At 47.0% G+C, this 57,671-nt stretch carries 56 protein-coding genes (1 of these 56 running past the window's edge); 50 read left to right on the top strand and 6 right to left on the bottom strand.

All coding sequences use genetic code 11. The features are described 5' to 3' along the window. The 6 genes from NSB25_RS16985 to NSB25_RS16960 all read left to right on the top strand — a co-directional run. Nucleotides 1-1,838: the 3' portion of an ABC transporter ATP-binding protein gene (locus NSB25_RS16985; RefSeq protein WP_242982498.1), read on the top strand. Its footprint begins 46 nt before the window's first position; the window shows 1,838 of its 1,884 coding nt (coding positions 47-1,884); its start codon lies off the left edge, out of view; the stop codon is at nt 1,836-1,838. A gap of 147 nt (nt 1,839-1,985) precedes the next feature. Next, complete coding sequence (locus NSB25_RS16980) at nt 1,986-4,178, top strand: helix-turn-helix domain-containing protein (protein WP_242982497.1); 2,193 nt, start codon at nt 1,986-1,988, stop codon at nt 4,176-4,178. 183 nt (nt 4,179-4,361) lie between these two features. Further along, on the top strand, nt 4,362-5,333 hold the full coding sequence (locus NSB25_RS16975; RefSeq protein WP_242982496.1) for an ABC transporter permease: 972 nt from the start codon (nt 4,362-4,364) through the stop codon (nt 5,331-5,333). Between the two features lie 12 nt (nt 5,334-5,345). After that, nucleotides 5,346-6,236, top strand: coding sequence for a carbohydrate ABC transporter permease (locus NSB25_RS16970; RefSeq protein ID WP_242982495.1), 891 nt, complete (start codon nt 5,346-5,348; stop codon nt 6,234-6,236). Nucleotides 6,237-6,298: 62 nt separating this feature from the next. Next, nucleotides 6,299-7,960 (top strand): extracellular solute-binding protein, encoded by a 1,662-nt coding sequence (locus tag NSB25_RS16965; protein ID WP_172455171.1) that lies wholly within the window; start codon nt 6,299-6,301, stop codon nt 7,958-7,960. Between the two features lie 165 nt (nt 7,961-8,125). After that, nucleotides 8,126-9,217, top strand: coding sequence for an alpha/beta hydrolase family protein (locus NSB25_RS16960; RefSeq protein WP_242982494.1), 1,092 nt, complete (start codon nt 8,126-8,128; stop codon nt 9,215-9,217). Between the two features lie 284 nt (nt 9,218-9,501). Here NSB25_RS16960 and NSB25_RS16955 read toward each other — a convergent pair whose 3' ends face one another. Further along, a complete protein-coding gene (locus NSB25_RS16955) occupies nt 9,502-10,080 on the bottom strand; it encodes a tyrosine-type recombinase/integrase (protein ID WP_103240683.1) in 579 nt (192 codons plus the stop codon). 80 nt (nt 10,081-10,160) lie between these two features. On the opposite strand from NSB25_RS16955, the gene NSB25_RS16950 reads away from it, so the two are divergent. The 9 genes from NSB25_RS16950 (at nt 10,161) to NSB25_RS16910 (ending at nt 21,574) form a co-directional block, all read left to right on the top strand. Beyond that, on the top strand, nt 10,161-10,439 hold the full coding sequence (locus tag NSB25_RS16950) for a carbon storage regulator (protein ID WP_242982493.1): 279 nt from the start codon (nt 10,161-10,163) through the stop codon (nt 10,437-10,439). A gap of 120 nt (nt 10,440-10,559) precedes the next feature. Then, complete coding sequence (locus NSB25_RS16945) at nt 10,560-11,909, top strand: flagellin N-terminal helical domain-containing protein (protein ID WP_103240682.1); 1,350 nt, start codon at nt 10,560-10,562, stop codon at nt 11,907-11,909. Between the two features lie 214 nt (nt 11,910-12,123). Further along, complete coding sequence (locus tag NSB25_RS16940) at nt 12,124-13,617, top strand: 4Fe-4S dicluster domain-containing protein (protein WP_103240748.1); 1,494 nt, start codon at nt 12,124-12,126, stop codon at nt 13,615-13,617. Nucleotides 13,618-13,728: 111 nt separating this feature from the next. After that, on the top strand, nt 13,729-16,095 hold the full coding sequence (locus tag NSB25_RS16935; protein WP_103240681.1) for a glycoside hydrolase family 95 protein: 2,367 nt from the start codon (nt 13,729-13,731) through the stop codon (nt 16,093-16,095). A 252-nt stretch (nt 16,096-16,347) separates the two neighbouring features. Next, entirely contained in the window at nt 16,348-17,268 is a 921-nt protein-coding gene (locus NSB25_RS16930) for a sugar phosphate nucleotidyltransferase (RefSeq protein ID WP_103240747.1), read from the top strand. Nucleotides 17,269-17,367: 99 nt separating this feature from the next. Next, nucleotides 17,368-19,113 carry an indolepyruvate ferredoxin oxidoreductase subunit alpha gene (iorA, locus tag NSB25_RS16925; RefSeq protein WP_103240746.1) on the top strand — a complete coding sequence of 582 codons (1,746 nt, stop codon included), beginning with the start codon at nt 17,368-17,370 and terminating at the stop codon, nt 19,111-19,113. A 55-nt stretch (nt 19,114-19,168) separates the two neighbouring features. Next, a complete protein-coding gene (locus NSB25_RS16920; RefSeq protein WP_103240680.1) occupies nt 19,169-19,747 on the top strand; it encodes an indolepyruvate oxidoreductase subunit beta in 579 nt (192 codons plus the stop codon). A gap of 81 nt (nt 19,748-19,828) precedes the next feature. Further along, nucleotides 19,829-21,127, top strand: coding sequence for a phenylacetate--CoA ligase family protein (locus NSB25_RS16915; protein ID WP_103240745.1), 1,299 nt, complete (start codon nt 19,829-19,831; stop codon nt 21,125-21,127). Nucleotides 21,128-21,151: 24 nt separating this feature from the next. Beyond that, nucleotides 21,152-21,574 (top strand): amino acid-binding protein, encoded by a 423-nt coding sequence (locus NSB25_RS16910; RefSeq protein ID WP_103240679.1) that lies wholly within the window; start codon nt 21,152-21,154, stop codon nt 21,572-21,574. A gap of 17 nt (nt 21,575-21,591) precedes the next feature. Here NSB25_RS16910 and NSB25_RS16905 read toward each other — a convergent pair whose 3' ends face one another. Further along, nucleotides 21,592-21,993, bottom strand: a complete 402-nt coding sequence (locus NSB25_RS16905) for a PaaI family thioesterase (RefSeq protein WP_103240678.1) — start codon at nt 21,991-21,993, stop codon at nt 21,592-21,594. Nucleotides 21,994-22,307: 314 nt separating this feature from the next. On the opposite strand from NSB25_RS16905, the gene mutS reads away from it, so the two are divergent. From mutS to rsfS, 32 genes are all read left to right on the top strand, one after another. After that, nucleotides 22,308-24,974, top strand: a complete 2,667-nt coding sequence (mutS, locus tag NSB25_RS16900; RefSeq protein ID WP_242982492.1) for a DNA mismatch repair protein MutS — start codon at nt 22,308-22,310, stop codon at nt 24,972-24,974. A gap of 2 nt (nt 24,975-24,976) precedes the next feature. Beyond that, complete coding sequence (gene mutL, locus NSB25_RS16895; RefSeq protein WP_103240677.1) at nt 24,977-27,064, top strand: DNA mismatch repair endonuclease MutL; 2,088 nt, start codon at nt 24,977-24,979, stop codon at nt 27,062-27,064. A 56-nt stretch (nt 27,065-27,120) separates the two neighbouring features. After that, nucleotides 27,121-28,110 (top strand): tRNA (adenosine(37)-N6)-dimethylallyltransferase MiaA, encoded by a 990-nt coding sequence (gene miaA / locus NSB25_RS16890; RefSeq protein WP_103240743.1) that lies wholly within the window; start codon nt 27,121-27,123, stop codon nt 28,108-28,110. Nucleotides 28,111-28,202: 92 nt separating this feature from the next. Beyond that, the gene (locus NSB25_RS16885) at nt 28,203-29,483 is read left to right on the top strand and encodes a methionine gamma-lyase family protein (RefSeq protein WP_416385573.1); all 1,281 of its coding nucleotides are present in this window, start codon (nt 28,203-28,205) and stop codon (nt 29,481-29,483) included. Between the two features lie 146 nt (nt 29,484-29,629). Then, nucleotides 29,630-29,842: a DUF4321 domain-containing protein gene (locus NSB25_RS16880; RefSeq protein ID WP_103240741.1), complete on the top strand. Its 213-nt coding sequence runs from the start codon at nt 29,630-29,632 to the stop codon at nt 29,840-29,842. Between the two features lie 43 nt (nt 29,843-29,885). Beyond that, the gene (gene radC / locus NSB25_RS16875; RefSeq protein ID WP_103240676.1) at nt 29,886-30,638 is read left to right on the top strand and encodes a RadC family protein; all 753 of its coding nucleotides are present in this window, start codon (nt 29,886-29,888) and stop codon (nt 30,636-30,638) included. A 69-nt stretch (nt 30,639-30,707) separates the two neighbouring features. Beyond that, a complete protein-coding gene (mreB, locus tag NSB25_RS16870) occupies nt 30,708-31,718 on the top strand; it encodes a rod shape-determining protein (RefSeq protein ID WP_103240675.1) in 1,011 nt (336 codons plus the stop codon). Then, a complete protein-coding gene (gene mreC / locus NSB25_RS16865; RefSeq protein ID WP_103240674.1) occupies nt 31,715-32,584 on the top strand; it encodes a rod shape-determining protein MreC in 870 nt (289 codons plus the stop codon). Before mreB ends, mreC begins: the two co-directional genes overlap by 4 nt. Before the next feature lie 50 nt (nt 32,585-32,634). Further along, nucleotides 32,635-33,153 carry a rod shape-determining protein MreD gene (gene mreD, locus NSB25_RS16860; protein WP_103240673.1) on the top strand — a complete coding sequence of 173 codons (519 nt, stop codon included), beginning with the start codon at nt 32,635-32,637 and terminating at the stop codon, nt 33,151-33,153. Then, complete coding sequence (locus NSB25_RS16855; RefSeq protein WP_103240672.1) at nt 33,146-36,040, top strand: penicillin-binding transpeptidase domain-containing protein; 2,895 nt, start codon at nt 33,146-33,148, stop codon at nt 36,038-36,040. Before mreD ends, NSB25_RS16855 begins: the two co-directional genes overlap by 8 nt. Nucleotides 36,041-36,090: 50 nt before the next feature. Continuing rightward, the gene (locus NSB25_RS16850) at nt 36,091-36,765 is read left to right on the top strand and encodes a septum site-determining protein MinC (protein WP_103240671.1); all 675 of its coding nucleotides are present in this window, start codon (nt 36,091-36,093) and stop codon (nt 36,763-36,765) included. A gap of 60 nt (nt 36,766-36,825) precedes the next feature. Next, on the top strand, nt 36,826-37,647 hold the full coding sequence (gene minD / locus NSB25_RS16845; protein WP_103240670.1) for a septum site-determining protein MinD: 822 nt from the start codon (nt 36,826-36,828) through the stop codon (nt 37,645-37,647). A gap of 12 nt (nt 37,648-37,659) precedes the next feature. Continuing rightward, nucleotides 37,660-37,947 carry a cell division topological specificity factor MinE gene (minE, locus tag NSB25_RS16840; RefSeq protein ID WP_103240669.1) on the top strand — a complete coding sequence of 96 codons (288 nt, stop codon included), beginning with the start codon at nt 37,660-37,662 and terminating at the stop codon, nt 37,945-37,947. 19 nt (nt 37,948-37,966) lie between these two features. Beyond that, complete coding sequence (locus tag NSB25_RS16835) at nt 37,967-39,079, top strand: FtsW/RodA/SpoVE family cell cycle protein (RefSeq protein WP_103240668.1); 1,113 nt, start codon at nt 37,967-37,969, stop codon at nt 39,077-39,079. A 21-nt stretch (nt 39,080-39,100) separates the two neighbouring features. Further along, nucleotides 39,101-39,496: a methylglyoxal synthase gene (locus NSB25_RS16830; protein ID WP_103240667.1), complete on the top strand. Its 396-nt coding sequence runs from the start codon at nt 39,101-39,103 to the stop codon at nt 39,494-39,496. A gap of 13 nt (nt 39,497-39,509) precedes the next feature. Beyond that, on the top strand, nt 39,510-40,484 hold the full coding sequence (locus NSB25_RS16825; RefSeq protein ID WP_242982491.1) for a D-alanyl-D-alanine carboxypeptidase family protein: 975 nt from the start codon (nt 39,510-39,512) through the stop codon (nt 40,482-40,484). 76 nt (nt 40,485-40,560) lie between these two features. Then, complete coding sequence (locus NSB25_RS16820; protein WP_103240665.1) at nt 40,561-40,980, top strand: twitching motility protein PilT; 420 nt, start codon at nt 40,561-40,563, stop codon at nt 40,978-40,980. A 119-nt stretch (nt 40,981-41,099) separates the two neighbouring features. Further along, nucleotides 41,100-42,500, top strand: coding sequence for a biotin/lipoyl attachment domain-containing protein (locus tag NSB25_RS16815; RefSeq protein ID WP_103240664.1), 1,401 nt, complete (start codon nt 41,100-41,102; stop codon nt 42,498-42,500). Between the two features lie 39 nt (nt 42,501-42,539). Next, the gene (locus NSB25_RS16810; RefSeq protein ID WP_103240663.1) at nt 42,540-43,235 is read left to right on the top strand and encodes a YggS family pyridoxal phosphate-dependent enzyme; all 696 of its coding nucleotides are present in this window, start codon (nt 42,540-42,542) and stop codon (nt 43,233-43,235) included. Continuing rightward, nucleotides 43,232-43,759 (top strand): cell division protein SepF, encoded by a 528-nt coding sequence (locus NSB25_RS16805; protein WP_103240662.1) that lies wholly within the window; start codon nt 43,232-43,234, stop codon nt 43,757-43,759. Before NSB25_RS16810 ends, NSB25_RS16805 begins: the two co-directional genes overlap by 4 nt. A gap of 76 nt (nt 43,760-43,835) precedes the next feature. Next, nucleotides 43,836-44,957 carry a 3-dehydroquinate synthase gene (gene aroB / locus NSB25_RS16800; protein WP_103240661.1) on the top strand — a complete coding sequence of 374 codons (1,122 nt, stop codon included), beginning with the start codon at nt 43,836-43,838 and terminating at the stop codon, nt 44,955-44,957. Between the two features lies 1 nt (nt 44,958). Beyond that, a complete protein-coding gene (lspA, locus tag NSB25_RS16795) occupies nt 44,959-45,522 on the top strand; it encodes a signal peptidase II (RefSeq protein ID WP_242982503.1) in 564 nt (187 codons plus the stop codon). 47 nt (nt 45,523-45,569) lie between these two features. Next, nucleotides 45,570-46,478, top strand: a complete 909-nt coding sequence (locus tag NSB25_RS16790) for an RluA family pseudouridine synthase (RefSeq protein ID WP_103240739.1) — start codon at nt 45,570-45,572, stop codon at nt 46,476-46,478. Between the two features lie 135 nt (nt 46,479-46,613). Next, nucleotides 46,614-47,255 (top strand): cytidylate kinase-like family protein, encoded by a 642-nt coding sequence (locus NSB25_RS16785; RefSeq protein ID WP_172455170.1) that lies wholly within the window; start codon nt 46,614-46,616, stop codon nt 47,253-47,255. A gap of 195 nt (nt 47,256-47,450) precedes the next feature. Next, nucleotides 47,451-47,756 (top strand): 50S ribosomal protein L21, encoded by a 306-nt coding sequence (gene rplU / locus NSB25_RS16780; protein WP_103240660.1) that lies wholly within the window; start codon nt 47,451-47,453, stop codon nt 47,754-47,756. A gap of 5 nt (nt 47,757-47,761) precedes the next feature. Continuing rightward, nucleotides 47,762-48,094, top strand: a complete 333-nt coding sequence (locus NSB25_RS16775; RefSeq protein WP_103240659.1) for a ribosomal-processing cysteine protease Prp — start codon at nt 47,762-47,764, stop codon at nt 48,092-48,094. 3 nt (nt 48,095-48,097) lie between these two features. Then, nucleotides 48,098-48,382, top strand: coding sequence for a 50S ribosomal protein L27 (rpmA, locus tag NSB25_RS16770; RefSeq protein ID WP_103240658.1), 285 nt, complete (start codon nt 48,098-48,100; stop codon nt 48,380-48,382). A gap of 117 nt (nt 48,383-48,499) precedes the next feature. Further along, complete coding sequence (gene obgE, locus NSB25_RS16765; RefSeq protein WP_103240737.1) at nt 48,500-49,792, top strand: GTPase ObgE; 1,293 nt, start codon at nt 48,500-48,502, stop codon at nt 49,790-49,792. 11 nt (nt 49,793-49,803) lie between these two features. Beyond that, nucleotides 49,804-50,091, top strand: coding sequence for a ribosome assembly RNA-binding protein YhbY (gene yhbY, locus NSB25_RS16760; RefSeq protein WP_103240736.1), 288 nt, complete (start codon nt 49,804-49,806; stop codon nt 50,089-50,091). A 22-nt stretch (nt 50,092-50,113) separates the two neighbouring features. Beyond that, nucleotides 50,114-50,737, top strand: a complete 624-nt coding sequence (gene nadD, locus NSB25_RS16755) for a nicotinate-nucleotide adenylyltransferase (RefSeq protein WP_103240657.1) — start codon at nt 50,114-50,116, stop codon at nt 50,735-50,737. Beyond that, on the top strand, nt 50,721-51,305 hold the full coding sequence (yqeK, locus tag NSB25_RS16750; protein ID WP_242982489.1) for a bis(5'-nucleosyl)-tetraphosphatase (symmetrical) YqeK: 585 nt from the start codon (nt 50,721-50,723) through the stop codon (nt 51,303-51,305). The genes nadD and yqeK overlap by 17 nt, the downstream gene beginning before the upstream one ends. A 13-nt stretch (nt 51,306-51,318) precedes the next feature. Then, nucleotides 51,319-51,702: a ribosome silencing factor gene (rsfS, locus tag NSB25_RS16745; RefSeq protein ID WP_103240655.1), complete on the top strand. Its 384-nt coding sequence runs from the start codon at nt 51,319-51,321 to the stop codon at nt 51,700-51,702. A gap of 80 nt (nt 51,703-51,782) precedes the next feature. Here the strand turns inward: rsfS and NSB25_RS16740 are convergent, their stop codons facing one another. The 4 genes from NSB25_RS16740 to NSB25_RS16725 form a co-directional block, all read right to left on the bottom strand. Beyond that, the gene (locus NSB25_RS16740) at nt 51,783-51,995 is read right to left on the bottom strand and encodes a DUF378 domain-containing protein (protein WP_103240654.1); all 213 of its coding nucleotides are present in this window, start codon (nt 51,993-51,995) and stop codon (nt 51,783-51,785) included. A 169-nt stretch (nt 51,996-52,164) separates the two neighbouring features. After that, entirely contained in the window at nt 52,165-52,779 is a 615-nt protein-coding gene (gene lexA, locus NSB25_RS16735; protein WP_103240653.1) for a transcriptional repressor LexA, read from the bottom strand. Between the two features lie 164 nt (nt 52,780-52,943). Then, the gene (locus tag NSB25_RS16730; protein ID WP_103240735.1) at nt 52,944-54,011 is read right to left on the bottom strand and encodes a tyrosine-type recombinase/integrase; all 1,068 of its coding nucleotides are present in this window, start codon (nt 54,009-54,011) and stop codon (nt 52,944-52,946) included. Next, entirely contained in the window at nt 53,998-54,732 is a 735-nt protein-coding gene (locus NSB25_RS16725) for a tRNA lysidine(34) synthetase (protein ID WP_103240734.1), read from the bottom strand. The genes NSB25_RS16730 and NSB25_RS16725 overlap by 14 nt, the downstream gene beginning before the upstream one ends. Before the next feature lie 171 nt (nt 54,733-54,903). On the opposite strand from NSB25_RS16725, the gene rbr reads away from it, so the two are divergent. The 3 genes from rbr to dtd all read left to right on the top strand — a co-directional run bounded on the left by rbr (nt 54,904) and on the right by dtd (nt 57,385). Continuing rightward, complete coding sequence (gene rbr / locus NSB25_RS16720) at nt 54,904-55,509, top strand: rubrerythrin (RefSeq protein ID WP_103240652.1); 606 nt, start codon at nt 54,904-54,906, stop codon at nt 55,507-55,509. Nucleotides 55,510-55,607: 98 nt separating this feature from the next. After that, entirely contained in the window at nt 55,608-56,936 is a 1,329-nt protein-coding gene (locus tag NSB25_RS16715; protein ID WP_103240651.1) for an AI-2E family transporter, read from the top strand. Beyond that, nucleotides 56,933-57,385 (top strand): D-aminoacyl-tRNA deacylase, encoded by a 453-nt coding sequence (gene dtd, locus NSB25_RS16710; protein WP_103240650.1) that lies wholly within the window; start codon nt 56,933-56,935, stop codon nt 57,383-57,385. Before NSB25_RS16715 ends, dtd begins: the two co-directional genes overlap by 4 nt. Nucleotides 57,386-57,671 lie beyond the last annotated feature (286 nt).

Below are 57,671 nucleotides of genomic sequence, written 5' to 3'. Positions count from 1 at the left end.
GACATGTCAGGAATCTGTTATCCTGCCTTTATCAAATTGACAGAACCTATTTTTTTCTGGCGACAGTGCGGCTCTTGCTGGATGCCGTAAAATCGGCGCTGATAATAGTACTTTCCGCTGATATCCTCGGGTTGCTTTATGTGAGTGCGCCTGGGGAGGAAATCATGCGGCCGGTGATCTGGCTTCTTGCATTTTCCTTCGGGCTGTCCCTTTTTTCCAGTGTTTTGCTGAATGAGTATATCCAGCCCAAAAGGGACAATATCGGAAGGATTTATGACGGAAATTATGCCGCAAAATTTCAGCAGATGGACTATTCCTTAATAGAGAGTCCTTATGTCATGAAACTGAATGAACGTATTATAAGGGCAAACAACTGGGGGGCGGGTATCTACAGTGTATTCTGGGATTTTGATGCTATTGTATCCGGAATATTTAAGCTGGTCAGTTCCGTTATTATTGTTTTTCCGTTATTAAAAATCATTGCGGAATCCGGGAATGTGTGGATGTATCTGGGACTGGCGGGACTGACGGCGATTCTGTGTCTCCTGACGATTGGGATAGCAAAAGCAAATGCCTCTTATCAGCAGTGGTTTCTGGCCTCCCTGGATGAACTGTTTCCTGAGGAAATGAGGAAAAAATATGTCTCCACATCCTGGTATTGGGTAATGCGCTGTATCAGCGGAGATTATCATTTTATCAAGGATATTCATCTCTATGACGGTTATGAGATGATGGAACATTACACCACGGGAAATATGAGAGAGGGGGAGAAACAGATGCCCTGGGTCTCGGTGACAGAAAAGCTGTGTGGAAAACTGGGATTTCTGCGGGGAACAGCAGAGAGCCTGATAACGCTGGCCGGCTTCCTGATCTCCGCGGCCTATGCTTTGCTGGGGGCATTTCCTGTGGGGGATGTGATCAAATTTGCGAGTGCTTTCACCAATATGCTCTCAGGAGTCCAGAACATGGCTTATCAGTGCAATGGGCTGATTGTGACAGCCAGAAGGGCTGCAAGTACACTGGAAATGATGAACATAGGCGATGAGATGTACAGGGGAAAGCTGCCGGTGGAGAAACGGCTGGACAATCAATATGAGATTGAATTCCGAAATGTTTCTTTTCGATACCCAGGAACAGAAACGTATGCCCTGAAAAATCTGTCTCTCAAGCTGCACATAGGAGAGCGCATGGCCATTGTCGGCATGAACGGTTCCGGCAAAACCACTATGATTAAGCTGCTCTGTCGTCTGTATGATCCCCAGGAAGGGGAGATTCTGCTGAATGGGGTAGATATCCGCAAGTTCAGACAGGAGGAATATATCCGGCTTTTTTCCGTGGTATTTCAGGATTTTAAATTGCTGTCCATGCCCCTGGGAGAGAATGTGGCGGCTTCTCTGGATGTGGACGAAAAGCTGGCGGAGCAGGTGCTGCGGAAAGCAGGGTTATCGGAACGACTTGCGAAGCTGCCGGAGGGCCTGGAAACCTGGCTTTATCAGGATATAGCAGACGACGGTGTGGAAATCTCCGGCGGGGAAGCCCAGAAGATTGCCATTGCCAGAGCTCTGTACAAGGACGCGCCCTTTGTTCTGCTGGATGAGCCAACAGCAAGCCTGGACCCGTTGTCGGAATATGAAATTTATTCCGGATTTGACGCCATGGTGGGAGATAAGACAGCCATTTATATTTCCCACAGACTTTCTTCCTGCAGATTCTGCGATGACATTGCGGTGTTTCACGAGGGAAGACTGGTACAGCGGGGAACCCATGAAGAACTGCTTAAGGATGAGCAGGGGAAATATTATGAATTGTGGAATGCCCAGGCCCAGTACTATACATAAAGGATATTACTGACAAAAAAGAATCCCGCTGAAGTTCTGCTTGCGGCAGAATTTCGCGGGTATTTTTCTTGTCATTTTTGTACAGATATGATATCGTTAATTCAGCTATCATAAGTTCGGGAAATAAAATGCAGTAAGGAATTGACTATGGGAAAAAAATGGGTATCCGAAAGAAGAACGTCTATATTTCAGAGCAAGTTGTTTCTGAGATTATTTTTCAGCTATATACTGGTTATTGTATCTTTTATGGTTCTGTGCATTTCATTTCTACTGTTCGAGAATAACCAGATCAGTAAAATTCAGATGAAGCGTAGAAGTGAAATTCAGCTGGATGAAGTCAGCAATATATTCATGCAGCGCATTATGGCAGCTCAGAATATTGTGCAGAATCTCAGCTATTCCACAACCATGAAACAGCTGTATATGAGTACAAAAACAGGCCGGCAGCTGGATTCTTATGCACTTTTTTCCATACAGAGTGAAATGAGCAATACCATGGCCTCGGGGGGATTATCCATATATCAGACAGTTCTGTTCGTGAATGACAGTAATAAAGCTTATTCCAGCGGAGGGATAATTTCGCTGACGGACAGCTATGTTCCGCTTGAAAAGGAGCTTCCCTGTATGGTGGTCGGGACGGTGAATGATACGTTTCAGTTAAGCGATACCAAAAGATATTCTTTTAATCAGGAATTTCTTCTATACTGTGATGATTACACCTATCAGAACGGAAGTAACATTGGGACAATGTGTATTCTGTTTGATCTGAAAAGTCTGGAGAATGACATGAAGAATGTCCTGGATAAAGGATATGGAATGGAGATTTATTATAAGGACAATATGATTTTTTCACTTGGGGAGAGCTCAAAGACATCATATGCGAAAGAGTCCTCGAAAATGCCGGGTATTGTTTATAGGGTATATGCATCTAAAAATATTGCTTCAGAGGTAAACAGGTACTTTTATTTTACATTTCTGGGTATCATTGTGATTTCGATTATCTTTCTGGCGCTTGCCTATGGGGTGAGCCGAAAATATTACATGCCCATCAATCATCTGGAGCAGATGGTATCCACAGGCCAGAATATTTCCAGAGATGAAATGGAGACTATTATTCGCGGAATACAGGATCTGATCGGTGAAAAAAATGCGTACAGGGAGAAGATGCTGACCATCACTCCTTATGCGAAGACGGGCATCCTTCATTCCATGATTGCCGGAAATGTTGCGGCAGACCATGTGGGCGTATTTCTTGATGAGAATTACCTGGATTTGATTAAGCCTTATTTTATCGTTTCAGCCGTAAATTTTGCATTTGACAGCGGCCTGGTGCCGCAGGAGGAGAAATACAGACGAAAAATCGAAGAGCTGTTTAATGTGGTGACAGAAATCTTTTCCACGGATGAGCTGCACATTGTGTATTATTTCAGGGATGTCTATAATGTGTTTTTGATTATAAATTATGAAAATGAGAGGGAAATGGATGAATTGTTTCATCAGATTCATCGTTATATCAGCACTGCCACAGCGAAGGATTATTGCTATGTGACAATGGGAGTGGATGCGGTACGGGATGATATCGGGGAGTTGAAGGATGCCTGTGAAGGGGCGGTGAGGGCGCTGTACGGTATATTGACCGACGGCCGGGGAGCGGTCTATTTCCTGGAGGATATGGAAGGAACCATAAGCACATATTATTTTCCGGTGAATTTCCGTGAAAAGTTAAAACGCTGTCTTCAGAAGCGGGATGAAGCAGAAATTCATATGTTGCTGTTTGACATTTACAAAACCAACCTGGACATGGCAGGAACACCTGAGATGTATCTGGCATTGGTAGATGAGTTTCATCTGTCTGTTATTAAGACACTGCGGGAGATAACAGGACTGAATACCATACATCTGAATATTAAGAAATATACGGGGCTTGCGACGCTGCAGGATATTTTTGACTATTATGATGCGGCGTTGCTTTCGGTTATTGACACACTTCATGATCAGAGCCTGCAGGAAGATTCCAGACTGGAGGAGGATATTGTTTCCTATATTGATGCCCATTACTGTGATGCGGATTTATCTCTGCAGAGTCTGTCAGATCGTTTTAATGTAAGTAATAAATATCTGAGTCTTTTATGTAAAGAATGCTTCGGAGTCACTTATCTGCAGTATATTCAGACGAAGAGAATCCGGAAGGCAGAGGAGCTTTTGCGTGAAAGGCAATACACGCTCACAGAAGTGTGTGCCATGTGCGGTTATACCAACCAGCTGACCTTCCGACGAAATTTTAAAAGTATAACAGGGGTAAACCCCAGTACTTATCAGGAAAAACAAAATGAAAGATAAGCGTGGTAAAAAATGATGCAGCCGAAAAAAATGATGCCTGACAAAAAAGGCATCATTTTTTTCAACTTTTTTTGTGACGGCACATTTTGAAACTATACAATAGAAAAGTTGTCCTGTATATTCAGAGTATTCCAATACAGCCGGAACGGGTAATTTTGGAGAGAAGGGAGAAATGAGAAAATTATGAAGGTGAGAAGTGCTGAAAAAAAAGGCAGAACTTCCATGACAAAAGAAGAGAAAAAGAAGTATTGGAAAAAAAGTCTGAAAAGAGATCGTTACCTGATTATTATGCTGATCCCGGTGGTGATATATTATCTGGTTTTCTGCTATTTTCCAATGACAGGTCTGTGGATGGCATTTACACAGTATAAAATCGGTTCTGGTTTCAAAGGATTGTTCTTCAGTGATTTTGTAGGCTTAAAATGGTTCGGACAGTTTTTCGGTTCGGTATATGCGTGGAGGCTGGTGAGGAATACTTTTCTGCTTTCTTTCTATTCTCTTATTTTTGGGTTTCCCATTCCGATTCTTTTTGCGGTTGCGGTAACACAGCTGCGAAGTAAGAAGCTGCAGAAGTCGATTCAGGTCAGTACATATTTGCCTTATTTTATTTCCACAGTTGTGGTCTGTGGTATGATTACAAACTTTTTGTCGCCTTCAGGCGGTATTATTAATCAGCTGCTGAACAAAATAGGAATTGAAAGTGTCAATTTTCTGAGTCTGCCCGAGTGGTTCAGACCGATTTATGTCATCTCAGGGTCCTGGCAGAGTTTTGGCTTCAACTCTATTATCTTTGTCGCTGCAATCATGGGAATTTCACCGGATCTGTACGAGGCCATGAGAGCGGATGGAGCAAATAAGCGTCAGATAATATGGCATTTGATTTTACCCGGCATACGGCCTACCATTATTATTCTGCTGATTATGAGCCTTGGAAATATGATGAGCGTAGGATTTGAAAAGGTTTATCTTCTTTACAACACAGCTGTTTATGAGACGGCGGATGTGATTCAGACTTATGTATACAGGCAGGGTATTCAAAGCAACAGTTACAGCTATGCAGCCGCGGTAGGACTTTTCAACTCAGTGGTCAATTTTACCATTGTATTTCTGGCCAACCGGCTGAGCCGTAAAGTGACGGATACTTCAATTTGGTAGGAGGATGAAGAGATGTTGAATCGAATGAAAAATCAGACAATCGGTGACATCATATTTGATATTGTTGTGGCGCTGCTGCTTATTGTCGCCGTTGTGGTATGTGTGTATCCGTTTCTGTATGTGCTCAGTATTTCAATCAGCTCAGGGGACGCGGTTAACAAAGGACAGGTGGTGCTGTTTCCTGTGGATTTGAATTTTGAGGCGTTTAAAACAGTGCTGGAATATGAACAGCTGTGGGTATCCTACAAAAATACTGTTTTCTACACGGTTGTGGGAACGATTCTGAATGTTGTATTTACCTGTCTGGCAGCATATCCGCTGTCCAGAAAGAAATTCTGCTTCAGAAAACAGTTAAACTTTCTCCTGGCCTTTACCATGTACTTTTCAGGCGGGCTGATTCCCGTTTATATCATAGTCACCAGCATGGGACTGTACAACAGCCGTTGGTCTGTGATTTTGCCTGTTCTGGTAAGCGCATATAATGTCATGATCTGCCGCTCCGCGTTTGAGGCAATATCGGAAGAACTGTTCGAGGAGGCGCAGCTGGAGGGAGCCAATGATTTTCTGATTATGACGAAGATTGCAATTCCGCTGATAAGGCCCACATTGGCTGTTCTGACTTTGTACTATGCCGTGGCCAGATATAATGAGTTCTTTAATGCATTGCTGTATATCAGTAATAAAAAGCTGGAACCGCTGCAGCTTTTCCTGCGGAGAATACTGATAGAGGCGTCTACGGAAATTATGCAGAGCACAAACGTGAGCATGACACTGGCAAGTCGTTCAACGATTCAGGTTCGGTATGTATGTATTGTTGTCTCTGTAATTCCGATTATGCTGCTGGTTCCATTTGTCCAGAAATATCTGGTGGAAGGAACCATGCTGGGTGCTGTGAAAGGCTAATGGATGTTGTTGCATCGAAAGGTGCAGTTTTGATACATCGAATAAAAAAGGAGGATCTGAAAATGAGGAAGAAGAAATTGATAGCATTGGGGCTGGCGGTCACTATGTTGGCCGGGTGCCTGACAGGATGCGGAAATGAAGACGGAAACGGCAGTTCAGACAGTTCTGCAGCCGAGTCGTCATCGTCTGTAGACGCTGCAGGTGATTCGTCATCTCCCGAACAATCCGACGCGAATAACGGCAGCTTTACTTATGCGGGAGAGGGACCGATTACGGATGAGACGGGAAAATCACTGACAATTCTGGCACAGACATCCAACTATACAAATGTGGATATTGCAAGTGCTGAAATTGTGAAAACAGTTGTGGCAGCGTCCGGCGTCGATGTTGAGTGGCAGCTGGTTGATTACAATAATTATACGGATTCCGTAAAACCCATGCTGACAACAGGTTCTGTGGAGGCAGATATTATATTGCTTCCGGATCAGGATACGAATCAGACATATCTGAAATCAGGGTTGTTCGTGGCTCTGGATGAGTATTTTGACGAAATGCCCAATTACACGAAATGGCTGGATGAAAATCCGGTACTGAAAGCACAGCTCACCGCACAGGACGGACACATTTATTATGTACCGGTAATTAAAGTGGGGAAAGATTACGGTCCGTGTCTGATGTACAATCAGGTCTGGCTGGATAAGGCGGGTATGAAAGCGCCTGAAACTCTGGACGACTTTGTAACACTTCTTCGCTATTACAGAGACAATGACATGAACGGCAATGGGGATGCTTCGGATGAAATTCCGCTGAGTGTCACAGCGTCTTATCTGCCCTATATGTTCGGACCTGCTTTCGGACTGAATATTACAGACGGGTTCCAGGCAGACGATCAGGGGAAGGTAAGCTATGCGGCTGCAGATACTGAGAATTACAAAGCCTATCTGGAATTTTTGAACAGCTTATATACCGAAGGTCTGCTGGAGATAGAATATAATTCCCTCAACAGAGATCAGATTATTGAGCGCTGCTCCAATGACCTCACAGGTGTCTGCTTTGACCACAGCTGGGCAATGTCCATGATGTACAGCCCTGTGCTTCCCTATTATGACGGAACTGCCGCAACTGCATTTGTCGGCGCCGCTCCCCTTTCCGGAACCCATGAAGGCGTTTATATAGGAGGTTCTGATTTAGGAGGAATGTTCGGTGTCACTTCTGCCTCCTCGGATGTGGCTCTCGCGTGCAGATTCCTGGATTACTGCCTGAATGATACCAATATGGACTATTACCAGTGGGGAATTGAGGGCAAAAGCTATGTTGTGGACGAAAGCGGAAATAAAACCTTTACAGAGCAGGGAAGCGACAATGACTGGCTGCAGCAGCTGGGTATCAATCCTGCCTTTGTATTCCCGATTCGTTATTCCGTAGTTGCAACAGATGTACTGGTGGCCGACTGGCATGCAGAAATTAACAAGTGGCAGCATGATGAATTTGTGGTAGAAGGATGGCCGTTTATCTATGCCACAGACGAGGAATCCGAAGTGGTTAACACTTATCTGACGGATATCCAGACCTATGTGGATGAAAATACAACTGCCTTTATCACGGGGACAAAATCCCTGGATGAATTTGACAGTTATATCAGCGGTCTGGAAGCGCTTCATCTGGCGGATGTAGTCGCCGTTAAGCAGGCCCAGTATGATCGCTACAGCTCTGCTTTCAATTGAGAGACAGACAGAGAAGAAAAAGGGAAAGAGCCGCGCAATGCGGCTTTTTCTTATGTGGAAAGGAAGAGAGAACCATTTAACCGGAAAGGACAGTTGAATTTTCCGGCAACTTGTCTTACAATAGTGATGTGCTATCGCACAGCGATTTAAATCGGGAGGGACAAAATGGATAGAACGATAAAAATAGAACCATATTATGGAAGTTTGAAGGGAATGATGGCAAAATATGATGCGCTGGCCAGGCAGGATGCCTTTAAGGGGAATACCACAGCAGATTACGAGACATGGAAAAAGCGGGCCAGAAGCATCTTACAGGATTTGCTGGGGCTGGATAAAATGGAAGACTGTCCTCTAATGCCTCGGATGCTGGAAAAGAAAGAGCTTGCCGGTGGAATTGTCAGAGAGAAAGTGCTGTTGCAGGTAGAGCCGGACACCTGGATGCCTGTCTTCATATTGATTCCTTCCGGTAAGTCAGAAGAGAGACAGAATTGCTTTATCGCCCTTCCCGGACATATGGGTGCCGGGAAATACAGCGTGGCAGGATGTCGTGAAATCCCTGCGGTCAGGGATGCCATTGAAAGATTCCACTATGATTATGGAATGCAGCTTGCGGAAATGGGGTATGTGGCAATCTGCCCGGACTGCAGAGGCTTTGGAGAGCGAAGAGATGAGGCCCTGCAGAATAACAGGGAAGATGCCTTCCTGAACAGCACCTGCTTTCAGCTTGCGCATATGGCGGAACCTCTTGGACAGACCGTGGCGGGAATGTGTACATATGATGTCATGCGCCTGCTGGACTATATTGAGGAACGGGGAGAATGGAATCCGGACACTGTCGGATGTCTGGGCTTTTCAGGCGGCGGGATGCAGACGCTCTGGGCAGCTGCAATGGATGACAGAATCAGACAGGCGGTAATCAGCGGTTACATGTACGGGTATAAAGATTCGCTTTTATACTTGAACGGAAATTGCAGCTGTAACTATGTGCCCCATCTGTGGGAACATTTTGACATGGGAGATATCGCTTCCCTGATAGCTCCCAGGCCGCTTCTGATTCAGTCCTGTCGTGATGATAATCTGAACGGACCGAGAGGACTTCGGAATGTGCAGGAACAGGTCGATATTGTAAGAAAGATTTATGCGCTGTACGGGAAGGAAGACCGGCTGATACATGACATACGGGAAGGCGGACATTGCTGGCACCGGGAGCCGCTGCAGGAGGTGCTCCCTTTTTTCCGGAATCTCCTGAAAGTTTAACTGTTGTGGGGGGCTGTTACTTTTAAAATGTCCTTATAAAAAGCTGAAAATATGGGTAAAACAATAGAAGCCACTTAACATGTGGACTCTGTTACCATAAAAAGAGTAATGTTTCGGACGTTGGCGAAACGTTATAAAAAATGCAACATTCTATGTCAGAATGTTGCATTTTTATGTCTGTTTATAGTATCGGAAGTTTCTAAAAATACTTTAGCTCTTTTTGGAATTTCTTTTCAATTTTCAGTCAGAGTTAATTTTAATTGCAGTTTGGTTAAATTGTTGACTTAAAGTTGTATTTTTGCAAAAACTTCGTCTCTGTCTTCCTGATCGATACACAGATAACGTTTTGTGATATTATAGGAAGAATGGTTATATATGCTCATGAGCAGCGCCGGCTGAATCCCCTGCTTCCATGCGTGATAACCGAAAGTCTTTCTCAGAGAGTGACAGCTGATATTCTGGTCCAGGCCGGCGAATACACCGGCATTTTTTACAATGCGGTAGGCCTGATATCGGCTCAGGGGATGAGACTGCTGCCTTTGGCTGCCAAAAAGCCAGGAAGAAGAAATGTGCTGGGAAGGCGTTGTATATTGTTCCAGCGCATTCTGAATTTCCTGATTCATATAGATACAGTTTTGTTTTCCGGTTTTTTGTTCCCGGATGGAGATATGAGTTTTCCATTTTTCTTTCAGGTAGTCATAGACGTCTCCGTATGTCAGACTCAGAATATCCGATATACGCAGGGCCGAGTTCAGACCAATGACAATCAGCAGATAATTTCTGGCGTCCGGTTTTTTGGAATGATAGTATTCCTTAAAAGTTTTCAATTGTTCCGCATTTCTGATAGGCTGTGTTGTACACATAAATCGTCCTCCTTTTTTATGCAACATTCTGACATAAAAAGTTGCATTTTTATTTCCAGCATAGCAGGAGTGGGTACTGAATGAAAAATGGAGGTGGCCGTATGCTGAGACTGACGGTAAGTCCGGAGGAATATCTGCTGATCAATGACAATATCAAAATTGTATTCTTAGGAGGCTCCAGAAATAATATGCGTATTATGGTGGATGCCCCCAGAGAGGTGAATATCGTGAGAAGTGCTGCCCTGGAGAATCGAATGCCAAATGAAGAAGAACGGGCCGGACTGCCGAAGTATTATGCGGCGCCCGAGACCCCGGAGAGATACAGAAGACCGAAATCCGGACAACCCCAAACCAGATAATAACCGAAGGAGGAAGTCCGATGGTCAAGGGCCCGGCTGCAGGATTTTCAATTCGGTTACTATAAAAATGCAATAAAACTGACGCAAAAGGATTTGCGCAGTAATACAAGGAGGTAAATCATGGTAGTACAACACAATTTAACGGCAATGAACTCTAACAGAATGTTAGGCATTACCACCGGCGCACAGGCAAAGGCAACAGAGAAGCTGTCCTCCGGTTACAAGATCAATCGGGCGGCAGACGATGCGGCAGGTCTGGCGATTTCCGAGAAGATGAGAAAGCAGATCAGAGGTCTGACCCAGGCTTCCGCCAATGCGCAGGATGGTATCAGCGCAGTACAGACGGCAGAAGGCGCTCTGACCGAAGTGCATGACATGCTTCAGAGAATGAATGAGCTGGCAGTAAAAGCTGCAAACGGAACCATGTCCGAGAGTGACCGTGCGGCTATCCAGAGCGAGGTGGATCAGCTGGTAACTGAGATTGATCGTGTATCCAACACCACTAAATTCAACGAGACCTATCTGCTGAAGGGAAGCAACGGCGGTACGGCCGGAAAGCTGACTTATAAGCTGGCAACGGCTGCTATGTCCAGTGCACAGGTTGCCAATCAGATTAAGTTTGATTCCAAGACAGGTACTGCAAGTGTGGTACTGAAGACGATGACAGGTATTACATTGAGCAGTAAGGTGGGTACAACAATACCTGTACAGACCGGAGCTACCGGAGGCGCAGTTACAATAGCTGCAAATAATTCGCTTCCCACCACTAATACGATCATTGCAGGTAAGACAGTTCAGATAGGGAGTACTACTTATGTATTCATATCGAACACTACAAGAACAGCAAATACTACAACTACAAAGCTGAGTGTCAATGCGGCGGTAAAAGCGCTGAATGATTATTCCAAAGAGAATGGAAAAAAGGTTGAAGCTTTCTCCAGTATGGATGCCATGATGGCTGCTATTAAGCACAAATATGGGGAGGATATTAAAACTGTCACTTCCTATACAGAAGGCACACAGGTGAAGCTGAAATTCGAGGCTTTTGCAGATGTAAACGATGCCATCGACCTGAGCCTGCATGTGGGCGCTGATTCTTCCGATGACAACAAGATCGCCATGAACATTGCACAGATGAGTGCAAGAGGACTGGGCGTGAATGGTCTGGATCTGAGTGGTGACAATGACAAGAAGGCAACTGCAGCTATCGATGTAATCGCAGATGCGCTGCAGAAGGTATCTGATCAGAGAGCAACCCTCGGTGCCATCCAGAACAGACTGGAGCATACCATCGCCAACCTGGATAACGTTGTGGAGAATACCACCGCAGCAGAGAGCCAGATCCGCGATACGGATATGGCAACCCAGATGGTTACCTATTCCAACAATCAGATTCTGGCACAGGCTGGTCAGGCAATGCTGGCACAGTCCAACCAGAGCAACCAGGGGGTACTTTCCCTGCTTGGCTGATTTCTGTAAGAGTCTGGTAGAATTACTACCTCAAAATTGTGTAAAAGGAGAGAGCCGGTTTATGCCGGTTCTTTCTTTTTGTGCCTGAATGCCTGAGCATCATAATAATTTCAATTTCTGCTTGTCATAAATGCCCGGACATGTTTTAATAATATCAGAATTATATTGTTAAAAAAATATCATAACAGGAGGACAGTGTTGCGACATGAGCAGTATGAGAGGAATTGACACGCCGGTCAGACAGCGGAGACGGCGGGTTTTTAAGGAAGTGGCAAATCTGGCTTACAATTCAACGAATCTGAAAGATGACATGGAAGCGCTTCCCTACAAAATTGTGGATTATGAAGAGCCCCTGTACTGGGAAAGCGTTTACCGGGACCGGGCCATTATCCGAGAGCGCATCCGACTGGCCATGGGAATGAGCCTGCGTCCGGAGAACAGAGAGCATCCGGGCCATCTGACACAGGGCCTGGAGGAGAGCAATATTGATGAGAAATATTATGAACCGCCTCTGATGCAGGTGATTTCCTCTGCCTGTAATGCCTGCCCTGAGGATCATTATGAAATTACCAGCTCCTGTATGGGCTGTGTGGCCCATCCCTGTCAGAGTGTCTGCCCCAGAGGTGCCATTTCCATGGTAAACGGCAAATCTGTCATTGACCAGGAAAAATGTATCAAGTGCGGAAAGTGCAGGGATGTATGCCCCTATGACGCCATCTGTCACAAAGAGCGCCCCTGTAAGGCGGCCTGTGGGGTAAATGCAATCAAATCCGACAAATTCGGACGTGCTTTTATTGATAATGATATGTGTGTATCCTGCGGAATGTGCATGGTCAGCTGCCCGTTTGGTGCCATTGCGGATAAATCTCAGATTTTCCAGCTGATTCGTGCCATGCAGTCGGGAAGGACCATTATAGCGCAGGTGGCGCCTGCCTTTGCCGGGCAGTTCGGTCCGCGCGTTACTCCGGAAATGTTTAAGACGGCACTGAAAGAGCTGGGATTTGCGGATGTCTATGAGACAGCCATCGGCGCGGATCTGGGCTGTATGGCGGAAGCGGAACACTATGTGAAGGAAGTGGCTGCAGGACGGCAGGATTTTGCACTGACTTCCTGCTGTCCCTCCTGGTCAGTGATGGCAAAGCATCTGTTTCCGGAGACAATTGATAAAATCAGCAATGAACTGACGCCCATGGTGGCCACGGCCCGGATCATCAAAAAGGAGCACCCGGAGGCTTCTGTGGTGTTCATTGGTCCCTGTGCCTCCAAGAAACTGGAGGCGAGCCGCAGAACGATTCGCTCCGATGTGGATTTCGTGATTACGTTTGAAGAACTGACGGGAATGTTCGAGGCCAGAGGAATTCTTCTGGATGAAATCAAAGCCATGGACGAAATGCAGGATGCCACAGGCGCCGGCCGCGGATATGGCGTGGCCGGAGGTGTAGCCGGCGCCATAGAAGAATGCATTCGGACGTATTATCCGGGAACCGAGGTGAAAATCGAACATGCGGAAGGCCTTACAGAATGTAAGAAAATGCTTCTCCTGGCAAAGGCCGGAAAAAAGAATGGCTGTCTGATTGAAGGGATGGCCTGTCCGGGAGGTTGTGTGGCCGGAGCGGGAACCAATATTGCCATTGCCCAGGCGGCAAGAGAAGTGGCGAAATTCAAAGCCCGGGCGAAGGACACTGTGCCGAAGGAGAAGACGGAATGACCGTCCGGAATCAGGCCGGGCGGATATCCGACGATATACAGAATTCTGATATGCTGTTGAGCCTGCAGTGACAGAACCGGGGAGCAGGCGGAAAGGACGAAGGAAAATTTTATGCATGGCAACAGAGAATTATGGTATGACAGGCCAGCTGAATACTGGGAAGAAGCCCTTCCTCTGGGAAACGGAAGGCTGGGGGCAATGCTTGACTCAGGAATCGGAGAGGAATGCATTTTTCTGAACGAAGATACACTGTGGTCCGGATATCCGAAGGATACCAATCTTTCGGATCCATATCCTCATTATGTGAGAGCAAGACAACTTGCTCTGGAGAAAAAGTACAAAGAGGCGCAGCGGGAAGTGGAGGATCATCTGCTGGGAGAATTTACGGATTCTTACCTGCCCGTGGGAAGTGTGAGACTGCAGTTTCCTTTCAGAGAAGAGGCTGCAGAGTATACAAGAAGGCTGCTGTTGTCGAAGGCCCAGGTGGAATCCTCCTTTGTCTGTGCCGGGACAGGCTACAGAAAGGAAGCTTTTATCTCTGTGCCGGAGCAGGCTTTTTATATGAAGCTGACAGCTGACAGGCAGGGAAAGCTGAATTTTTGTCTGCATGCGGAAAGCCGTTTGAAGTCTCGCTGTACGGCGGAGGGAAAGCAGCTGATCCTCACCGGAATTGCGCCTTCCTATGATGCTCCCAGCTATCTGGAGGAGGAAACCCCGATCATCTACGAAGAGAAAGAAGACAGGAGGGGAATGCGTTTCTGCATGATCGTTTCGGCGGAAATCAGAGCCGGACGCATAAGCGCTGAAGATGAGACCCTTCGGATACAGGATGCCGACGAGGCAGTGATTCGTATCTGTATCAGAACCAGTTTCAACGGATATGACAGGCAGCCTTATGTGGACGGATTAGAAGAAACCGGGCTGTGCCGCGCAGATATGGCGCATGCGCTCAGTGTGGATTATGAGGAAGCCAGGGCCCGCCACAGGCAGGAATATTGTCCGCTTTTCAAAAGTATGGAGCTGTCACTGGAAGCGGAAAGCTTCCCTGAGCTGCCCACAGACAGACGAATTCTTGCCTTTTATCCGGAAGGAAGAGATGTGGGATTATATGAGCTCTTCTTTCATTACGGAAGGTACCTGCTGATATCCTGCTCCAGGCCCGGCACGCAGCCGGCGAACCTTCAGGGTATCTGGAATGCCCAGGTACGTCCCCCCTGGAGCTCTAATTATACGGTTAACATCAATACGCAGATGAACTATTGGGGAGCGGAAATCTGTGGGCTTGGAGCCATGCATGAGCCTTTGTTTGAGCTGATTCGGGAGCTGTCGGTAACGGGAGCGCGCACGGCCCGGAACTATTACAATGCAGGCGGATTTGTATCTCATCACAACGTGGATATCTGGCGGCTTTCCACGCCTGTGGGAAGAAAGGGAAGAGGTGCGGCGGTCTATGCCTTCTGGCCCATGTCCGCCGGCTGGCTGTGCAGGCATCTGTATGAACATTACGAATATTCACTGGACAAGGCATTTCTGGAGGAAACGGCTTATCCGCTTATCCGGGGTGCCGCGGTATTTTATCGGGATGTGCTGGTGAAGGATGAAGAGGGATATCTGATATTTGCTCCCTCCACCTCTCCGGAAAACGTGTATCAGCAGGATGGGCTCCATTGGGCTGTAACTGCGTCTACGGCAATGACCATGAGTATTATCCGGGAGGTATTTGAAGAATGCATCCGGGCGGCGGTAATTCTTGGGAAGGAAGATGCCCTGACAGAAGAGCTGACAGATAAGCTGCCACATCTGAAGCCTCTTCAGATTGGCAGAGACGGCAGAATTCTGGAATGGAATGAGGAGCTTGACGAAGTGGAGATTCAACACCGCCATATTTCTCATATGTATGCGCTGTATCCGGGAGATCAGATTGACCGGGCCAGGACGCCGGAGCTGGAGAAGGCGGTCCGCAGGAGCCTGGAGGGCAGAGGAGACATCGGAACGGGGTGGAGCCTGAGCTGGAAAGTAAATGCATGGGTAAGGCTCCGGGACGGAGAACATGCGATTCGGCTGTTGAAAGAACAGCTGCGATATGTGCTGCCCGACGGCAAAGAAGGGAACAGCGATTTCTTTAACTATCATGACGGGGGCGGCGTATATCCGAATCTGTTTGATGCCCATCCGCCTTTTCAGATTGACGGAAATCTGGGAAGTCTCTCGGGAATCGCAGAGATGTTCTTATTCAGCAGCCCGGAGGAAATCTGTCTTCTTCCCGCTCTGCCCGGGGCCTTTGGGACAGGGTGTGTCAGAGGAATTCATGCCAGAGGCAGAGTGACAGCGGACCTGGAGTTCAGGGACGGAGAGCTGGTGAGGGCTGTGCTTCTGACAGACACAGATCAGGAACGAACACTGATATATGGAAATCAGCGGGAGAAAATTCACCTGGAGGCCGGTGTGCCGTATGAGGTAAAAGGGCGGATATCCTGACAGCTGGCAGTGATGGAATCATCCTCATGCCGATGCAGATGAAATAGCGGAAAGCGTGATTCAGAAACTGGGATAATACTGTTTCAGGTGAAGCAACATTGCAATCAGGGCGCTGTGGGAAGAACACAGCGCCTTTTGTACTTTTACACTTTAATAAGAAACAGTTTGTGCTTTAAGGCATAATATGATATACTTGTGCAAATGCAGACAGATGCGGCAAATTCAATATTTAAGGAGAAGGGGTATACTGATATGAAAGAAACAGCTTTGGTAATCATGGCAGCAGGAATCGGAAGTCGTTTCGGCGGCGGAATCAAGCAGCTCGAACCGGTGGGACCCAACGGTGAGATTATAATGGATTATTCCATATATGACGCACTTCAGGCAGGTTTCGACAAAGTGGTATTCATTATCCGCAGGGACCTGGAGAAGGATTTCAGAGAGATTATCGGGAACCGGATTGAAAAGGTGACAAAGGTGGAATACGCATTTCAGGAGCTTGACAATCTTCCTGAGGGATTCGAAAAGCCTGCGGACAGGAAGAAACCCTGGGGAACCGGCCATGCGGTATTGAGCGTTAAAGGTCTGGTGGACGGACCTTTCATGGTGATTAACGCAGACGATTATTATGGAAAAGAAGGATTTAAGAAAATTCATGAATATATGGTCAGCGAAATGAAGGATGATGCAGATGTCTATGACTTGTGCATGGGCGGTTTTATGCTGGAAAATACATTGAGCGAGAACGGCGGTGTGACCAGAGGCGTATGCCTGGTTGACGAAAACGGCTGCCTGCAGAAAGTGACAGAGACCTATGATATTCAGTACAGGGACGGAAAGCTGACCGCCGCGGATGTGGACGGAAATCCTGTACCTGTGGAGGAGGGATGTCATGCCTCCATGAACATGTGGGGACTTCCGGCGGCTTTCCTGAAGGAACTGGAAGCCGGATTTCCGGAGTTTCTGGCGGGAATCAGAGAGGGAGATATCAAGTCTGAATATCTGCTGCCGGAGATTATCAATAAAAAGGTGCGGGAAGGTAAGGCATCCGTGAAGGTATTGGAGACTCCTGACAAATGGTTCGGCGTGACCTACAGAGAGGATAAGCAGTCAGTGGTAGATTCGCTGAAAGCATTAATTGCAGGAGGCGCATATCCTGAAAAGCTGTATTAAAAAGTGTGGACGGCGTCGGTGTGATACAGAGATAATGCGGCGGGAAAAGGATGATATACGGAAGGAACAGGGCGCGTGCCCCTGGAAGAGGAGAGAAAAGTGTCAGAGAAAAAAATACTGCTTGGCAACGAAGCCATAGCACGAGGAGCCTATGAGGCAGGTGTGAAGGTATCGGCGGCTTACCCGGGCACGCCCAGTACGGAAATCAGCGAAAGTATTGCAAAGTATGAGGAGGTCTATGCGGAATGGTCGCCCAATGAAAAGGTGGCGGCGGAAGTGGCAATCGGAGCCTCCATAGCCGGAGCCCGGGCCATGTGTTCCATGAAGCATGTGGGAGTGAATGTGGCTTCGGACCCGCTTTTTACAGCGGCATACACGGGAGTGGGAGGCGGCCTTGTAGTGGTGGCTGCTGATGACCCGGGTATGTACAGCTCACAAAATGAGCAGGACAGCCGTATGGTAGCCAGGGCAGCCATGATTCCGGTTCTGGAACCGTCGGACAGTGCGGAAGCGAAAGAATTCACAAAGCTCGCCTTTGAGCTGAGCGAAGAATATGATACGCCCGTGATGGTGCGCTCCACCACCAGACTTTCACACTCTCAGGGAGTGGTGGAGCTGGAAGCGAGGAATGAACGGGAGAATGTTCCTTATGAAAGGAATACAGGCAAGTATGTAATGATGCCTGCAAATGCCATCAAACGTCATGTGACGGTGGAGGAGCGGCTGAAGAGAATGGCGGAGGACGCCTGCGGCATGTCTCTGAATCGGGCAGAGTACCGGGATTTGTCGACAGGATTTATCACCAGCGGAATTCCGTACCAATATGTGCGGGAGGCAATGCCGGAGGCAAGTGTACTGAAGCTGGGGCTGGTGCATCCTCTGCCCCGGAAATTGATTGAAGAGTTTGCATCCAGGGTGGATCGACTGTACATATTTGAGGAATTGGAACCGGTGATTGAAGAGCAGGTGAAATCCTGGGGAATCCTGAAAGCCGTGGGCAAGGACATTTTCACGGTTCAGGGCGAGTACAGCGCCAATATGCTCAGAGAACAGGTATTGGGAGAAAAATGCCGGGTGAGAACGCCGGAGTCCGTGCCTGCCAGACCGCCTATATTATGTCCGGGTTGCCCGCACCGCAGTGTATATTCTGTATTGAGTCGCCTGAAAATGCATGCGGCCGGAGATATCGGCTGTTATACCCTGGGAGCGCTTGCACCTTTAAGCGTAATAGACTCCACCATCTGCATGGGGTCCAGTATCAGCACCCTTCACGGTATGGAGAAGGCCAGAGGAAAGGAATATATCCGGGACTGGGTGGCGGTAATCGGCGATTCTACTTTTATGCATACAGGGATTAATTCTCTGATGAATATGGTATATAATCAGTCCTCCGGAACGGTGGTGATTCTGGACAATTCCACCACCGGCATGACAGGACATCAGGATCATGCCGCCACAGGTAAGACGCTGAAAGGGGAAGTGGTTCCCGCAATCAATATCGCAGATTTATGTCGTTCGCTGGGAATCCGGCATGTATATGAAATCAGCGCTTTTGATCTGGAGGGACTGGAAGAAGCGTTCCGGAGAGAGACAAAACGGAATGAAGTGTCGGTGATTATTACCAAGGCTCCCTGTGTATTACTCAAAGGCGTTACATTCCCGGATAAATGTGTGCCTGTTCCGGAAAAGTGTAAGAAATGCGGAGCCTGCCTGCGTCCGGGTTGTCCGGCGCTCACCAAAAATACAGACGGAACCGTGTCTATTGACGAGACCATGTGCAATGGCTGCGGGCTGTGTGCAAAGCTGTGTAAGTTTGACGCCATAGAAATCCGGAATAAGAACTGAGGGACTTTACACTTTAAGCCGTGGGGCAGCAACTTAATTAGTAGGAGGATTACACATGGACGTAAAAAATATTATGATTGTAGGTGTGGGGGGACAGGGAACCCTTCTGACCAGCCGCATCCTTGGAAATCTTGCAATCGGTGCGGGATTCGATGTGAAATTGTCGGAGGTACACGGCATGGCCCAGCGCGGCGGCAGTGTGGTGACTTTTGTGCGTTACGGAGAGAAGGTGGCGGAACCCATCGTGGAAGAAGGCTGCGCCGATGTGCTGATTGCCTTTGAGCGGCTGGAAGCATTGCGTTATCTTCATTTTCTCAAAGAGGATGGTGTGGTCATCGTCAATGACTGGAGAATTGATCCCATTACAGTGGTGACCGGGGCAGCGCAGTATCCGGAGAATATCGTGGAAACGTTACAGACAGTCCGGAAAACCATTTCCGTGGAAGCTGCCAAAACTGCAATTGACATGGGAGCGCCGAAGGCTTTTAACGTGGTGGTTCTGGGGGCGGCAGCCCGCTATATGGGCTTTTCAAAAGAAGACTGGCTCAGCGTCATCGAAAAAACAGTTCCCCAGAAGACCGTGGAGGTGAACCGGAAAGCATTTGAGGCAGGATTTTGCATGGAGAAAGGATAAAGCAGAAATTGGCATTGCCGTTATGATTTCACACATACAAATTAATCGTCCGAAGAAGGCGGACAGATGGGAGTGGTCAGAATGATCTGGAATGAGACAAAAGAATGCATGAGCAGGGATGAGATGAGTGCCCTGCAGGGCGCCAGGCTGGTGAAGCTGGTGGACCGGGTATACCACAATGTGGAATACTATCGGAAAAAAATGCAGGCGGTGGGACTGGAACCGGGAGACATCCGGGGGCTGGAAGACCTAACGAAGCTGCCCTTTACGACTAAGGATGATCTGAGGGATACCTATCCTTTCGGATTGTTTGCCGTTCCCAATTCTCAGATCGTGCGTATTCATGCTTCCAGCGGAACGACCGGGAAGGCCACTGTGGTGGGTTATACCAGAAGAGATATTGATATGTGGAGCGAGTGTGTGGCGCGGTGCATCACCATGGCGGATCTGGGGCGTGAGGATATTATTCAGGTGGCTTATGGCTACGGACTGTTTACCGGCGGTCTGGGCGGCCATTATGGAGCAGAGAAAATGGGCGCCACAGTAGTTCCCATGTCCACAGGGAATACAAAAAAGCTGATTAACATGATGGTGGATTTCGGGGTGACGGGAATTCTGTGTACCCCTTCTTATCTGATGCATATTGCAGAAACCATTCAGGAAATGGGAGTCCGGGATAAAATCAAACTGAAGGCTTCCCTGAACGGAGCGGAGCCCTGGACAGAAAAAATGCGGAATAAAATTGAGGAAATGCTGGGGATTCATGCGCATGATATCTATGGCCTCAGTGAAATCATGGGCCCCGGTGTAGCCACGGACTGTCAGTTCCATAAAGGCCTGCATGTACATGAGGATTATTTCCTGCCTGAAATCGTTGACAGAGAAACTTTTAAACCGGTTGAAGACGGTGTGACAGGAGAATTGGTGATTTCCACGCTGGCAAAGGAAGGAATTCCGCTGATTCGTTACAGGACAAAGGACCTGACCAGCATTGACCACACCCCCTGCGAGTGCGGCAGAACAACGGCCAGAATCGCAAGATTTACCGGCAGAAGCGACGATATGCTGATTATCCGCGGCGTCAATGTATTCCCGTCACAGATTGAGGCGGCGCTTCTGGAAATGGGCGGCACCACACCTCATTACCTGATGATTGTGGACAGAGTGAATAACCTGGATACGCTGGAAGTGCGGGTGGAAGTGGAGGAGCGCTTCTTCTCCGATGAAATCCGAAAGCTGGAAGATCTGACCAGGAAAATTGAACATGTAATCCAGCAGGCCATTGGACTTGCGGTGAAGGTAAAGCTGGTGGAACCCAAAGCGCTGGAGCGCAGCATGGGCAAAGCAGTGCATGTGATTGACAACCGGAAACTGGATTGACATTTGGGAAAGAGAGGGAAAAGCATGTTCGTAAAACAGTTATCAGTATTTATGGAAAATCGAGAAGGACGGCTGGAGCAGGCGACGGAAGTGCTGAAGAAAAATGATATCAATATTTTGTCTCTGAGTATGGCTGACACCACGGAGTACGGAATGCTGCGCATGGTGGTATCGAATCCGGAACTGGCAAAAAATGCGCTGCGGGAAAGCGGATTTTCGGCCATGCTGACGGATGTGCTGGCGGTTCGGCTGGAGGACAGCGTAGGCCAGCTGCATAAGCTGACCCATATTCTCTGTGCAAAGGGATTTAACATTGAATATATGTATGCCCTGGCTTCCGCAGATCTTCGGGCAATCATAGTAAAAGCCTCCAACGGCGCGGCGGCAGCCGATGCCATCCGGAATGGAGGGCTGGAATTATATACCGACGAAGAACTGCGGAGATAGGGGAGCGCCGTCGGCGATTACGGCATGGTAAATCCATCGGAAGTCACATGTGCAATCTGGGTGCCCAGTTCATCCGTAACTTCTACCAGATAATAAGAGGTCCTGTGACCTTCCTTGATACGGCGGGCAGTTGCAATCAGCTGTCCGCCCTTTGCCGTACCGAGGAAAGTGATCTGACTGGTACGGGATACATGAAGTGTTCCCTGCCAGTTGGTGGCCACTGCGGCGGTAAAATCCGCCAGGGTGAAGATGGCGCCTCCCATGACATTGCCGGCGGCGTTCAGGTGGTGGGGCGTCAGCATCATGGAGCACCTTGCCATTCCATCCTCCACCGCCTCTATTACGGCGCCGTTTTCCGTGGCAAAACGGTCATTTTGAAAAAATTTCTGTATCTCTTCCAGGGTATTCCCAATATTCATTATGAAATCACCATGCCTTTCTGCAAGTCTGTCCGTTGAAATCTGTCTGAATTGTAGCTGTTTTAGCATATCACGACACAGTGATTTTATCAATAGACTTTCTGCCATTATATCTCTGTGTTGCTTCTGTGACTTCCGGACAGGGAGATGGATATTCCTGAGGATTAAAAAAGAAATTTTACAATTACCATATTTTGTGTTAGAATAAGGGCGAATGTACAGGACACTGTATATTCGCTTTTTATGTACGTAAATTTATACTGTGAAGAGGAAGGCCAAAGAACTTACAAAGGTCTGAGAACAGGAGTGAAACCATGCCGGAACAGATTTCCGTTGAATCCCTTACACCCATGATGCAGCAATATATGGAAACCAAAAAACAGTATGCTGACTGTATTCTTTTTTATCGCCTGGGCGATTTTTATGAAATGTTTTTTGAGGATGCACAGATAGTGTCCAGGGAGCTGGAACTGACTCTGACAGGAAAAGCCTGTGGTCTGGAGGAGCGTGCGCCCATGTGCGGCGTTCCTTATCATGCGGTGGAAAACTATCTGACCAGACTGGTCAATAAAGGATATAAGGTAGCTATCTGTGAACAGGTAGAAGATCCGAAGCTGGCGAAGGGGCTGGTAAAGCGGGAAGTAGTCCGGATTGTGACGCCGGGGACGAATCTGAATATCCAGGAGGAATCGAAGAATCATTTCCTGATGTGTATTGCCTATACAGTCACGAAAATCGGCATTTCCGTGGCAGATGTCACCACAGGTGATTATTTTCTGACGGAAGTGGAGGATCTGAAGAAGCTGAACGATGAACTGATGAAATACGAACCGCTGGAGATTATCTGCAACGAAGCTTTTCTGGTCTGCGGTTTTCGTCTGGAGGAATTGAAGGAAAAGTATCACATTTCTGTCAATGCGCTGGCACCTCATGTCTTTGATGATGATAGCTGCAGGAAGATTCTGCTTCGTCATTTCCGGGTAAACACGCTGAAGGGGATAGGGATTGAAGATTTTCCCGTCGGAATGACAGCGGCCGGAGCTTTGCTGCAGTACCTGTATGACACCCAGAAGACAGACCTGGCACATTTTATCCATATCAATCCCTATCTGACCAGCAAATATATGCTGCTTGACAGTTCTACCAGACGGAATCTGGAACTGACGGAGACCCTTCGGGAGAAGCACAAGACAGGCTCTCTGCTCTGGGTCCTGGATAAGACCAAAACGGCCATGGGCGGGAGACTTCTTCGGAGTATGCTGGAACAGCCTCTGGTGGATAAGGAGGAGATGGAGCAGCGCCTGGACGCAGTGGAAGAGCTGAGCGGAGACAGCGTATCCAGAGATGAAATCAGAGAGTACCTGAATCCGATCTATGATTTGGAGAGACTGCTGAGCAAGGTGACCTACAAGACAGCCAATCCCAGAGACTGTATATCCTTCCGCAATTCTCTGGAAATGCTTCCTGCCATCAAAACCGTTTTGAAAAGTTTTTCGGGGCAGGAACTGAGCGGAATTGAGAATCATCTGGATGACCTTCAGGACATTTATCAGCTGATTCAGAATGCCATCGAGGAGGATCCGCCCGTCTCCATCCGGGAAGGCGGGATGATAAAGGACGGTTTTGACGAGACCATTGACATGCTGCGCAGCGCAAAGCGGGACGGGAAGCAGTGGCTTGCGGAGCTGGAAGAACAGGACAGAGAACGGACGGGGATTAAAAACCTCCGAATCAAATATAACAAGGTGTTCGGCTATTATTTTGAAGTGACCAATTCCTATAAAAATCAGGTGCCGGAGGATTATATCAGGAAACAGACTCTGGCCAACGCGGAGCGGTATACAACAGTCAGGCTGAAGGAGCTGGAAGATACCATATTAAATGCGGAAGATAAGCTGACTGCGCTGGAATATGACTTATTCTGTAAAATCCGGGATTCCATCGGCATGGAGGTGGAACGCATCCAGGCCACAGCGAAAGCGTTGGCGAAGCTTGACGTATATGCCTCCCTGTCGCTGATATCGGAAAGAAATCATTATGTGCGTCCGAAGCTGAACGAAAAGGGTATCATTGACATCAGGGACGGCAGACATCCTGTGGTGGAGCAGATGATTGCAGGGGACATGTTTATAGCAAATGACACTTTCCTGGACAACAGCAAGCACTGTATCAGCATCATTACCGGTCCCAATATGGCGGGGAAATCTACCTATATGCGGCAGACAGCCCTGATTGTGCTGATGGCGCAGACAGGGTGTTTTGTACCGGCAAAAAGTGCCAATATCGGTATTGTGGACCGGATTTTTACCAGGGTTGGCGCCTCCGACGATCTGGCCAGCGGACAGTCCACTTTTATGGTGGAGATGAACGAAGTGGCTAATATTCTGCGGAATGCCACCTCCGACAGCCTTCTGATTCTGGACGAAATCGGCAGAGGAACTTCCACCTTTGACGGTTTAAGTATCGCGTGGGCCGTTATTGAGCATATCAGCAACCGAAAGCTTCTGGGAGCGAAGACACTTTTTGCCACCCATTACCATGAGCTGACAGAGCTGGAGGGCAAGATGCATAATGTGAACAATTACTGCATTGCAGTAAAGGAGCGGGGAGACGATATCGTTTTCCTGAGAAAAATTATCAAGGGCGGGGCGGATAAGAGCTATGGTATCCAGGTGGCGAAGCTGGCAGGGGTGCCCGACATGGTAATTGACCGGGCGAAGGAAATTGTGGAACAGCTTACGGACAATGACATTATTGAGAAGATACAGAATATCACCGTGGATGTGAAGGATGTAAAAGCGAAAAAGCAGCCGCCGGTTGACGAGATGGAATTGTCACAGATGTCCCTGTTTGACACGGTGAAGGATGAAGATGTGCTGCAGGAACTGATGGATGTTGAAGTGAATACCCTGGCGCCGATCGATGCGCTCAATGTACTCTACAGGCTGCAGAATAAGCTGAAAAATCGCTGGAAAGGATAAAAATGGCCAAGATACATGTCCTGAATGCAGAGACAATAGACAAAATTGCCGCCGGAGAGGTGGTGGAGCGTCCCGGCAGCGTGGTGAAGGAACTGGTGGAAAATGCCATCGACGCCGGCGCCACAGCCGTCACTGTGGAGGCAAAAGACGGCGGAATCGAATTTATCCGTGTCACAGACAACGGATACGGCATGGAGAGAGAGCAGCTCCGCACGGCATTTCTGCGCCATGCCACCAGCAAAATCCAGGATGCGGATGATCTGATGCAGGTGGCAAGTCTGGGATTCCGCGGGGAAGCTCTGTCAAGCATAGCCGCAGTGGCGAAGGTGGAAGTCATCACCAGGACAAAAGACAGCATTACCGGCAGCCGTATTCTGCTGGAGGGCGCAAAAGAGATGGCGTTTGATGAGGTGGGGGCGCCGGAAGGCACTACTTTTCTGATGCGGAATCTTTTCTACAACACGCCGGTGCGGCGGAAATTTCTGAAGCAGCCAGCCACAGAAGGCGGCTATATTGCGGACCTGATGGAGCATCTGGCCCTGTCCAGACCGGATATTTCCTTTAAGCTGGTTCTGGGAAATCAGATGAAATTCCATACCTCGGGCAACGGGGATTTAAGGGAAGTGATTTACCGGATTTACGGGCGGGACGCGGCAAATGCCCTTGTTCCTGTCAGCGCGGAAAGGGAAGGCATCCGGGTGGAGGGATATCTGGGAAAACCAGTCCAGATTCGCTCTAACCGCAATTTTGAGATATACTTTATCAACGGCAGATTTATCCGCAGCAATGTGGTGGCAAAAGCTGTGGAGGAAGGGTATAAGGAATATCTGATGCAGCATAAATTTCCCTTCTGCGTGCTGCATATCCGTATGGAACCGGGCTGCGTGGATGTAAACGTACATCCCACGAAAATGGATGTGAGATTCAGCAATGCCATGGAATTCAGTGGCTTTCTGACGCAGACCGTGCGGGATACACTCCGCGGCAGGGAAATGATACCGGAAGCGTCACTGTCCACTGAACGGGAACGGAAGGCGGAACTGGCGGCGGAAAGGGAGACTTCGCCTGCTGCGGCGCCGGAGCCCTTTGAACAGAGGCGAAGTCAGGCCTATCGTGTAATGGAAGAAGAAAAATATACCGCGCGGAATCCGGTCAGACAGGATTTTGCCCATAATCCTGTCTGGGCCAGAGTGAAGGCGGAGAATTCCGTCAGTACCCCAGTCCCGTCTCCGGAAAGCCCAAAAGCGATAAATGTCCCGGAAAATTCTGTGGAAAGCAATATGGAAGAAGATTTCTTTATAGAGACCACGGAGATTCCGGAGGATATGGAGCCGAAGGTTGAAGCGCGGAATCCGATCCCGGACGAAAGGGGAAATGTAACCGGACAGAATGTGGAAGAGCCGGAAAAAACACCGGAAAGCAGCAATGATACCGGAATCGGCAGCGATACTGTCACAGAGGGGGTTCAGATGAATTTATTTGAGGAGAAAATCCTCACCCTGGAGAATCGAAGCAGATTCCGGATTGTCGGTCAGGTTTTCGAGACCTACTGGCTGGTGGAATTTGAGGATAAGCTGCTGATGATTGACCAGCACGCCGCCCATGAGAAGGTCAATTATGAGAGAATGATGAAGCGGTACAGGGAGAAAAGCGTTCTGTCCCAGGGATTGTTTCCGCCGGTGATTGTCAGTCTCTCAGGGCAGGAAGAAAGTGTGCTGAAGGAACACAGGGAGACTTTCTCTGCACTTGGATTTGAAATGGAAGAGTTCGGCGGCAGTGAGTATGCGCTGCGCAGCGTTCCGGTGGACTTGTACGGCTGCAATGCGCGGGAAATGTTCCTGGAGGTGCTGGACGGGCTTCTGGAAGGAAACGGTTTCGGGAATATACGGGTGATAGAAGAGAAAATTGCCTCCATGTCCTGCAAGGCGGCAGTAAAGGGCAATCGCAGGCTGAGCCTGGCGGAGGCAGAAACGCTGATCGACGAGCTGCTCCCCCTGGACAATCCGTATCATTGTCCTCACGGCAGACCCACAATTGTGACCATGACAAAGACGGAGATGGAAAGGAAATTCAAGAGAATTGTATCCTGACATCCCCTTGTCTTTTGACTGCCATGACTGGAACAGGAACAGGAACAGGAACAGATATGAATAATTTTGTGAGAAAAAATCAACCGCTGGTGGTGATTTCCGGTCCCACTGCCGTGGGAAAGACAAAGCTGTCCATAGCGCTGGCAAAAGCCGCGGACGGAGAAATCATTTCCGCGGATTCCATGCAGGTCTATCGGGGAATGGACATCGGCTCCGCGAAAATTACCCGGGAAGAAATGCAGGGAATTCCCCATCATATGATTGACATTCTGGATCCCGGAGAGGACTTCAGCGTAGCTGTATTTAAGGAAAAATGCGGAGAATGCCTTTCGGGAATCTATGAGAGAGGACATATTCCCATAGTAGTGGGCGGTACCGGTTTCTATGTGCAGGCGCTGCTTCGGGATATTGACTTTACGGAAAATGCGGAGAATACGAAGATACGGACATGGCTGGAGAAGCTTGCCGCGGAAAAGGGGGCGGGCTGCCTCTATGACAGGCTGAAGGAAGCAGACCCGGTATCTGCGGAAAAGATACATCCGAACAACTGCAAACGTGTGATTCGGGCTTTAGAATATTTTTATTTGACGGGAGAACCCATATCCTGCCATAATGAGAGAGAACAGGAGAAATCTTCCGCATTCAACTCCTGCTACTTTGTGCTGAACGATATACGGGAGAAGCTTTATGAGCGGATTGAACAGCGGGTTGACGGAATGCTTGAGAGAGGACTTGTGAAGGAAGTGGCAGCACTCAGGGACTTGGGATGTCACCGTGGAATGATTTCCATGCAGGGGCTGGGTTACAAGGAAATTCTGGCCTGTCTGGAGGGGGAGATCACGCTGGAAGAGGCTGTGAATCTGATCAAGCGGGATACCCGCCATTTTGCGAAAAGGCAGCTTACCTGGTTCCGGAGGGAGAAGGATGTCATCTGGATTCAGAAAAATGAATTTGAATATAATAACGAGGCGATATTGCTGTATATGCTGGAAATGATGGGGCGGAAAGGAATCATCGGACCCGAAGGGGAAAGTCACCGTTTATGACGGAAATGACAGGGCACAGGCAGCGAAGAAGTGAGAAAGCAGGACAGAGAGGGCTGCGGAAAGTAGATGTGAAGATGAACGATATTGAAAAAATGTACGAAAGCATGGGAATTGACACAGAGGTATATGCATACGGGAAAAGCGTTCTGGAGGAGCTGGAAGAGAGATTTCGGGCTGTGGATGAGACTGCGGACTATAATCAGCTGAAGGTACTGAAAGCCATGCAGGAATGTCAGGTCAGCGAAGCCTGCCTGCTGGGAACCAGCGGCTATGGGTATAATGATCTGGGCAGAGAAACGCTGGAAGCGGTCTATGCGAAAGTATTTCGCACGGAAGACGCGCTGGTTCGGCCGCAGATCACCTGCGGGACGCATGCTCTGGCATTGGCTCTGATGAGTAATCTGCGCCCCGGTGACGAACTGCTCTCCCCTGTGGGCAAGCCTTATGACACGCTGGAGGAGGTCATCGGCATACGGCCGTCAAAGGGCTCTCTGGCAGAATACGGTATTACCTACAGGCAGGTAGATCTGCTTCCCGACGGAGGCTTTGATTATGAAGATATCGAAAAGGCCATAACGGAACGGACCCGACTGGTGACCATTCAGCGTTCCAAAGGCTATCAGACAAGGCCTACACTCTCTGTGAGACAGATTGGAGAACTGATTTCCTTTATCAAAAGAATTCGACCGGATATAATCTGTATGGTGGATAATTGTTACGGAGAATTTGTGGAGAATGCGGAGCCGGGAGAGGTGGGAGCGGATATGGTCGTGGGGTCTCTCATCAAAAATCCCGGAGGCGGCCTGGCACCGGTGGGCGGTTATATTGCCGGAAAAAGGCAGTGCGTGGAGAATGCGGCTTACCGCCTGACTTCACCTGGTCTGGGAAAAGAAGTGGGGGCGTCTCTGGATATCCTCAGGTCCTTTTACCAGGGATTGTTTCTGGCGCCCACGGTGACGGCATCTGCGCTGAAAGGCGCCATATTTGCGGCAAGGCTGTATGAACGTCTGGGATATGACGTGGTTCCGAATGGCAGTGAGAGCCGACATGACATCATTCAGGCTGTTACTTTCGGTTCCCCTGAGTCGGTGATCGCCTTCTGTCAGGGGATTCAGGCTGCGGCTCCCGTGGACTCTCATGTAACGCCGGAAGCCTGGGACATGCCGGGCTATGATTCTCAGGTCATAATGGCGGCAGGGGCGTTCGTATCAGGTTCTTCCATTGAGCTTTCAGCCGACGCGCCGATTAAACCTCCCTATGCGGTTTACTTTCAGGGAGGACTTACCTGGCCTCATGCCAGATTCGGCATTCTGAAGTCTCTGCAGACCCTGGTAAACCGGGGACTGGTGGACAGAAGTCTTCTGAAGCGTTAATTTTTGTAGAAAAAGCGCAAAATAAAATCTATGATTTTTGTGTACAGGTCTGGAATTTTGTGGTACTATATAAAAGCGAATGTTTAAAGAACACAGGATAAGAGAAGGAAGAGAGCAGATTGAAGAAGGTTAACTGGGTACTGCTGATGCTGGTACTGGTGGGATTTGTTATCGGCAGGTTTATTGGCACTTATTTTGAAGGAACTTTTTTAAATTATGGACAGGCCTTTGGGCTGAGTCAGCCGGTAGTACTTGATCTTGGCTTTTTCATACTGACCTTTGGCCTGACAATTCAGATCACTATAGCCAGTGTCATCGGTGTGGTGATTGCGCTGGTGATATACCGGTTTATCAGATAGGTTTCGGGCAGTCCTGACGCGTCGGAGAAGGTAAAGGAGACGCATGGACAACGTAAAAACGGAAAGGACCAAGGGAGAAAAGGAACCGAAAACAGCTAACAGGTCGGAAAAGGAAAGCGGACTGAAATCAATACGGGAACTCCCCTATGAAAGGTTCCTGCGATTTGGGGCAGAAAATCTTACGGAAGCGGAACTGCTGGCGATCATTATCCGGACCGGCACGAAGAACAAGAGTGCTTTGCAGCTGGCAGAGGAAGTACTGCAGCTGGCAAGATACCCGAAGGAGGGACTGCTGGGGTTATACGATGTGACAGTGAATCAGCTCCAGGGCATCAGCGGAATCGGGGAAGTAAAGGCGGTGAAGCTGAAATGTCTGGCAGAACTTTCCATGCGGATGAGCATGGCAAGGGCGAGAGAGGGACTGAGCTTTTCGAGCTCCGGCCAGGTGGCCGCCTATTTTATGGAAATGCTGCGGCATCGGGATACCGAATGTGTGGTGCTGGTCTGCCTGGACGCAAAAGGACAGATGATCTGTGAGAGGAAGCTGTCGGAGGGCAGCGTCAATATGTCGCTTATCTCTCCCAGAGAGATTTTCCTGGCGGCGCTGGAATGCAGGGCAGTGAATATTCTGCTGGTGCACAATCATCCCAGCGGGGACCCAACGCCCAGCAGCGCAGACAGGGAGATTACCTGTAATGTGAAGGAAGCGGGTGACAGCATGGGTATACCGCTGCTTGATCATATCGTCATCGGTGACAACAGATATGTCAGCTTTAAGGAAGCGGGATTACTGTAAAAGTGTGACAGTTTCCACAGGAGTATCTGAACTGTTACGTAAAAATACAATGAGAAAGGGGTTGTCGTTTTGGCCAACAACGCATTTGGTATTGATCTGGGTACAAATAATATTAAAATTTACAGCAGAAGTGACGATCATGTGATAGTGGAAAAAAACATGATTGCCATTGAGAATAAGAAAGTTTTATTTGCTTACGGAAACTCTGCATTTGAAATGTATGAGAAAGCTCCCGGCAATATTCATATTTCTTATCCGCTGTCCAACGGTGTGATTGCGGACATCAAAAATATGGAGACGCTGGTACGTTATTTCGTCACGGATTTGCAGAAGGGCGTCAATAAACCGGCTGATTTTTACATTGCGGTTCCAACGGATGTAACCGAGGTGGAAAAGAGAGCCTTTTATGATCTGATCAAGGACGCCAATGTGAAGGCGAAAAAAATCATGGTGGTGGAGAAAGCCGTGGCAGACGGGCTTGGACTTGACATAGACGTAAAAAATTCTCAGGGAGTGCTGGTAGTCAACGTGGGCTTTGAGACCACGGAGATTTCCATATTGTCTCTGGGCGGTATCGTGCTCAGCCGCCTGATTAAGACCGGCGGGCTGAAATTTGACGAGGCCATCCGTGCTGCGGTCAGGAAGGAATTCAGTCTGATTATCGGCGGCAGGACTTCCGAGAACGTGAAAATCTCCTTGAGGGAGCTGGAGGAAGAGGGGAAAGGCGCCATTGTCTACGGGAGAGACATCGTGACAGGGCTGCCCATAGAGAGAGAGATTCCCACAAAGCTGGTGGATGAATGTCTGGAAGAACATTTTAATTCCATAATCGACAATGTAAAAGTGATTCTGGAGAGAACGCCGCCGGAGCTTGCTGCCGACATTTACCGACACGGCATTTACCTTACGGGAGGCGCTTCCCAGATCAGCCATCTGGCGGAACGACTGGCTGCAGGTACGGGGCTGAAGGTGAATATATCCGAGAATCCCGTTACAAGTGTGGTGATGGGACTTGCCAAAATCATCAAGGATGACAATTACAAATCCGTAGCCTATGCGATTGAAGGGATGAGCAGATGAGTCCAATCGTAAAAAGAAAAGGAGAGAAGTTTACGCTGCCGAGTAAATACCTCCTTTTTATTTTAACAATTCTTTGTACAGTCATGATGCTGATTACCTTCGGCACGGATGTATTTAACAGGCCGCTGAATACCGCGGTGGGATACGTGATTATTCCTTTTCAGCAGGGAATCGGCAGGGCGGGAGAATGGCTGTCCAACCGTTCCGAAGAACTGGGGCAGATTCGGGCGCTGCTCGATGAGAACGCCCGCCTGAAGGAGCAGCTTGCCGAGCTGACAGAAGAGAATACGCTTCTTCAGCAGGACAAATATGAGCTGAATAAACTGAGAGAGCTTTTCTCCCTGGATGAGCAATATGAGGTATACCACAAAGTGGGAGCCAGAATCATAGGCCGGGATTCCGGGAACTGGTATTCCGTATTTATTATTGACAAAGGAGAAGAAGACGGTCTTGCAGTGGATATGAATGTCATTGCCGGCGGGGGCCTGGTGGGGCGTATTACCTCTGTGGGGCCGAACTGGGCAAAGGTGACTTCCATTATCTCCGACAACAATAACGTGAGCGGTATGACGCTTGCCACGGAAGATAACCTGACGGTGTCGGGGGACCTGCGGCTTATGGCCACGGGCTGTATCACCTTCAGCCAGCTTCTGGATGGACAGAACAGAGTAAAAGAAGGAGACAAGGTGGTTACGTCCAATATCAGCGACAAGTATCTGCCCAATATTCTCATCGGATATATCAGTACCATAGATCGGGATGCCAATAATCTGACGAAATCGGGGCAGATCGTTCCGGCAGTGGATTTTGAGCATCTGGGAGAAGTGCTGGTAATTACGGACAGAAAACAGACTGTCACAGAGTAATCCTGTATTATGGGTATTGCAAGTATGGTAAGAAGACACAGAGGGAATTTATGCTTAGAAAAATCACAGTGACCCTGTTCATTCTCATATGTTTTATTCTGCAGTGCAGTGTATTTGGCAGTCTGGCATTTGCCGGCATTATTCCGAATCTGATGATCATACTTACCTCTGCCTTTGGTTTTATGCGGGGCGAGACGGAAGGACTGCTGATCGGTTTTTTCTGCGGACTGCTGACTGACATCTTCTTCGGTGAATTTTTAGGATTTTACGCTCTGCTGACGATGTACATAGGTTATGTAAACGGAAAGTTCAGCAGAATTTTTTACCCGGAGGATATCAAGCTTCCGCTGGTACTCATTATCCTCAGCGACCTGTCCTATGGCATTATATGCTATATACTGACATTTATGCTTCGGGGCAGACTGCAGTTTGTTTATTATTTTACACATATTATTTTGCCGGAGACTCTGTACACCATTGTGGTGACACTGCTGTTGTACCCGGCCGTGCTGAAGGTTAACCAGAAGCTGGAGGCTTACGAAAAAAGGAGAGCACAGAAGTTTGTTTGATGAATTCAGGGAAAAACTAATTGGAATTGTGACCAGCAGGCTGACTGTATTTACGCTGTTGTTCGGGTTACTGGCAGGCATGCTGGTCTACCGCTGTTTTGATCTGCAGATTGTTCACGGACAGCAGTATCTGGATGAATTTGTCCTTGAGATAGAGAAGACCAGAGATATATCCAGTACAAGAGGCAACATTTATGACAGGAACGGCAATCTGCTTGCCTATAATGAACTGGCATATTCCGTGAAAATTGAGGATGTATTTGAAGCCGGCCGTTCCAGAAATTCCAATCTGAATGCCACAATCTATCAACTGATTCAGATGATTGAGAAGAACGGAGATAAGTGTATCACAGATTTCGGAATCTATCTGAATGAAGACCACGAATTTACGTTCACTATGGAGGATACAGCCCTGCTGCGTTTCCTGGCAGATGTATACGGATATAAAGTGGTAGGCGATCTGAAGGATGAAGAACGTACCGCCACCGCTGACGAAGTGATGGAGTATCTCAGCGGAACGACCAGATTTGCCATCGGAGAATATGAGGACCCGGAAGACACAAAAAGCACTTTTCTGGCGGGGGCCGGCTATACCAAAGAAGACTGGCTGAAAATGGTCACCATCCGATATGCGATGAATCTGACATCCTACAGAAAGTATATCGGTACTACAGTGGCGACTAATGTCAGCGAGAAGACAGTGGCGGTAATCATGGAGAATTCCCAGTCGCTTCCCGGTGTTTCCGTTGTGGAAGATACCATGCGCAGATATGTGGACAGCAAATATTTTGCCCATGTTCTGGGATATACAGGCAAAATTTCTTCCGAGGAACTGACCGAACTGAACAGACAGATGGAAGAAGCCGGCGTGGGAACCGATGTATATAATATCAATGATGTGGTGGGAAAAGGCGGTATCGAATCCTATATGGAGACCACACTCCAGGGCGTAAAAGGATATGAGAAGGTCATTGTGGACAATATGGGAAAAGTGATCTCCATCGTCGAACGGAAGGAAGCAAAAGCCGGACAGAATGTATATCTCACCATTGATAAAGATCTGACAGAGGCTGTTTACAACATTCTGGAGCAGAGGCTGGCAGGTCTTGTCTCCAGTAAGATTATCAATACAAAGGAATACAGGGCAGCTGAAAATGCGGACAGTTCCGATATCAAGATACCCATTTATGATGTTTATTTTGCCATGTTTGACAATTCCATCATTGATCTGAAGCATATGGAGAGCGAGGAAGCCAAAGAGACAGAAAAAGAAGTGGCGGCTGCTCATCTGTCATACAGACAATCCGTATATGAGAGACTTGACCAGGAGCTGACAGAGCGGCAGACTCCTTACAATGAGCTTTCGAAAGAATATCAGGTATATCAGAGCAATATTGTGACACTTTTGAGAAGAAACGGTGTGATTATGACAGAGGCGGTGGATTCGGAAGACGCCGTTCAGCTTGCATGGTCTGATGAAGAGACGATCAGCCTCAGTGAATACTTAAGGCATTGTATTTCACAGAACTGGATAGATGTCAGCAGGCTGGAGCTTGACGACAAATACTCCGATTCCACGGAAATCTATGACAAAATCCGGGAATACATTATTGCCATGATAGAAAACAATGTGGAATTTCAAAAGCGCTTTTACAAATATATGCTTTTGAATGATGTAATCAGCGGCAGGCAGGTGTGTCAGATTCTCTGTGAGCAGGATCGCGTCAATATACCGGAGAATGACTGGAATGCCATTTTCGAAGGCAAAATCACGGCCTATGAGTTTATGAAAAACAGAATCAACAATCTGGATATCACGCCTGCGGAACTGGCATTGGATCCCTGCAATGCGTCCTCCGTAATTACGGATGTGAATTCCGGAGATGTGCTGGCCATTGTTTCCTATCCAGGCTATGACAACAATATGATGGCAAACTCCATCGATGCGGATTACTATGCCAGACTGAATGCGGACAAGTCGAGACCGCAGTATAATTACGCCACACAGTATACGGCGGCGCCGGGATCCACCTTTAAAATGCTGGTGGCCAGCGCCGGTCTGATGGAGGGTGTGATCACACTGGACAGCCAGACCAATTGTACGGGAACCTTTTCCGAAATCCCCTCCGACCCTCACCCGCCCAGATGCTGGAGAAGATGGGGGCATGGGAACGAAAATGTGACTACGGCGATCAGAGATTCCTGTAATTACTATTTTTATAATGTGGGCTATCAGCTTTCCATGGGGTCCGGTGTATATGTGGAGACGGAAGGATTGGATACGCTGCAGAAATATGCAGAATTATATGGACTTACGGAGAAATCCGGCATTGAACTGGCGGAGGCACCACCCAATGTCTCCACGGAAGATCCCATGCGTTCTTCCATAGGACAGGGCAGCAACAGCTTTACCACCGTTGCCCTTGCCAGGTATGTGGCCACTGTGGCCAACAGAGGAACCTGTTATAATCTGACTTTACTGGATAAGGTCACAGACTCGGACGGAAGCATAACGCAGGAATTTGAGCCGGATGTGCGCAATGTAATTGAAATGCCTCAGGAGTACTGGGAAGCCATTCAGGCCGGTATGCGGCAGGTGGTGCAGAACAAGGTTTATTTCAATGATCTGGCGGTAAATGTGGCAGGTAAGACAGGTACGGCGGAGGAGCGGCAGTCAAGACCCAGTCATGGACTGTTCACCTGCTTTGCTCCTTATGAGCAGCCGGAAATCGCGATTGCGACCAGAATTCCCTTCGGATACTCCTCCGACTATGCCGCACAGGCGACCAGGGATATTATCAAGTATTACTATGGTCTGGCAGAGGAAGAGGATCTGATTACCGGTACTGCAGATACGCCTGACGAAGGAGTCACTGACGAGATGTAGGCTGCAGGGAAGACTGTTCCGGCAGGTTGTAATAGACATGGAGGATTGAGATGAGAGAGGCGGTTATCATTAAGAGCTTTCCAAACGGAATCGCACTTTATCTGAATGAAGAGCTCCCTTTCGAAAAGGTTCTGGAGGAAATCGGATATAAATTCGGACAGGCAAGGAATTTCTTCGGGGAGGCGATTATGGCATTGTCCATTGAAGGCCGTGCCGTGTCAAACGTGGATGAGATCAGAATCCTGGAAACGATTCATGAGAACAGTGACCTCCATATTATCTGCATTGTAAGCCGCGATGAGGAAGCCAATAAGAACTATATCAAGGCTTTGGCTCACACGGAGAAAAAGCTTGCCAGCGAGGAAGGCGGACAGTTTTTCAGGGGTGACTTGAAGAACCGGGAAGTTCTGGAGACTGACAACAGTATTATCGTGCTGGGAGATGTCTATCCCGGAAGCGCCGTAATCAGTGCCAAAAATATCATTATATTGGGCGGTCTTTACGGGGAAGCTTACGCCGGAGGCAACGGCTGTGGGGAGTCCTATGTTGCTGCGCTTGAAATGGAGCCGGAAAGAATCAAAATCGGCGATTTCAAATATAAACCAAATACAAAACAGGCAAAATGGGGAATTCACCCAAAGATACGGCCGAAAATTGCATATATAAAAAACGACAGAATCGTATTCGAAGCATTTACCAAAGATTTGCTGGATACCTTCGGCTGAAAGCCGAAATATGACAGGGTATCTGGAGGACGGTGACAAATTAATCGGAGGGTAAGGAAAATGGAAAAACAATTTTCCCCGGAGCAGAAAAGCTCCAAAGTCATTGTCGTCACTTCAGGTAAAGGCGGTGTGGGCAAGACCACCACAACTGCAAACGTGGGAACAGGTCTGGCAAAGCTTGGGAAGAAAGTCTGTCTGATCGATACAGATATAGGTCTGCGCAATCTGGATGTGGTCATGGGACTGGAGAATCGTATCGTCTATAATCTGGTGGATGTGGTGGAGGGAAACTGCCGGGTGAAGCAGGCGCTGATCAGAGACAAGCGGCATCCGGGACTGTATCTGATGCCTTCTGCCCAGACCAGAGATAAAAGTGCCGTATCTCCGGGACAGATGGTCAAGGTAATCGAACATCTGAAAGAACAGTTCGACTATATTATTCTGGATTGTCCGGCAGGCATTGAACAGGGATTTCAGAATGCAATTGCAGGTGCTGACAGAGCGCTGGTAGTCACCACGCCGGAGGTATCCGCAATCCGCGATGCAGATCGGATAATCGGTCTGCTGGAGGCAAACGGCTTCAAGCAGATGGATCTGATCATTAACCGGCTGCGCATGGACATGGTAAGACGGGGAGACATGATGTCCGCCCAGGATGTGGTAGATATTCTGGCAATTCCTCTGATCGGTATCATACCGGATGATGAGAGCGTGGTTGTGGCAACCAACCAGGGTGAGCCGCTGGTTGGAAGCAATTCGCCGGCGGGACAGGCCTATGCAAATGTGGTACATCGAGTGGAGGGCAGAGAGGTACCCTATCTGAATTTTGATAAGGGGATTTCTTTCTGGACCAGAGTAACCGGAATTTTTCATAAGGCATAAGGGGGGCGTGAAATGAGACATTTTTTTCGCAGAAAAAGCTCCTGCCAGATAGCAAAGGACAGATTGAAAATTTTGTTGATTTCGGACAGAGTAAACTGTTCTCCGGAGGTAATGGAGCTGATTAAAACCGACATCGCAAAGGTTTTGTCAAAATACATGAAAATAGATTCGGATAATATGGATATCCAGATAAATACAAAGGGCAGTAAATCGGGAAGAGGCGGCAAAATGCCGGTACTTTATGCAAATATTCCGATCATGGATGTACCTGCCCAACAGACGGAGAAGAATTCGGAATAGGAAATAAACAGAGGAAATTATGTTTAAAAGATACAGGATACGTGATTATGATTTTAAACTGGTATTGATGATACTCACGCTTTCAGTTATTGGAATTGTTGCAATCGGCAGCGCGGAGGAATCTCTGCAGTCGAGACAGTTGTTTGCCGTATTGGCAGGTGTGTTTCTGATGACTGTGATTTCTTTTCTGGACTATACGCTGCTTTTAAAGCTTTACTGGTTTATGTATGTGGGTAATCTGGTGCTGCTGGCGGCGGTCTGGCAGTTTGGAGTAAATGTAAAAGGGGCGACACGCTGGCTGAAAATAGGTGGTCTGCAATTTCAACCTTCAGAAACTGCAAAAATTTTGTTGATTTTATTCTTTGCACAGTTTATTATGAATCATAGGAAGAAATTAAATACCGTACTCATTATCACTTCCTGTATTGTCATGTTTGCTCTGCCGTGGATTCTGGTGTGGGAACAGCCGGATTTATCTACCAGTATGGTGCTGCTGGTTATTTTCTGCATCATTATGTTCGCAGGCGGTATCAGTCTGAAACTGGTATTTGCAGTATTGGCGGTTGCAATTCCTGCGGTAGCGCTGTTGATTTCGCTGGCGCTGCAGCCGAACAATGATCTACTGACAGATAATCAGAAGAATCGGATACTGGCATTTGTCAATCCACAGGAATATTCAACCACCTATGCATACCAGCAGCTGAATTCCGTGAAAGCCATTGCCTCGGGCCAGCTGGACGGAAAAGGGTATAAGAACAATGAGATTACCTCCGTAAAAAATGGTAATTTTCTTTCGGAGGCAGAGACGGACTTTATTTTTTCCGTGATCGGAGAAGAGTTTGGATTTAAGGGCAGTATCACAGTGATTGTTCTTCTGTTCGGCGTTTCTCTTGAATGTATTTCTGTGGCGCGGAAGTCCAGGGATGTAGCCGGTACAATTATCGGGGCCAGCATGGGGGGCTTGGTGGCCTTTCAGAGTTTTTTCAATATCGGTGTGGCAACCTTTATTCTGCCCACAACGGGACTTACACTTCCCTTCGTCAGTTATGGGCTGACATCATTGCTTAGTTTGTATATCGGAATGGGGTTTGTACTGAACGTTAGACTTCAGGCAAAAAAGACAAAACAGTAGAAAATACGTGGAGGTACTCTTATGAACATTGCGCTGATAGCACATGATGCAAAAAAGAAACTGATGCAGAATTTCTGCATTGCGTACAGGGGAATTTTGAGCAAAAACGAATTATATGCCACAGGTACCACAGGGCGTCTGATTGAGGAAGTTACCAATCTGAACATTCACAAATGCCTGGCCGGACATCTGGGAGGTGAGCAGCAGATTGGAGCACAGATTGAGAATAATGAGATGGATCTGGTAATATTTCTTCGGGATCCGCTGAATCCGAAAAAGCATGAGCCGGATGTAAATAATGTGGTGCGGCTGTGTGATACGCATAATATTCCTTTGGCAACAAATCTGGCAAGTGCGGAACTGTTGATCAAGGCTCTGGACAGAGGGGATTTAGAGTGGCGTGAAATGTACAAATAGAGAAAAAAAAGCAGTGAGAAAAAAGGAAGGCGCTATGGCAGCCGTGCTGCTGACCATTCTGTGTTTTACCGGGTGTGGAAATCTGTCTTATGATATGGCTTATCATGTGGACTATGATGTCAGCAGTTTCAATGTAGTCTCCAGACAGGATACAAGGACGGCGGCACCTTTTGCGGCAAATTTGTGTGTAACGGCAGGAAATGTGGCAGAAGAGGACAGCCCGGACATGTCTCTGACAGGTGCTGCGGCTCTGTTCGGCCTGGATGAGAAGAAAGTAATCTATGCCAGAAATGTTCATGAACGTCTGCAGCCAGCCAGCCTGACAAAGGTGATGACAGCCCTTGTGGCATTGGAAAACGGTCAGCTGAATCAGACGCTGACGGCAACAAATGCAGTCAATATCACAGAATCGGGAGCCGTGCTGTGCGGACTGAAAAGCGGAGATACCATGACGCTGGATCAGGCGCTTCGCATTCTGCTCGTGTATTCATCCAACGATGTCGCCATGATGATTGCGGAAAATATCGGTGGAAGCGTGGAACATTTTGTGGAAATGATGAATGAAAAGGCATATTCACTGGGCGCCACAAATACAAACTTCATGAATCCTCATGGACTTACGGATTCCGAGCATTACACGACGGCATACGATTTGTACCTGATATTCAAGGAAGCCATCAAATACGATACTTTTAACGAAATCATACATATGTCCAGTTATCAGACAGTATTCTACGACAAGGACGGTAAGGAAAAGCCCTTTGATAAGCAGACGACAAATCTCTTCCTGCGGGGAAATTATCAGCCTCCCGCCAATGTGACAGTAATCGGCGGGAAGACCGGAACCACAAATGCTGCCGGGAACTGTCTGATCCTTCTTTCCAGAGATGAAAACGGTTCTCCCTATATTTCCGTTATTCTGCGCGCTGAAGGGGGAGAGGCTCTGTATAGCGGTATGCAGGAATTACTTGGTGAGATTCACAAATAGAGGTTGTTTTTTGAACATGTTTCCCTTATAATGATTATTAGGGTAATATAATATTAATACTATAGGAGGGTTTCCAATGGTTCAGTTAATTGTAGGCAAAAAGGGTAAAGGTAAGACAAAGCAGCTATTGGATAAGGTGAACAGCGAAATCAAGGAAATTTCAGGTAATATCGCATATCTGGATAAAAGTAAAAAGCATATGTTTGAGCTGAACAATAAAGTACGCCTGATTGATATTTCGCAGTTCATGATTGAGAGCAGTAATGAATTTATTGGTTTTGTAAGTGGTATTATTTCACAGGATCACGATCTGCAGCAGGTGTATTTTGACAGTTTTTTGAGAATTGCATGCCTGGAAGATCAGGATATTACACCCACATTGGAAAAATTGGAAAAACTCAGTAAAATATTTGACGTGAACTTTATTTTAAGTATCTCTTTGGATGAGACGGAGATTCCAGCTGGATGGAAAGATAAAATTATCGTATCCCTGTAGGGGATTGATTCTTCGTGCGGCAGGAGAATTGTGGCACGGAGCTTAACAGGAAAATGGAAAATGGTTACGCATGAAAGCCTCGGAACAATTTGCCGGGGCTTTTATATGGAGGCGGGAGAGTGGCGAAAAGCAAAATTAAAAAATACCGAAAACCTCTGAATCTGAATATCGGCATGATTATTTTCAGCGTTATTTTCATTTATGTGGTTATCTGTGTTATCATGTATTTTCAGACCAGCCATATTGTGCGATATGAGGTGAAGGAGGGATCACTTGCCGCCGATACAATTTACCGGGGAGTCATCCTGCGCGATGAGACTGTGGTCTACGCCCAGGAAACCGGATATGTGAATTATTATGCCAGAGAAGGGGAACGTGTGGCCAAAAATGATCTGGTGTATATCGTGGATGAGACAGGCAGGCTCAATGAAGAGCTGGAGAGTATGAATCTGGGAGAAAATTCTCTCTCCGATAAAGAGCTTGCCGAATTCCGCAGTGAAATTGTCAATTTTGCCCATGGCTTTGAAGCAAATCGTTATGACAGTATCTATGATTTCAAATACTCCCTGAAAAACACAGTGTTGAAGCTGGCAGGGATAAATATGCTGCAGAGTGTGGACGAGCTGAGCAATGCTGCCGGCGTCAGCATCATGAATCGTTCTTTTGCACCGGTCACAGGGATTGTGGCCTACTGGACAGACGGCTATGAAAACCTGACGGCGCAGGATATTACGGCTCAGATCTGGGAAGAAGATGAGACCTATGAAAAAAAGAGAATGACAGGAAACGCTCTGCTGGCGGCAGGGGATGCCGTGTATAAACTTTCAACCAATGAAAACTGGTCTGTTGTGATTCCCATTGAGCCGGTCAGAGGTGCAGAACTGCAGGAAGAAGGATATGTCAAAGTTCGTTTTCTCAAGAACGGGTATGAGTCCTGGGGCGCCACGGAACTGTTCACCGGCGGAGACGGGAATACATATCTGCAGCTTACTTTTACCAATTCTCTGGTAACGTTTATGACAGACCGATTTCTGGATATAGAACTGATCGTGGAGGATGAAACAGGGTTGAAGATTCCGGTATCCTCTATCGTACAGAAGGAATTTTTCCTGATTCCGGAGAATTTTGTCTCTCCGGGCGGCAATAACGGCGGGGACAGTATTGTCAGGCAGTATTATCTGGATGACGGCACCATTGCCCAGGAGACGCTTGAGACGGAAGTATACTTTTTTGACAGTCAGTCAAAGGAATATTATCTGGACAGTTCCATACTGAATACAGGAGACATTCTGTACTCCACAGATGGACAGGAAACTTATGCGGTAAGTAAGAGAGCCACACTAATCGGTGTTTATAATATGAATAAAGGATATGCGGATTTCAAGCAGATTACCATTCTGTACCAGAATGATGAATATGCCATTGTAAAGCCCAACACAAAATATGGACTAAGCGTCTATGACTATATTGCACTGAATGCGGAATCTGTAAGGGATGATCAGTTTATCAACCAGAAGTAACAGATGCGATAAGGTTGAAGAGAAACCGGAGGAATTGAAATGATACGGGAAAATTTAGAAGCCGTGAAAAAAAGTATGGCAGATTCCGGCAGGAAAGCCGGGCGTGACCCTGGTGAAGTGACATTGATTGCCGTCAGCAAGACAAAACCTGTTTCCAGCCTGGGAGAGGCATATGATACAGGTATAAGGGACTTTGGCGAAAATAAAGTGCAGGAGCTGCTGGACAAGATGCAGGAGCTGCCTTCCGATATTCGATGGCATATGATTGGCCATCTGCAGAGAAACAAAGTGAAATATATTGTGGGGAAAGTGGCTCTCATTCACAGTGTGGATTCGCTGCGTCTTGCGGAAGAAATCAGCCGTGAGGCAATGAAACAAAAGACAGAAACAGATATCTTAATTGAAGTAAATGTGGCCGGAGAATCCAGCAAGTATGGTGTCAGTGTGGAAGAAGCGCCTGTGCTTGTCTCCAGGATAGCGGCACTGCCTGCGGTACATATCAGAGGACTGATGACCATAGCACCCTTTACGGAAGATGCGGAAGAGAATCGCCCGTATTTTCGCAGATTAAAACAATTGTCTGTTGACATAAGGCAAAAAAACATTGATAATGTTAGCATGGATATTTTGTCAATGGGTATGACAGGAGATTATTCTGTGGCAATAGAAGAGGGAGCCACCTGTGTGAGAGTTGGTACCGGCATTTTCGGTGAAAGGCGTGGGATTGAATTATGAGCGTAATGGACAAGTTTTTGAATTACATGAAGTTAAACGGCGAAGATGACGATGAGTACTACGATGATGACTATCTGGATGAAGAAGATACAGATCCCGTTCCCGCGCCGAGAAGGTCAAAGGCAAGAGAAAGAGATATGGATGATTATGAAGATGAACCTGCCCTGCCAGCCTCCCGGAGGACGGCACCCGGCAAAATCACACCGATTAAGCAGGCCAGTACAAGGAAAATGGTGAGCGGCGGTATGGAAGTCTGTGTCATCAAACCTACCTCTGTGGAAGATGCCAGAGAAATAACAGAGACACTCCTGGCAAACCGTACCGTTGTACTGAATCTGGAAGGACTGGATGTGGATATCGCTCAGCGGATTATTGATTTTACCAGCGGTTCCTGTTATGCCATATCCGGAAACCTTCAGAAGATTTCCCATTATATCTTTATTATTACACCTTCCAGTGTGGATATCTCGGGAGACTTCCAGGATATTTTCAGTGATTCCTTTGAAATGCCGCTGAACAGCTGACAGAAAAAGGATGAACAGCTGAGCAGAGAATAATGACTGTAACAGGCGAGAAACCTGACAAAAGAGGTGAGAGAGAATGTCAGAGAGATTACCGGTTTTATATCAGAAAAAACCTTGCTATGATATAGTGTTTTCCCGTTCTTTTGCCGAACTGTGGCAGGAGCTTACGGCTCTGGGGTATGAGAACAGAAGGATTTGTATTGTCACGGATTCCAAAGTAGATGCGATTTATGGGGAGGAAGTACTGAGCCTACTCCGTACACACAGTCAGGAAGGGGACGGCAAGGCGGTAAAGTATGTCTTTCCTGAGGGGGAAGAGCATAAAACTCTGGATACGGTAAAGGAAATCTATCGTTTTCTGATAGAAGAAGGATTTGACCGGAAAGACCTGCTGCTGGCCCTTGGGGGAGGTGTGACGGGGGATATTACCGGTTACACTGCAGCTACTTATCTGCGGGGCATTGATTATATACAGCTTCCCACCACGCTTCTGGCCCAGGCGGACAGCAGTATCGGAGGAAAAACGGGGGTTGATTTTGACGGCTATAAAAATATGGTAGGTGCCTTTAAAATGCCGCGGCTGGTCTATATGAATCTGTCCACTCTGCAGACTCTGGAGAACAGGCAGTTCTTTTCGGGATTTGCGGAAGTTATGAAGCATGGACTGATCAGGGATGCCCTGTTTTACGAATGGCTGCTTGAGAAAATGTATGAAATCTGCGAGCGCGATCTGGATGTGCTTCAGGAAATGATGATGCGCAGTTGTACGATAAAAAAGCAGGTGGTGGAAAAAGATCCTCTGGAGCAGGGGGACAGGGCACTGCTGAATTTTGGACATACGGTGGGACATGCCATCGAAAAGGCGAAGAATTTCGAATTATATCATGGAGAATGTGTGGCCTTGGGGATGGTTGCCGCCGCCTGTATTTCCTGGAAACGGGAATTGCTTTCCATGGAGGAATATTACGAAATTCGGGACATGTTTGTACCTTTTTACCTGCCCATTTCCATAGAAAATATTGATCCGAAGGAAATACTGCGACTGACGAAGTCTGACAAGAAAATGGAATCCGGCAGGATTAAATTTGTACTTCTGAAGAAGATTGGCAGGGCCGTCCTTGACAATACCGTAACGGATGAGGAGCTTCTGACTGCCATCAATGAAATCTATTACAGTGAAGAGGATGCATGTGAGTAATATGAAAGAGGAATATTCCGGAAAGAACTCCGGGAAAACGGGACTTTCTGGAGAGAAGATGAAAATGCTGATCCTGGATTTTGCGGTTATGACAGGACTGCTGATTCTGGACCAGTTTACAAAATATCTGGCACTTACCCGCCTGAAGGGTACTTCCGGTATTATTCTGATTGACGGTGTGCTGGAGCTGCAGTATGTGGAAAATACCGGTATGGCATTCAGCCTGTTCCAGCAGAAGAAGGGATTTATTCTGCTTCTCGGTTTTCTGCTGCTGGGAGCAATCCTCTTTGTGTTGTTCAGACTGCCTGAGCAGAAGAAATTCCGTATAACACATCTTCTGCTTGCCGCGGTAATTGCCGGGGCACTGGGGAATATGATTGACAGAATTCGCTTTGATTTCGTGGTGGATTTTATCGCGTTTGTATTGATTGACTACCCCGTGTTCAATGTGGCAGACTGCTATATCGTGGTATCTGCTGTCGTTCTGTTTTTTATATTTATGTTTGTATATAAGGATGAAGATCTGGAATTCTTGAGCAGAAAGCGTAAGAAAGCGGTAGAATGACCTGCGGGAATGGCTGTATACAGAATGAAAAGACAGAGTACAGACAAATGAATGAGTTTCGCTTTGAAATAGGAGAAGAGATGGAGGATGAGAGAATCGATAAGTGTCTTGTAATGCTTATCGACTCTTTGTCGCGCTCTTTTATTCAGAAATTGATTCGTGAGGAAGCTGTGAAGGTAAATGGTGTTTCTGTAAAAGGAAGCTATCGGGTAAAATCGGAGGACAGCATAGAATTTTTCCTTCCGGATGCGGTAAAGCCTGATATTGCTCCGGAAAAGATTCCTCTGGACATTTTGTACGAAGACAGAGATATCATTGTGGTAAATAAGCCCAAGGGAATGGTGGTGCACCCGGCTGCAGGACATTACAGCGGTACATTGGTAAATGCGCTGATGTATCACTGCGGGGATGAGCTGTCAGGAATAAACGGAAGTATGCGGCCAGGCATTGTCCACCGGATTGACAAGGATACCACAGGTTCTGTCATTGTATGTAAAAATGATACGGCTCATAACTGTATTGCAGCGCAACTGAAAGAACATACCATTACAAGGCGCTATCATGCCATTTGCCACGGGGTGCTGAAGGATAACGCGGGAACCATTGACCGGCCCATAGGAAGACACCCCTCTGATAGAAAGAAGATGGCAGTCAACGAAAAAAACGGAAAATCCGCGGTGACACATTATCGTGTTCTCAGACGCTTTGAACGTTTTACCTACATTGAGTGTGTGCTGGAGACAGGCAGAACACATCAGATTCGAGTTCATATGGCCAGCATCGGCCATCCGCTGCTGGGAGATGAAGTATATGCGGGGCTAAAGTCAGGTTTTCGCCTGCAGGGACAGACACTGCACGCAAAGACTCTTGGATTCCGGCATCCTGCAACCGGAGATTATGTGGAAGTGGATGCGCCCCTTCCGGCGTATTTTGAGCATTTACTGGGAATTCTATAAATGAGAAATCAAAAGTAAAAGCTGCATTCTGATTTCCTGTTGTGTAAATCTTCTAATTGTTGTATAATAAAACCAGGTAAAAGCAGTAATTATTCCCAATTGCTTTTATACTCTGAAAAGAAGAGAGGTATCGGTATGAATACAGTAATTACAATCGGAAGACAATATGGCTCAGCAGGACGTGAAATAGGACAGAAAGTAGCCGAATATTTTGATATCAAATATTATGACAAGGATCTTCTGACCAGAGCTGCAAAGGAAAGCGGTTTCTGTGAGGAAATGATACAGAATCATGACGAGCGGCCTACCAATTCATTTCTGTACAATCTGGTGATGGACACCTACTCTTTTGGCTATAACAATTCCTCCTTTGTGGATATGCCCATCAGCCATAAAGTGTTTCTGGCGCAGTTTGATACAATCAAAAAAATTGCAGATGAAGGTCCCTGCGTAATCGTGGGGCGCTGTGCTGATTATGCCCTTGCCGACAGAGCAAATGTAATCGACCTGTTTATATTCGGAAACGAAGAGTGCAAAATTAAGCGTGTCATGGAATTATATGGCCTGACGGAAGCCAAGGCAAAGGACATGATGATCAAGAAGGATAAGCAGCGTCAGAGTTACTATAACTATTATTCCTCCAAGAAATGGGGACGGGCAGACAGCTATGATCTGTGCATCAACAGCAGCGTGCTGGGTGTGGAGGGTACTGTAAAGCTGATCACCCAGTATGTGGAAGATTTCGAGAAGAAAAATTATAAGAAAGCAGCCAATTAGGATTGACAAATTCAGGTATTCCATGTATTATATACAGGTATGTGTATAACATACACACAGATGCAGTGTGTGGTATGTGATATATGCATTTTATGCCGCATGACCAGGTATAAGTATATCTGTACAGACTATGGTCGGATATCACCAAAGTCAGCGAGTAAATGAACAGTTTGTTCATAAAGGAGGTGCCTGAATATGTACGCAATTATTGCAACAGGTGGAAAGCAGTACAAGGTTTCGGAAGGCGATGTCATCAAAGTAGAAAAGCTGGATGTTGAGGCTGGTAACGCTGTTACATTTGACCATGTTGTCGCAGTAAGTGACGAGAGCCTGAAGGTTGGCGAAGATGTTGCAAATGCAACCGTCTCTGCAACCGTTATGGAGCAGGGCAGGGGTAAAAAGGTTATTGTATACAAATACAAGAGAAAAACCGGCTACCACAAGAAAAATGGTCACAGACAAGCCTACACAAAAGTTAAGATCGACAAGATCAATGCATAAGGCTGATGACAACAGTAGTGATTCAAAGAGACAGAAAGGGTTCCTACAGAGGTTTCTACTGTATGGGACATGCAGAATACGCGAAGGCCGGTCGCCCCGATATATTGTGTGCCGCTGTTTCGGCTCTTACCATCGGAACTGTCAATTCGCTGGAAGAGTTGGCAGGGGAACGGATTCAGCTTACAGCAGATGAGAGCACGGGCTTCCTCAAATGTATTTTTGAGGGTGTTTTGCAGGAAAAGTCAAGTTTTCTGATGGATTCCATGATATTTTCTCTGGAAAATTTAAGCAGGGAATACGGCAGAAAATATTTACAAGTAAAATTTGAGGAGGTGTAAGCCATGTTTCATATGAACCTTCAATTTTTCGCTCATAAAAAGGGAGTTGGTTCCACCAAGAACGGCAGAGATTCCGAGTCCAAGAGATTAGGTGCGAAGAGAGCTGACGGTCAGTTCGTAAAGGCAGGAAATATTCTTTACAGACAGCGCGGAACGAAGATTCATCCCGGTGTGAATGTGGGAATCGGCGGAGACGATACCCTGTTTGCCCTGGTTGACGGAGTTCTTCGTTTTGAGAGAAAAGGAAGAGACAAGAAGAAAGCTTCTGTTTATCCTGTAGAGAAATAATGCAGATTCGATGGACTCCAAACGCATTGTTTGGGGTCCATGTTTTTTATATATCAGCAGCGAAGAAAGTATTCCCTGTTTGGCTGCTTAACGAATCAGAAAGAGCAGAGGTGCAGAATGTTTGCAGACAGAGCCAGAATATATGTGAGGAGCGGAAAGGGTGGAGACGGTCATGTTTCTTTTCGCCATGAGAAATTTGTGCCTGCAGGAGGGCCTGACGGCGGAGACGGCGGAAAGGGCGGAGACGTTATCTTCCGAGTAGACGAAGGTTTAAATACGCTGATTGATTTTCGCAGTACCCGGAAATACAAGGCCGGGGACGGAGAGCCGGGAGGCAAGAAAAACTGCAGGGGAAAAGACGGAAAGTCCATTGTCATTAAGGTTCCGCCGGGCACCGTCATCAGGGAAGCAGAGAGCGGACAGGTGATTGTAGATATGTCCGGAGAGAATCGTGAAGTGACACTTTTGAAGGGCGGAAGGGGCGGCAGCGGAAATCAGCACTATGCAACCAGTACCATGCAGGCTCCCATGTACGCACAGCCGGGAAAGCCGGCAAAGGAGCTGGAACTTCTGCTGGAGCTGAAAGTGATTGCAGATGTAGGGCTGGTAGGACTTCCCAATGTGGGCAAGTCAACTTTTCTGGCCCGTGTCACCAATGCGAAGCCTAAAATTGCAAACTATCATTTTACCACATTGAATCCCAATCTGGGGGTGGTAGATCTGGATGACACGAAGGGCTTTGTGATTGCAGATATTCCGGGATTGATTGAAGGTGCCTCCGAGGGTGTAGGGCTTGGGCACGAATTTCTTCGCCATATCGAGCGTACGAAGGTGCTGATTCACATTGTGGATGCCGCCGGAACAGAGGGAAGAGACCCCTTAGAAGATATCTGCGCTATCAATAAAGAGCTGGAGGCATATAATCCGGATATCGCAATGCGGCCGCAGGTTATTGCAGCCAATAAAATAGATGCAATTTATGACAGAGAAGACAGTGCATTGAAAAGGATCCGGGAAAAATTTGAGCCGAAGGGAATTCCTGTTTATCCAATTTCCGCAGTCAGCGGGGAAGGGGTCAGAGATCTTCTGTATCATGTAAATGAAATGCTGCAGGAACTGGGAGACGAGATAACTGTATTTGAACCGGAGTATGATGCAGAGGCGGCGAGGCTGAAGCAGCTGGATGAACCTTATACAGTGGAATATGACCAGAGCAATGACGAGTATGTGGTGGAGGGACCCAGTGTGGAAAAAATGCTGGGGTATACCAATCTGGAAAGTGAAAAAGGATTCGCATTTTTCCAGGAGTTTCTGAAGACCTCAGGCATTCTGGAACAGCTGGAACAACTTGGAATTGAGGATGGAGACACCGTTCGATTATACGGGCATTCTTTTGATTATTATAAGTAGGGTAGAAAATGATGACAAGTAAGCAGAGAGCATATTTAAAGAGTTTGGCAAGCAACTTAAACCCGATTTTTCAGGTGGGAAAAAGCAGTCTGACACCGGAACTGACCGAGGCAATCAGAGAAGCCTTTCACAAAAACGAACTGATCAAAGTGGCTGTACTGAAAAACTGCTTTGATGATCCGGGTGAGATAGCAGCTATGGTGGCAGACAGAACCCATTCACAGGTGGTACATGTGATTGGCAAAAGATTTGTGCTATATAAACCGGACAAGGATAAGCCGAAAATCATTTTACCATAAACAGTCCACTCAGGAACAGAATATGATGAACGAGAAACAGATCGGTATCCTTGGAGGTACCTTTAATCCCATTCATATAGGACATTTGATACTGGCGGAATGGGTTTTGGATGCTTTGGCACTGGACGAAGTATGGTTTATGCCCACGGGATGTCCTTATCTCAAGGATTCCGCAGAAGTCCTGCCGGGAAGGGAAAGGCTTCGGATGACAGAGCTTGCCGTGGCAGATCATCCGCTTTTCAGAAGCAGTGACCTGGAAGTGAAGAGAGAGGGGCATACTTACAGCTATGAAACCCTGGAACAGCTGAAACAGCTGTACCCCCGGAACAGATTCTTTTTTATTGTTGGTGCAGACTGCCTTTTCAGCATCGAAAACTGGAAGAATCCTCAGAGGATTTTTGATGCCTGCATTTTGGCGGCGGCAGTGAGAGATGAAATCAGTCTGGCAGAGATGGAAAAAAAGAAATATGAACTGGAGCAAAAGTTCAAAGCGGAAATTATGCTGGTACCTTTTGTGAGTATGTCTGTCTCTTCCACGGAAATACGCCGTCGGATTGCAGGGGGATTCAGTGTAAAGTATCTGGTGCCTGACAAAGTGTTAAACTATATAAATGAAAAGGGTTTTTACCGTGAAAAAAACGAATAACAGCCTGAAAAAACTGAGAAAAGCAATGGAGAAAGTGCAGGACGGAGACAGATATGAGCATACTCTGGGAGTGGAATATACGGCTGCCGCACTGGCCATGCGCTATGGGGGCAATGTCTGTGATGCGCAGGCTGCCGGACTGCTTCATGACTGTGCAAAATGTCTGTCGGACAAGAAGCGCCTGAAAATATGTGAGAAGCATCATATTCCCATATCAAAGGTAGAGAGAAAGAATCCTTTTCTGCTGCACGCAAAGGCAGGCGCATATCTCGCCAGGAAAAAATATGGTGTAAAGAATCAGGATATATTGAATGCCATTCAGAACCATACTACAGGAAGAAAGGAAATGAGCCTTCTGGAGAAGATTGTTTTTGTGGCCGACTACATTGAGCCAGGCAGAAAACATGCACCGAATCTGGCGGAAATCAGAAAAATGGCATTCCTTGACCTGGACGGAGCACTGTTGAAAATTCTGGAGGACACTTTAAGCTATCTGGAAATATCCGGAGGAGATATTGATCCCATGACAGAAGAAACCAGAAAATATTACAGTAAAAAGAAACAATAAGAGGGTATATATTATGGAAAAGCAAAAAGCTGCAGAGGAAAACAGGAATTCAAAAAAGATGGCCAGGCTGGCCATTCAGGCACTGGAAGATAAAAAGGCAGAAGATATCCGGGTAATAGACATAAGTGAAGTCTCCGTGATTGCCGACTACTTTATCATTGCAGGAGGCGCCAATAAGAATCAGATTCAGGCCCTCTGCGATAATGTGCTGGAGACACTGGGCCGTGCCGGATACCCGGAAAAGCAGACGGAAGGTTATAAAACGGCAAACTGGATTCTCATGGATTTTGGCGATGTGATTGTGCATGTTTTTGACAGAGAAAACAGATTTCTGTATGATCTGGAACGCATCTGGAGAGATGGAAAGCAGATAGATACAGACGAATTTAAAGGATAAGTTAAGATAAGGAAGATAAGAAAAAAGGAAGCGGTAAGGCTTCCTTTTTTCGAATCATTTTGATTTCAGTTTGCTGAAAGTTACGCTTCCCTTCGGTCGCCAAGATGCAAATAGAAGCTGATCAGATATAATCCGCAGACACCTACAATTGCGTAGACAATCCTGGAAAGCCACGACATATCACCGAATATAAAGGCCACCAGGTCAAAACGGAATATGCCGATCAGAGCCCAGTTTATTGCACCGATGATGGCAATGGTAAGGGCAGTACCATCCAAAAATTTATTTCCCATATTTTTACCCTCTTTTCTGCACGGCAATTTAAAGTTCCGGCCATATTAATATCTGCAAAAGATTTTGAAATATACCGGCAGCGGGAAAAATGTAAAATTTTCCCGATTTGACTGTAATGAACTTTTTATTTTCTTGCCATCGGAAGAGAGCCTAAAAAATCAGCATAGCTCAGCGATAAAAACGGAAGATACCGAAAACCTTTCCCAGAATCTGACAATTTTCCACAATGATGGGATCCATGGTATCATTTTCCGGCTGCAGACGAATATAACCGTTTTCTTTGTAAAAGGTCTTAACCGTGGCGGAGTCCTCGATGAGAGCCACCACAATATCTCCGTTCCGGGCGGTATTGCAGGAATTGACAAAGACTCTGTCTCCGTTGAAAATCCCGGCATTTATCATAGAATCTCCCCGTACATTCAAAATAAAAGACTCTCCCTTGGGAACGACATCCGCCGGGACAGGGAAATAATCCACAATATTTTCCTCTGCAAAAATAGGCTGGCCTGCCGCCACATTGCCGATAATGGGAAGACTGACCATCTCCGTGCGGACTGTCTGAAAGCTTTCATCACAGATCTCTATGGCCCTGGGCTTTGTAGGGTCTCTGCGTATGTAACCGTTTTTTTCCAGTGTCTCCAGATGAGAATGCACAGAAGACGTGGATTTCAGCCTGACTGTCTCACAGATTTCACGGACCGTGGGCGGATAGCCCTTTTTCAGTATCTCTTCTTTAATATAGTCAAGAATTTCCTGCTGCTTTGGTGATATCTTTCCTGGCATATTGTTACCTCCGTTCTGATTTTGATAAAAATCTTACCGTTTCTTTATTGTATTCTGTTCTTAGTAAAACAGATTGTGTCACTTCCGTCCTTTACAGTTTATCACAGCAGAACTAAAAAAGCAAACATATATTCCAAAAATATGTTCGAAATTCATACTTGTGATTACTGTTCGTGTTGCTGGGGTTTTTCTCGAAGCTTAACATACCGGGCGGCGCTGCGCCTGCGTTCATCCTGCTGGGCGGCATAATGCTTTCTGGTGGTATTCACATCTTTGTGTCCCAGCACATCCGCCACCAGATAGATATCCCCTGTTTCCTGATACAGCGAAGTTCCGTAGGTGCTTCTGAGCTTGTGAGGCGTGATTTTTTTCAGTGTGGTGACTCTGGAGGCATATTTTTTGACCAGATTTTCCACGGCCCGCACAGTTATCCGCCGGTTCTGCAGGGAAAGAAAAAGTGCATCCTCATGTCCCTCCACAGGAATGATTCGATCTCTTTCCTCCAGATAATCCAGCAGTGCGGTCTCAACTTCATCTCCAAAATACACCACAGCCTCATAGCCGCCCTTACGGCGGATTTTGATACCGCACACATCGAAATTGACATCCCGGATATCGAGTCCCACACATTCTGACACACGGATTCCGGTGCCCAGAAGCAGGGTCAGCAATGCCACATCTCTGATTTTTGTCTTTTTATGATATTCCATTTCCTTTTTGGTCAGATTTGTTCCATCCTCCACCTGGTCAAGCAGTCTGGCCACCTCATTTGGCTCCAGACGAATGATCTCCTTATCATGAAGCTTCGGCATGGCCACCAGAGAGGCCGGATTAGAGGCAATCATTTCCGACTGATAGAAATAATTGTAAAAGCTGCGGAGAGCGGCCAGCTTTCTTGACTTTCCTCTCTCTGCGTTTGTGATATCCTTTCCGTCCTTCTGGTACAGAGTCATGTATTCCAGATATTCTTCGATATCCTGACGTGTGAGCTGATCCAGCAGGGAGAGGGGATATTCCGTGATATCCATTCTGGCACAAACTGCATTCCGCTCATGGAGAAATTCAAAAAAAAGCCGCAAATCATAGGCATAAGCCAGACGGGTACGGGCGGAAGTATATTCCTCGATTCCTCTGAAAAACTGTCTGCAGAAAGAGGGAAGGGTATCCAGGACTGCACGCATTTTCAGGATATTCTGTCTGTTTTGTTCGTCATGATAATTATTCCGGTTTATTACAGCCATATTCCCAACCTTTCATCTTTCCGTTCTGAATTGCAGTGAACATCCGTTCCTTTACCCCTGGATTTTCCTGATTCAGCTGGCGGAGCAATTGTTTCACATATTCTCTTCTGGTGTACCCGTCCGCAGGACAGGGACTTTTTACCACCGGTACATTGTATTTGCGGACAAAGCCGATGACATCGGCTTCATTCATATACATGAGAGGCCTGATGACGGTCAGTTCCGTCCGGTCAAGGTAAGTGACAGGGGAAAAGGTATGAAAACGTCCTTCGTAAATCAGTGACATCAGCATGGTTTCCACCACGTCGTCCTTGTGATGCGCATAGGCGACTTTATTGCACCCGTTTTCCTTAATGGCCTGGTTCAGGGCGCCTTTGCGCATTTTGGCGCAGAGAGAGCAGGGATTTTCTTCTTTCCGGTCTTCAAAGATAATCTGTGCAATATCGGTTTTCACAATGGTGTACTCCACGTCCAGTTCCCTGCACAGCTCGTCGATTCTGCTCAAATCCAGATTCTGGAACCCCAGATCTACGGTTACGGCATGAATCTCAAAATGTTTCGGATAAAAACGTTTCAATCCGTGCAGTGCATACAGAAGGGTGAGGCTGTCCTTTCCGCCGGAAATGCCCACGGCGATTCTGTCGCCCTGTGCAATCATCTGATAATCATCCACGGCTCTGCGTGTGTAGCTTAATACCTGCTGAAGTTTCATGATTTGTCCTGTTCTTTCCATGTATAATGATAGCTTTCCTTTTCATTGTAGTATTTTTGGAAAATAAACACAATATCTAATTATAATTTATTTCAGGAAGGACATACTGATGGTGAGAAATGAAACATATCCGTCTGTGGACGGAAATAAAATGAAGCTAAGGAGTATCCCATGACAGAATTTATCAACAGTACAACAAAAGATAACCTGATGCGGGCGTTCGCAGGAGAAAGCCAGGCAAGAAACAGATATACGTTTGCGGCTTCTCAGGCAAAGAAAAATGGCCTCCATGTCATAAGCGCCGTTTTTGCATTTACGGCGGCTCAGGAAAAAGAACATGCAGAAATATTCTATCAGCATCTGAAAGAGATGGCCGGCAATACGATTTTTATCGATGGCGGATATCCGGTGGACATCTCTGACAACATGGCGGATTTGCTGGACATGGCCCGGCACAATGAATATGAAGAACATGATTCCGTCTATCAGTCTTTTGGTCAGACAGCAAAGCAGGAAGGCTTTGACCGGATTGCCGCTTCCTTTCTGCAGATAGCGGAGATTGAAAAAATTCACGGAGATCGCTTCGGCAGGTATGCACAGCTGCTTCGGGAGGGAAAGCTTTTCGTCTCGGACGTGGAAGAGGAGTGGATGTGTCTGAACTGCGGTTTCGTCTTCAAGGGGACAAAAGCACCTCAGATTTGTCCGGTCTGTCAGCATGACAGAGGTTATTTTATTCGCTTTGAACTGGCACCCTATGAAGGCCGATTTCAGGGTTAAAGTCCCATAAATTTACAAAGTTCTGTAAAAACCCACTTGTTATGTGGATGATTAGAGAGTATGATAGATAAAGAAGCATATCAGGAAGGGATTTACACATGAAGTTCAAGATCAACAACAAATATCTTCACTGGGGACTTACAGCATTTGCTGTCATTGCGGCAGGAATTACCTTTTATTATTTTATTTTTAACAGTTCTAATATCATGCTGGGCGTCGGTGCAGCCATTGATATTCTGAAGCCGGTTCTGTTCGGACTGGTGACGGCATACCTGCTGACGCCCGCATTGAATTTCGTAGAGGCCAGAATACTGATTCCTGTCTGCGACAGATGGAAGATAAAGAAATCGGCCAGACGAAAGAAAGTGATCAGGGCACTGGGAATTCTCATTACAGCATTTTTGTTTGTGGCTTTGATTTATATTCTGATTTCCATGCTGGTATCCCAGATTGTTCCCAGTGTCCAGGGGCTGATTGACAATTTCGACTCCTATGTGGATAATGTAAGCGGCTGGATTACGCAGGTGCTGGAGGACAATGAGGATTTCGGGAATTATGTGACGAAGACACTGAACAAATATTCTGAACAGTTTGAAAACTGGGTGAATCACCTTCTTCCGGAAACGGCTAGTCTGATTAGGACACTTTCTCTGAGCTTTATCGGCATACTGGATGTCCTCTGGGATTTTGTGATCGGTTTTGTCATTTCTATTTATGTTCTGGCCAGCAAAGAGCAGTTTGCCAGCCAGGCCAAGAAGGTTGTTTACGCCGTATTTGAAAGGAATACGGCCAATACTGTTATCCGGAACTTTCGCTTTACCCACAGAACGTTTATCGGCTTTTTGAGCGGGAAAATTGTAGACTCCATCATTATCGGCATCCTGTGTTTTATCGGGACTACCCTTATGGGAACGCCCTATGCAATGCTGATCAGTCTGATCATCGGTGTGACGAATATCATTCCCTTTTTCGGACCTTTTCTGGGTGCGATTCCCAGCGTCATTCTGATTTTTGTAGTAGATCCGCTGCATCCGCTGAACGCTCTGTATTTTGCAATTTTTGCACTTGCTCTGCAGCAGTTTGACGGCAATATCCTGGGGCCGAAAATTCTGGGAAGCTCCACAGGACTTACCGGTTTCTGGGTTATCTTCTCCATTACTTTTTTCGGGGGGCTGTTCGGTGTTCTGGGAATGATTGTGGGTGTACCGATTTTTGCCATCCTTTATGCTGCGATACGCTCTATGGTGAACAGTATGCTGAAAAAGAAAAGTCTTCCCAGTCAGTCAGATGAATATGAGAATGTAGAGTACATAGACGAAGAGGGTCTCCACCTGACACCGGTGAAGGCGAAACAGCCGAAAGAAAAGAAACGCAGGAAGACACATTCAGGGACTGCAGATACGGAAGAGGAGAATGGAAAACAATGAAATTTGTCATACAGAGAGTTTCGAAAGCAAGCGTGACTGCAAAGGGAAGTACAGTGGGCAGTATCGGCAGGGGGTTCCTGGTGCTGGCGGGTATCGGCAGTAGTGATACGGTGGAGACAGCCGATAAAATGATAAAGAAAATGATTGGACTCAGAATTTTCCAGGATGAAAACGGTAAGACCAATCTTGATCTGAAGTCAGTTTCCGGTGAGCTGTTAATTATCTCACAGTTTACTTTATATGCAGACTGCCGGAAAGGAAACAGGCCTTCCTTTATTAACGCAGGAGAACCCTGTATGGCAAATCAGTTATATCGTTATATAGTAGATAAATGCAGGCAGGAGATAGCAGTGGTGGAAGAGGGCGTCTTCGGAGCGGAAATGGAAGTGGCCCTTACAAACGACGGCCCTTTTACAATTGTTCTTGACTCTGCAGAAATCTGTCACTAAGTTGCCGAAAATGTGAAAAAACAGGTGAGCAGGTAAACTGCTTTCAGATTAAAAACTGCATAGTGCAGATTTTGCCATAATTTGCATGCTTATGGTTCTGATTGTCGAATTGTTTTTCTTCCGGAATATGAGATATAATATGTACATATAAAACAAGCGGGTAGTGTCAAGTAATCTATGAAAAAGCGAGCCGAAAAAAATAAGCTCAAAAGAACCTTGAAAATTGCAGATATAGGTAGTTTAAGACCTTGGGGCCTTGCCCCAAACCCCACAAGGGACCCGTCCC

The organism is Acetatifactor muris (assembly GCF_024623325.1).
Taxonomy (GTDB): Bacteria; Bacillota; Clostridia; order Lachnospirales; family Lachnospiraceae; genus Acetatifactor; species Acetatifactor muris.
The sequence above is the reverse complement of the archived record's forward strand: the minus strand, read 5'-3'. Positions and strand labels throughout refer to the sequence as shown.

Bases quoted from the DNA above. Each gene is read 5' to 3' on its own strand.
- mutL (WP_103240677.1), top strand. From the start codon at position 24,977: ATGGCCAAGATACATGTCCTGAATGCAGAGACAATAGACAAAATTGCC.
- NSB25_RS16740 (WP_103240654.1), bottom strand. From the start codon at position 51,995: ATGGGAAATAAATTTTTGGATGGTACTGCCCTTACCATTGCCATCATC.
- NSB25_RS16980 (WP_242982497.1), top strand. From the start codon at position 1,986: ATGGGAAAAAAATGGGTATCCGAAAGAAGAACGTCTATATTTCAGAGC.
- rbr (WP_103240652.1), top strand. From the start codon at position 54,904: ATGACAGAATTTATCAACAGTACAACAAAAGATAACCTGATGCGGGCG.
- NSB25_RS16830 (WP_103240667.1), top strand. From the start codon at position 39,101: ATGAACATTGCGCTGATAGCACATGATGCAAAAAAGAAACTGATGCAG.
- obgE (WP_103240737.1), top strand. From the start codon at position 48,500: ATGTTTGCAGACAGAGCCAGAATATATGTGAGGAGCGGAAAGGGTGGA.
- NSB25_RS16950 (WP_242982493.1), top strand. From the start codon at position 10,161: ATGAAAAATGGAGGTGGCCGTATGCTGAGACTGACGGTAAGTCCGGAG.
- NSB25_RS16905 (WP_103240678.1), bottom strand. From the start codon at position 21,993: ATGAATATTGGGAATACCCTGGAAGAGATACAGAAATTTTTTCAAAAT.
- mreC (WP_103240674.1), top strand. From the start codon at position 31,715: ATGAGTCCAATCGTAAAAAGAAAAGGAGAGAAGTTTACGCTGCCGAGT.
- NSB25_RS16775 (WP_103240659.1), top strand. From the start codon at position 47,762: ATGACAACAGTAGTGATTCAAAGAGACAGAAAGGGTTCCTACAGAGGT.
- dtd (WP_103240650.1), top strand. From the start codon at position 56,933: ATGAAATTTGTCATACAGAGAGTTTCGAAAGCAAGCGTGACTGCAAAG.
- NSB25_RS16725 (WP_103240734.1), bottom strand. From the start codon at position 54,732: ATGAAACTTCAGCAGGTATTAAGCTACACACGCAGAGCCGTGGATGAT.
- NSB25_RS16930 (WP_103240747.1), top strand. From the start codon at position 16,348: ATGAAAGAAACAGCTTTGGTAATCATGGCAGCAGGAATCGGAAGTCGT.
- NSB25_RS16820 (WP_103240665.1), top strand. From the start codon at position 40,561: ATGGTTCAGTTAATTGTAGGCAAAAAGGGTAAAGGTAAGACAAAGCAG.
- miaA (WP_103240743.1), top strand. From the start codon at position 27,121: ATGAATAATTTTGTGAGAAAAAATCAACCGCTGGTGGTGATTTCCGGT.
- rsfS (WP_103240655.1), top strand. From the start codon at position 51,319: ATGGAAAAGCAAAAAGCTGCAGAGGAAAACAGGAATTCAAAAAAGATG.
- NSB25_RS16955 (WP_103240683.1), bottom strand. From the start codon at position 10,080: ATGTGTACAACACAGCCTATCAGAAATGCGGAACAATTGAAAACTTTT.
- NSB25_RS16715 (WP_103240651.1), top strand. From the start codon at position 55,608: ATGAAGTTCAAGATCAACAACAAATATCTTCACTGGGGACTTACAGCA.
- mutS (WP_242982492.1), top strand. From the start codon at position 22,308: ATGCCGGAACAGATTTCCGTTGAATCCCTTACACCCATGATGCAGCAA.
- lexA (WP_103240653.1), bottom strand. From the start codon at position 52,779: ATGCCAGGAAAGATATCACCAAAGCAGCAGGAAATTCTTGACTATATT.
- aroB (WP_103240661.1), top strand. From the start codon at position 43,836: ATGTCAGAGAGATTACCGGTTTTATATCAGAAAAAACCTTGCTATGAT.
- NSB25_RS16810 (WP_103240663.1), top strand. From the start codon at position 42,540: ATGATACGGGAAAATTTAGAAGCCGTGAAAAAAAGTATGGCAGATTCC.
- rpmA (WP_103240658.1), top strand. From the start codon at position 48,098: ATGTTTCATATGAACCTTCAATTTTTCGCTCATAAAAAGGGAGTTGGT.
- yhbY (WP_103240736.1), top strand. From the start codon at position 49,804: ATGACAAGTAAGCAGAGAGCATATTTAAAGAGTTTGGCAAGCAACTTA.
- minE (WP_103240669.1), top strand. From the start codon at position 37,660: ATGAGACATTTTTTTCGCAGAAAAAGCTCCTGCCAGATAGCAAAGGAC.
- NSB25_RS16850 (WP_103240671.1), top strand. From the start codon at position 36,091: ATGAGAGAGGCGGTTATCATTAAGAGCTTTCCAAACGGAATCGCACTT.
- rplU (WP_103240660.1), top strand. From the start codon at position 47,451: ATGTACGCAATTATTGCAACAGGTGGAAAGCAGTACAAGGTTTCGGAA.
- lspA (WP_242982503.1), top strand. From the start codon at position 44,959: ATGAAAGAGGAATATTCCGGAAAGAACTCCGGGAAAACGGGACTTTCT.
- nadD (WP_103240657.1), top strand. From the start codon at position 50,114: ATGATGAACGAGAAACAGATCGGTATCCTTGGAGGTACCTTTAATCCC.
- NSB25_RS16835 (WP_103240668.1), top strand. From the start codon at position 37,967: ATGTTTAAAAGATACAGGATACGTGATTATGATTTTAAACTGGTATTG.
- radC (WP_103240676.1), top strand. From the start codon at position 29,886: ATGGACAACGTAAAAACGGAAAGGACCAAGGGAGAAAAGGAACCGAAA.
- NSB25_RS16915 (WP_103240745.1), top strand. From the start codon at position 19,829: ATGATCTGGAATGAGACAAAAGAATGCATGAGCAGGGATGAGATGAGT.
- NSB25_RS16960 (WP_242982494.1), top strand. From the start codon at position 8,126: ATGGATAGAACGATAAAAATAGAACCATATTATGGAAGTTTGAAGGGA.
- NSB25_RS16940 (WP_103240748.1), top strand. From the start codon at position 12,124: ATGAGAGGAATTGACACGCCGGTCAGACAGCGGAGACGGCGGGTTTTT.
- NSB25_RS16885 (WP_416385573.1), top strand. From the start codon at position 28,203: ATGTACGAAAGCATGGGAATTGACACAGAGGTATATGCATACGGGAAA.
- NSB25_RS16935 (WP_103240681.1), top strand. From the start codon at position 13,729: ATGCATGGCAACAGAGAATTATGGTATGACAGGCCAGCTGAATACTGG.
- NSB25_RS16880 (WP_103240741.1), top strand. From the start codon at position 29,630: ATGCTGGTACTGGTGGGATTTGTTATCGGCAGGTTTATTGGCACTTAT.
- NSB25_RS16790 (WP_103240739.1), top strand. From the start codon at position 45,570: ATGAATGAGTTTCGCTTTGAAATAGGAGAAGAGATGGAGGATGAGAGA.
- NSB25_RS16920 (WP_103240680.1), top strand. From the start codon at position 19,169: ATGGACGTAAAAAATATTATGATTGTAGGTGTGGGGGGACAGGGAACC.
- NSB25_RS16965 (WP_172455171.1), top strand. From the start codon at position 6,299: ATGAGGAAGAAGAAATTGATAGCATTGGGGCTGGCGGTCACTATGTTG.
- NSB25_RS16805 (WP_103240662.1), top strand. From the start codon at position 43,232: ATGAGCGTAATGGACAAGTTTTTGAATTACATGAAGTTAAACGGCGAA.
- NSB25_RS16970 (WP_242982495.1), top strand. From the start codon at position 5,346: ATGTTGAATCGAATGAAAAATCAGACAATCGGTGACATCATATTTGAT.
- NSB25_RS16945 (WP_103240682.1), top strand. From the start codon at position 10,560: ATGGTAGTACAACACAATTTAACGGCAATGAACTCTAACAGAATGTTA.
- NSB25_RS16910 (WP_103240679.1), top strand. From the start codon at position 21,152: ATGTTCGTAAAACAGTTATCAGTATTTATGGAAAATCGAGAAGGACGG.
- minD (WP_103240670.1), top strand. From the start codon at position 36,826: ATGGAAAAACAATTTTCCCCGGAGCAGAAAAGCTCCAAAGTCATTGTC.
- NSB25_RS16785 (WP_172455170.1), top strand. From the start codon at position 46,614: ATGAATACAGTAATTACAATCGGAAGACAATATGGCTCAGCAGGACGT.
- mreD (WP_103240673.1), top strand. From the start codon at position 32,635: ATGCTTAGAAAAATCACAGTGACCCTGTTCATTCTCATATGTTTTATT.
- NSB25_RS16975 (WP_242982496.1), top strand. From the start codon at position 4,362: ATGAAGGTGAGAAGTGCTGAAAAAAAAGGCAGAACTTCCATGACAAAA.